Source organism: Microbacterium sp. 70-16 (assembly GCF_001898315.1).
Lineage (GTDB): Bacteria > Actinomycetota > Actinomycetes > Actinomycetales > Microbacteriaceae > Microbacterium.
This window is the reverse complement of record NZ_MKTQ01000016.1, coordinates 1-57,671: the sequence shown is the minus strand read 5'-3', so window position 1 is coordinate 57,671 and position 57,671 is coordinate 1. Positions and strand designations below refer to the sequence as shown.

Genomic DNA, 57,671 nt, shown 5'->3' with positions numbered 1-57,671 from the left:
CACCCTCCGCCAGGTGGCGGGACGCGCCAGCGTCGCCCTCGGCTACCTGAGCGAAGTCGAGCGCGGTCAGAAGGAAGCTTCGAGCGAGATCCTCGCGTCGGTCGCGGAAGCGCTCGACACCCCGATCTCGACCATCATGCGCGAAGTGGGCGACCGCATCTCCGTGCTCGAGGGCCTGCAGGTCTTCCCCGACGTGGTCCCCGACGACCTTGTGGCGCTGGACCGCGACATGCAGTCCGAGCTGTCGCTGCACTGACGTGCGGCGCAGTGAGTTCCAGCGCGCCGTCGACGATGAGTTCGGTCTGCGCGCCGTTTCCCTCCTGAGCGATCTGTCGCTGAGCGGCGTCGGTCACCGCACTGCCGTGCAGGCGCTGGCCGATGGCGTCGATCCACGCGATGTCTGGCTGGCGCTGTGCGTCGAGACCGACGTCCCTGAGTCGCGTCGCCACGGCGTCGGCCGGCTCGAGCCGCGCCGGCGCTGACGCGGGCGCGCCGCCCGCTGGTCCCTGCCGACGCGTCGGTGTGTCGCGATCCGGCGTGTCGTCGTACTTTTGTTCGAGACGCGCATAGGCTCCTCCACAAGAGGGATCGCCGCGAGGTTGTCCACAAATGTGCGGGTTTCGCCGACCGATGTCGGTGGCCCTCCGTAGCGTGAACAACGTCAACACGACACCTCCGCCTTGTCGCAGAATCCTCTCCGTCGGAGGGGAGCGCGACAGCCTACAGGCGACGGATACCCCGACGCGGCGCAGCCGCCGAAGGCAGAGCACGAAGGAGCACGTCATGCCATCACCCGCCGACCGCGAGAAGGCCCTCGAATCGGCCCTCGCCCAGATCGACCGGCAGTTCGGAAAGGGCTCGGTGATGCGTCTCGGCAGCGACGAGCGCGCTCCCGTCGCCGTCATCCCTACCGGATCCATCGCCCTCGATGTCGCCCTCGGCGTCGGCGGGCTCCCGCGTGGCCGCATCGTGGAGATCTACGGTCCCGAGTCGTCGGGTAAGACGACGCTGACCCTGCACGCGATCGCCAACGTCCAGCGCGCCGGAGGCATCGCCGCCTTCATCGACGCCGAGCACGCCCTCGATCCCGACTACGCGCAGAAGCTCGGCGTCGACATCGACCAGCTGCTCGTGTCGCAGCCCGACACGGGCGAGCAGGCGCTCGAGATCGCCGACATGCTCGTGCGCTCGGGTGCCATCGACCTCGTCGTCATCGACTCCGTCGCGGCCCTCGTGCCCAAGGCTGAGATCGAAGGCGAGATGGGCGACTCGCACGTGGGTCTGCAGGCTCGACTCATGTCGCAGGCGCTGCGCAAGCTCACCGGTGGACTGAACCAGACCGGCACCACGATGATCTTCATCAACCAGCTGCGCGAGAAGATCGGCGTGTTCTTCGGGTCGCCCGAGACCACCGCCGGTGGCAAGGCGCTGAAGTTCTACGCGTCGGTGCGCCTCGACATCCGCCGCATCGAGACCCTGAAGGACGGGACGGATGCCGTGGGCAACCGCACCCGCGTCAAGGTCGTCAAGAACAAGATGGCGCCGCCGTTCAAGCAGGCCGAGTTCGACATCCTGTACGGCGTCGGCATCTCGCGCGAGGGCTCGCTCATCGACTTCGGCGTCGAGCATGCGATCGTCAAGAAGTCGGGTGCGTGGTACACCTACGACGGTGAGCAGCTCGGTCAGGGCAAGGAGAATGCGCGCAACTTCCTGCTCAAGAACACCGACATCGCCGCCGACATCGAGCAGAAGATCCTGCAGAAGCTCGGCATCGGCCAGCCCAAGGCCGCCGAGGGCGCACCCGTCGCCGACCTGGCCGAGCGCCGCCCGGCCTGATGCCCGGGGATGAACCCCTCGCGCCCGTGATCCCGCTGTTCGGCGGGGCGGCTCCGACCGCTCCCGCCGAACAGCCGGATCCGTCCGGCGAGTGGAACAACACGTGGGCGGCGCCGGCGGACCGCGCCGCGGGGGCGTTCGCGGGTTCTGACGCTCGCGGGGCGGGCGGTGCGGGGCTTCGCGACGCGGGGGCTCGCGGCGCGGCCTCGCGGGGTGCCGAGACCGGCAAAACTGAACCGGATGCCGCGGAGGCGGCCGCTGCCGCCGAGGCTGCGCTGCTGCGCAAACTGCGCACCCGCTCGCTGTCGATCCGCGAGGCACGCGCCGTGCTGCGTGAGCGCGACGTCGACGAGAACTCCGCTGAAGAGGTCATCGAGCGGTTCGTCGAGCACGGATATCTCGACGATGCGAAGCTCGCGGAGCAGCTGATCCACAGCGGCGTTGAGCGAAAAGGCCAAGGGCGGATGATGCTCGCGCAGTCGCTCAGCAAGCGAGGCATCCCGCGGGAGATCGTCGATGCGGCGCTGGCGGAGCTGCCCGACGACGAGTTCGAGCGCGCGCTCGCGTTCGCCCGGCAGAAGGCGCGGCCGCTGGCGAGCCTCGACCGCGACACGGCGCTGCGCCGTCTGTCCGGCCAGTTGGCGCGCCGCGGCTACGGCTCGGTGGCGCTGTCGGCCGCCCGCCAGGCGCTCGATGAGGCATCCCGACCGCCGTCGCGTGGAGTGCGGTTCGAGTAGCGGCCACGGGCCGGCGTGCAGGCGCGGCTCGTAGAATGGTGCGATCATGACTTCTCCGTCCGCCGCCCCGACTCTGATCGCCCCGTCGACCGCAGCGATCGCCGCCGATGGCCGCACTCGAACCTACGAGGTGCGCACCTTCGGCTGCCAGATGAACGTGCACGACTCCGAGCGGCTCTCCGGCTCGCTCGAGAGCGCCGGGTACGTCCGTGCCGATGCGGGCGTCGAAGCCGACGTCGTCGTCATCAACACGTGCGCCGTGCGTGACAACGCGGCCGGCAAGCTCTACGGCACGCTCGGACACCTCAAGAGCCGCAAAGACAAGCACGAGGGCATGCAGATCGCCGTCGGCGGATGCCTCGCCCAGATGGACAAGGACGCCGTCCTCGACAAGGCCCCGTGGGTCGACGTCGTCTTCGGCACGCACAACATGGGGTCGCTGCCGAGTCTGCTCGAACGCGCCCGCCACAACGGCGACGCCGAGCTCGAGATCCTCGAGTCGCTCGAGGTGTTCCCCTCGACCCTCCCGACCAAGCGCGACTCGGTCTACAGTGGCTGGGTCTCGATCTCGGTCGGCTGCAACAACACGTGCACCTTCTGCATCGTCCCGCACCTGCGCGGCAAAGAGAAGGATCGTCGCCCCGGCGACATCCTGAACGAGATCCGCCTGCTCGTCGACGACGGTGCGATCGAGGTCACCCTTCTCGGTCAGAACGTCAACAGCTACGGGGTCGAGTTCGGCGACCGGCAGGCGTTCGGCAAGCTCCTGCGCGCCGCCGGTGAGATCCCGGGTCTCGAGCGCATCCGCTTCACGAGTCCGCACCCGGCGGCCTTCACCGATGACGTCATCGATGCGATGGCCGAGACCCCGCAGGTCATGCCGCAGCTTCACATGCCGCTGCAGTCGGGCTCCGACGGCATCCTCAAGGCGATGCGCCGCTCGTACCGCAGCGAGAAGTTCCTCGGCATCCTCGAAGGCGTGCGCGAGCGCATCCCGAACGCCGCGATCTCCACCGACATCATCGTCGGGTTCCCCGGCGAGACCGACGAAGATTTCGAAGATACGCTGCGCGTCGTCGAGCAGGCCCGCTTCGCGAGCGCGTTCACGTTCCAGTACTCGATCCGCGAGGGCACGCCCGCAGCCACGATGCCGAACCAGGTGCCCAAGGCCGTCGTGCAGGAGCGCTACGAGCGCCTCGTCGCGCTGCAGGATCGCATCAGCCTCGAAGAGAACCAGGCACAGGTCGGCCGCACCCTCGAGGTGCTCGTCTCAACCGGCGAAGGCAAGAAGGATGCCTCGACGCACCGCCTCACTGGGCGCGCCGAAGACAACCGCCTCGTGCACTTCGAGCTGCCGGCCGGCAGTGAGACCCCGCGCCCCGGCGATGTCGTCACGGTCACGGTCACGCATGCGGCGCCGTTCCACCTGCTCGCCGACAGTGCCGACGGTGCACCCCTGCGCATCCGCCGCACCCGTGCCGGCGACGCGTGGGACCGCACGCAGGCCGAGTCCTGCGCCGTGCCGGCGCCTGCGACGCTGACCGCCGACGGGCGGCGCGCTGTGGGCCTGGGCATCCCGACCCTTCGGCAGTGACGGCTTCCTGGTCGTTGGGCGAGCCGGGAAGCGACTCGGCTGAGGCGGCGTCACCGTCCGCGCCGCGCGGGCGCAGGCTCTGGGTGATCGTCGGAGCGACCGGCACCGGCAAGACCGACCTGTCGCTGCGCCTCGCGCAGCACCTCGGCGCAGAGATCGTCAACGCCGACGCGATGCAGGTCTACCGCGGCATGGACATCGGCACGGCCAAGCTTCCCGAGGGCGAGCGCCGGGGCATCCCGCATCACCTCTTTGACGTGCTCGACGTCACCGACGAGGCTGCGGTCGCCTGGTATCAGGATGCCGCGCGCACCGCGATCGGCGAGATCTTCGCGCGCGGGCGCGACGCCGTGGTCGTCGGCGGGTCGGGTCTGTACGTGTCGAGCGTCGTCTACGACTTCCGCTTCCCGCCGCACGACGACGCGCTGCGCGCCGAGCTCGAAGCCGACCTCGAGCGGGACGGCGCATCCGCCCTCTTCGCCCGGCTGCGCGAGATCGACCCCGCGACGGCCGCGCGGATCGACCCGCGCAACCGGCGGCGCATCGTCCGCGCCCTCGAAGTCGCGGCGCAGGGGTCGGCGGGGCACGGCGCGGCGCTTCCCGAGGCGCCGGTGCTCTGGCATCCGGCGACCACGATCATCGGCGTCGAGGTCGAGCGTGCGGCCCTCGTGGAGCGGCTCGACCAGCGTGTCGAGCGGATGTGGCGCGACGGCCTGCTCGACGAGGTGGTGCGGCTGCGCGAACAGGGGCTCGAGCGCGGTGTGACGGCGGGGCGTGCGATCGGTTACGCGCAGGCGCTCGCAGAGCTGCGGGGCGAGCTCACCCGCGGCGAGGCGATCGCTCAGACGCAGGCGCTGACGCGGCGCTACGCCCGGCGTCAGGTGTCGTGGTTCCGCCGGTATCCCCAGATTCGGTGGGTGCGCCCCGATGTGGATGCCGCCGACCTGGCAGACTCGGCGGGATGAGTATCCAGATCCGACAGTTCGAGCTCGCCGACACGGAAGCCGTCGTCTCCCTCTGGCAGGAGTCCGGCCTCACGCGGCCCTGGAACAACCCGTATCAGGACATCAACCGCAAGCTCGCGGTGCAGCCCGAGTTGTTCCTCGTCGCGACAGACGGCGCCGCGATCGTCGGCACCGTGATGGCCGGCTACGACGGACACCGCGGCTGGCTGTACTACCTCGCGAGCACGCCGGCGCGACGTGGCCAGGGGATCGGGCGTCTGCTCGTCGAGCGCGCCGAAGAACTCCTGATCGAGATGGGATGCCCCAAGGTGCAACTCATGGTGCGACCCGAGAACGTCGAGGTGCACGACTTCTACGCGTCGCTCGGGTTCGAGCCCTTCGAGGTGTGGGTCACGGGCAAGCGCCTCATCGCCGACTGACCCCGTGCGGGGTCGCTCTCGCCCGTCGGGCATCGCAGTGGCGCCCGCGACCACCTCGGGCGCGCTGAGCTGGTCCAGGGCGCCACCCGTTTCGGGGGCATCCCATTCAGGTGGCGCGCCCGACCACCTCGGGCGCGTTGAGCTGGTCCGGCGTGCCACCCGGGTGCTTGGCATCCAGACTTCAGCGGGAGATTTTGATGGCGTGGATGCCTAGGTCGCGGCCCTCGAGGGGCGCATTTGCGCCAACCGTTTATTGCCACCCACGTGTACATCCAGGGGAGTGGCGCCCGCGACCACCTCGGGGCCCTGAGCTAGTCCGGAGCGCCACCCGTTGCGAGGGCATCCCATTCAGGTGGCGCGCCCGACCACCTCGGGCGCGTTGAGCTGGTCCGGAGTGCCACCCCTTTGCCGGGGCATCCCATTCAGGTGGCGCCCGCGACCATCTCGCGGGTGTTGAGGTAGTCCGGCGCCACCCCGCTGTGGGGGCATCCGAACTCCGTGGCGCGCCCGCCGAAGTTGATGGCGCAAATGCGCACGTCGCATCGCGCGAGGGGCGCATTTGCGCCATCCACTTGTGTCACCCCATCTGTGCCACCCCAGCTGCGCGTCCAAGGAAGTGGCGCCCACGACCACCACGCGCCCCATGAGCTGGTCCGGAGCGCCACCCGCATGCCGAGCGGCGCCCGCGCCAGCTGCGACCACCCGCGCCGCCCCGCGCGCCGCCACCTAGACTTGTCGCGTGGCGACGATCGACTTCACCAAGGGCCAGGGCACGGGCAACGACTTCGTGATCGTGCCCGATCCCGACGGCGCGCTCGACCTCAGCGACGACCAGGTCGCGGCCCTCTGCGACCGCCGGTTCGGCATCGGGGCCGACGGCACGCTGCGCGTCGTGCGCTCCGCCGCCCTGCCCGAGGGGGCTGCCACACCCGACGCGGAGTGGTTCATGGACTACCGCAACGCCGACGGCTCTGCCGCCGAGATGTGCGGCAACGGCATCCGCGTCTTCGCGAAGTACCTCGTCGAGACCGGCCTCGCCTCGATCGACGACGCCCCGCTGCGCATCGGCACGCGCGCGGGCACCAAGACCCTCACGCGCAGCGACCTCGGCTTCGAAGTCGACCTGGGCCGGTTCGTCGTGGACGAGTCCGACGTCGTCGTCCGCGCGCGCGGTCTCGACGTCGCCCGCCCCGGCGTCGGCATCGACGTCGGCAACCCGCACGTCGTCGTCGCGCTCGGCACCGAGGGCGAGCTCGCCGGCCTCGACCTGACCGTCGCGCCGATGCTCGCACCCGTGCCGCCGCACGGCGCGAACATCGAGTTCGTCGTGCCCGCCGACCCGCTCGTGCACGCGGGCGTCGGCGCGATCCGCATGCGTGTGTTCGAGCGCGGCGTGGGGGAGACCCTGTCGTGCGGAACGGGGGTCGCGGCATCCGCCCTCGCCGTTCGGCACTGGGCCGGTCCTGCGGCGCCGGATGCCTGGCGCGTCGACGTTCCCGGCGGGACGCTCGGCGTCCGCGTGGTCGATGCGCCCGATGGCCCGCACGTGCTGCTCAGTGGTCCCGCGACGCTCGTCTACAGCGGCGCGGTCGCCCTCGCCTGACGGGCGCCGACCCAACAGTCGACCGGCGGGCAGGATGCCCCCGCGTCACTCCCCGACGATGGGCAGCGGCTCGGTGCGCAGGTCGCCGTGGTGGCGCACCTTCAGCACGCGGAAGCCGCGCGCCGTCGCGGCGCGGGTGACCGAGTAGCCGTGGTCGAAGCTCGCGCTGAGCCAGCGCTGCAGCGAGTCCGAGCCGAGGTTGCGCTGCACGACGAGCCATGCGTCGCTGCGCTCATCGAGGCGAGGGATCCAGCGCTCGAGCAGCCCGTGTAGCTCGTTCTTGCCGACCCGGATGGGCGGGTTGGAGCGAATCGTGCGGAACGTGACGTCGTCGGGAACATCGTCGGGCAGCACGGCGTTGACATTGTCGAGGCCCCACTCCGCGGCGTTGCGACGGACGAGGTCGAGAGCGCGCTCGTTGACATCGACGGCCCAGACCGTCGCGTGCGGCGACGCGATCGCGACACTCAGGGCGATGGGACCCCAGCCGCAGCCGAGATCGAGCAGATGCCCGCCGGGAGGCGGTGGGGGCGTGTTCGCCAGAAGCACGGCGGTGCCCCCGTCGATGTGGTCGGGGCTGAATACGCCGCCAGCGGTCGTGACTTCGCCGCTGCGACCCGCAAGGGTCACGGGGATGCGGCGCAGACGCTCAACGCTGGACGGGGTGGCACTGAAGTAGTGGTCGCTCCCCATGCTGCGAGCGTACCCGAGCCGCGTCCCGGCGCGGGAGACTAGACTGCAAGGCTCAGTACGAAAAGGACCGAATGACAGACACCACAGGCACGACCGGCATCACCGACACCACGAGCATCACCGACAACACGGATGCCGTGGGCGACAGCGACGTCGCAGACACCGCGCACCACCCGATCGACCCCGTCGACCGCGTGCTCGCGCGCGCGGGCGCACGGTCGGGCATCCAGGTCTTTGGCGCCCAGGCGCTGCAGGACGAGTCGACCGTGTCGTACGCCGACACCGACGGCGACCAGTGGGATCGCGAAGAGCGTGCCGCGCTGCGCCGCGTGCCCGGCCTGTCGACCGAGCTCGAGGACGTCACCGAGGTCGAGTACCGCCAGCTGCGCCTCGAGAACGTCGTGCTGGCGGGCGTGTATCCGCAGGGGTCGCACGAGGATGCCGAGAACTCGCTCCGCGAGCTCGCTGCGCTCGCCGAGACGGCGGGCGCCGTCGTCCTCGACGGTGTGCTGCAGCGGCGTCCCCACCCCGATCCCGCCACCTACATCGGCCGTGGCAAGGCCGCCGAGTTGCGCGACCTGGTCGCCGCCGTCGGCGCCGACACCGTCATCGCCGACACCGAGCTCGCCCCGAGCCAGCGTCGTGCGCTGGAGGACGTCGTCAAGGTCAAGGTCATCGACCGGACGACCGTGATCCTCGACATCTTCAGCCAGCACGCGAAGAGCCGCGAGGGCAAGGCCCAGGTCGAACTCGCCCAGCTCGAGTACCTGCTGCCGCGCCTGCGCGGCTGGGGTGAGTCCATGAGCCGCCAGGCCGGTGGTCAGGTCGGCGCGGGCGGTGCGGGCATGGGCTCGCGTGGTCCGGGTGAGACCAAGATCGAGCTCGATCGCCGCCGCATCCGCACCAAGATGGCGCAGCTGCGCCGTCAGCTGCGCGACTTCGCGCCCGCGCGCGAGGCCAAGCGGGCCGAGCGCAAGCGCAACACGATCCCGGCGGTCGCGATCGCCGGCTACACGAACGCGGGCAAATCGAGCCTGCTCAACCGGCTCACCCGTGCGGGCGTGCTCGTCGAGAACGCGCTGTTCGCGACGCTCGACACCTCAGTGCGCCGTTGCGAGACCACCGACGGTCGCGTGTACACGCTGACCGACACCGTCGGGTTCGTGCGCAACCTGCCGCACCAGCTCGTCGAGGCGTTCCGTTCGACCCTCGAAGAGGTCGGCGACGCCGACGTTATCGTGCACGTCGTCGACGGCTCGCACCCCGACCCGGCGGCGCAACTCGCGACCGTCCGCGACGTGATCGGCGACGTCGGCGCGCGTGACCTGCCCGAGATCGTCGTGTTCAACAAGGCCGATCTGATCGACGCCGACACCCGGCTCGTGCTGCGCGGACTCGCCCCCGACGCGCTTTTCGTGTCGTCGCGCACGGGCGAAGGCATCGACGAGCTGCGCGAGACGATCGAGCGCACGCTGCCGCTGCCGGCCGTCGAGATCCACGCCGTTGTGCCCTACGACCGCGGCGACCTCGTCTCGGCGGTGCACGAGCATGGCATCATCCTCAGCCAGAACCACGGACCCGATGGCACGATCCTGCACGCGCACGTCCCGGCGATCCTCGGGGGCAAGCTCGCACCGTACGCGGTGTGAGGCCGCGCGGGCGCGCCAAGTCCGCAGACTGTCACGAACTCCGCAGGATTTCTGTGAAATCCTGCGGAGTTCGTGCGATTCTGCGGAGTTCGTGGCGGGTCGCGTGCGGTTCTGCGGAGTTCGTGCCGGCTCAGTCGAGCGTGATCGGCGGGATGCCCGGGGTCTCGAACCCGAAGACAGCGCCCAGGAACGCCAGTTCGCTCTCGCGCGCGTGCACGACGGTCTCCGCGCGGCGGAAGCCGTGGCCCTCGCCCTCGTAGAGGACGTACGCGTGCGGCACTCCGTGGGCAGCGAGAGCGTCGCGGATCGCCTCGGACTGCGCGGGCGGCACGACGGCATCCTCCGCACCCTGCAACAGCAGCAGCGGCACGCGGAAGCGCTCGGGGTGGCTCAGTGGTGATCGTTCGCGATAGAGGGCATCGGCTTCGGGCAGCGGCCCGATGAGTCCGTCGAGATAGTGGGCTTCGAAGTCGTGCGTGTCCTCGGCGAGGGCGCGGGCATCGCCGACGCCATAGCGCGAAATCCCCGCGGCGAACACGTCGGTGCCCACGAGGGCGCCGAGCACCGTCCAGCCGCCGGCGGAGCCGCCGTCGATCGCGAGGCGCGCACCGTCGGCAAGTCCGGCGGCGACGAGGCCGGATGCCGCGGCGGCGACATCGTCGACATCGACGACGCCCCACTGGCCGCGCAGCCGCTCGCGGTAGGCCCGCCCGTACCCGGTGGAGCCGCCGTAGTTGACGTCGAGCACGCCGATACCGCGGCTCGTGAGGAACGCGGTGCGGGCATCCGCGACGCCCGCGACGTGCGCCGTCGGGCCGCCATGGACGAACACGACGTACGGCGGCAGCTCACCGTCGGGGCCCGTGACGTCGGGATTGGTCGGGGGATAGTCGAACGCGTGCACGTCGCCGTGCGGCCCCGCGAAGGTCACGGCGCGGCCGGTCGGCATCCACCCGGCATCCATCCCCGCACCACCCACCACGGGCGTCACCGCGCCGTCTGCCGTCACGAGCCACAGGCCCGCCCCCGCGGGGCCGGCTCCTGTCACGAGCAGGCGGTCGGCGTCCGCGTCTTCGATCACGAGACGCGACGTCGCGGGCAGGTCGACGGGCTGTGTGCGGCCGTCCGGCTCGATGATGACCAGTTCGTCACTGCCGTTCGTGCGGATCGCCGCGATCCGGTCGCCCAGCAGCGCGTACCAGCGCAGTCCCAGCGACCACAGCCCGCCGCCCGTATCGGCGTCGGCGGGGGCGAGTGGCTCTGCCGCGTCGGCGCCCACGCGCCACAGGTTCCAGCGCCCGGTCGGCTCGTCGATCACGACGAGGTCGCCGCCCGCGGTCCACTCCGGCTGGAGGGCAGCGGCGCCCGACGTCACGGCATCCCACGATGACACCGTGCCGTCCGTGATCTCGCCGACGCGGATCTCGGTGCGATCCCACGGCATGTCGGGGTGGTTCCACGCGACCCACGCGAGCCACGTGCCGTCGGGTGAGAGGGCGGGCTGAGCGACGAAGTCGCTGCCGCTGACGAGCTCGGTGACGGATGCCTCGCCGGCGCTCACCTCGATGCGCACGATCGCGCGATGCCACCCGTGCTCGCTCTGCCGTTCCTGCACCGCGAGCAGGGCGCCGTGCTGCCAGCGCAGGCCGCCGTAGGAGGTTCCGGGCTCTTCCGCCGTCAGTGCGCGCGGCGCGTGGCCCGGGTCGAGCAGCCACACCCGCTGATCGGTCTTCTCTACGAACAACAGGCGGCCGTCGTCGGTGGCGGTCCACGCGCCGCCGCCGTACTCGTGCACGCGCGAGCGGGCGCTCCACGGCGCGGGAAGGAGCGTCTCGACCTGTCCTGACGCCGTGCGCCGCAGCACCGCCGTGCGGCCCGCTTCGGCGGGAAGAGACTGCCCCCACCACACCTCGTCAGAGGCGAGGGCGGCACCCTCGAATCGGGGCGATGCCTCGGATGCCCAGCGTGCGGACAGCGGCGAGGGCCAGGAGCCGTAGGGGAGCGTGATCATGCCCTCACGCTAGCCGCAGCTGAAACATCGCGTCACACAGCCCGCCACACGAAGCGGACCCGGCGGCGCCGGCCCTAGAGTGGTCCCATCGACGCCCGGCATGTGCCGGGCAGGAGCGACAGCCGAGCCCGGCACCCGCCCGCGATGCCTCACGGCCCTGCCGTGACGCATGCGGCCGCCCGGCCCCTTCCCCTGTCCGTTCCCAGTGAGAGACGTCCCGATGACCTCCGCCGTCGACTCCGGCGCCACGACGCCGATCTCGTTCGAGATCTACCCGCCGCGCTCCGACGAGGGCCTACCCGCCCTGTACACGACGATCGGTGCGCTCGCCGCCGTGCGCCCGCAGTTCATCTCCGTGACCTTCGGGGCCGGAGGCTCGACGCGCGGACGCTCGCTCGACGTGCTGACGCACATCCTGCACGCCACCGACGTGCCGCCGCTCGCGCACCTGACCTGCGTCGGCAGCAGCTACGCCGAGGCGAACGCGATCATCCGCGAGTTCCTGGATGCCGGCATCACACGCTTCCTCGCGCTGCGCGGCGACCCGCCCGCGGGGACGTCCGAGGACGACGTCTTCCTCGGTGACCTGGAGTCGGCCGCCCAGCTCGTCCAGCTCATCGGGCGCGTGCAGGCCGAGCGCGCCCCGTACGCGGAAGAGCTCGTGCCGGGCGTCCCGGGTGCTGCGCGCGTCGGCCGCCGCGAGCGGGTGCAGATCTCGGTCGCGGCATTCCCGAATGGGCATCCGCGATCGCGGCATGCCGGGGAAGACATCGACGCGCTGCTCGCGAAGCAGGCCGCGGGCGCCGAAGCGGCGATCACGCAGCTGTTCTTCCACGCCGACGAGTACCTCGGATTCGTGGACCGCGCGCGCAGCGCGGGGGTCACGATCCCGATCCTGCCCGGCATCATGCCGATCACCACGCCGGGCCGGCTGCGCCGCGTGCTCGAGCTGACGGGGGATCCATCTCCCGCGGCGCTCGCGCAGGCGCTGGATGCTGCAGACTCGCCCGCCGCGCAGCGTGCCGTCGGCATCGCTCACGCGGCCGACCTCGCGCGTCAGGTGCGCGCCGGTGGCGCCCCCGGCGTCCACCTGTATGCCTTCAACAACCACGAGACGGTGCTGGCCGTGCTGCATGAAGCAGGACTTCGAACCACCGCCTCGCACGACCCGTACGACCACGCGATCTAGGAGCTGTGACTGTGACTGTGACCTTCCCCGCCGGGACGATTCTCGGCTACCCCCGCATCGGCCGTGACCGCGAGCTCAAGCGCGCCGTCGAGCGCCACTGGCGCGGCGACCTCGACGAGGCGGGGCTCGAGACCGCCGCGGCGCAACTGCGCCGCGAGACGCGTGAGCGCCTCATCGCGCTCGGGCTGGGTGCGTCCGACTCGTCGATCCCGGAGTCGTTCTCGTTCTACGACCAGGTGCTCGATGCGGCGCTCACGGTGGGCGCCCTGCCCGAGCGCTTCGCCGATCGGCGGGCCGCCGACGGCAGCATTCCGCTGTCGGCATACTTCGCCGCCGCGCGCGGCGAGGGTGAGCGCGCGCCGCTCGAGATGACGAAGTGGTTCGACACGAACTACCACTACCTCGTGCCCGAGATCGGCCCTGAGACCCAGTTCTCGCTGGCATCCGACCGCTTCGTGGCGCAGGTCGCCGAAGCGGCTGCCGACGGTGTCGTCGTGCGCCCCGTCATCGTCGGGCCGGTCACGCTGCTCGCGCTGGCCAAGGCCACGGATGCCGCGCCCGCGGGCTTCGCGCCGCTGTCGCGGCTGGAGGACCTGCTGCCCGTGTTCGCGCAGCTGCTGCAGCGGCTCGCCGCGGCCGGCGCCGCGTGGGTCCAGCTGGACGAGCCCGCGCTCGTCTCCGAGAGCCTCCCGTCGTCGCCCGCAGAACTCGCGGATGCCGCCGCACGCGCATATGCCGTGTTGGGCGCGACCCCGGATCGCCCCGAGATCGTGGTCGCCGCCGGCTACGCGCAGCTGTCGCCCGAGGCATGGGCGGCGCTTGCAGCCACGCCGATCGAGGCGATAGCGATCGACCTGCACCGCGGCGCCGTGCCGGCCGCCGTGCCGGGCCTGGCGGACAAGACCCTCGTCGGCGGTGTCGTCGACGGCCGCAACATCTGGCGCGGCGACCTGTCGCGTGCGTGGGAGCGCCTCGACGCCCTGCGCGGACTCGGCGCCCGCGCCGTCGCCGCGACCACCTCGACATCGCTGCAGCACGTGCCGCACGACGTCGAGATCGAGACGGCGCTCGACGAGCGACTGCGCAGCTGGCTGGCATTCGCCGACCAGAAGGTCGCCCAGGTCGCGACCCTCGCGCGTGGCCTGGCGGACGGCGCCGAGGACATCCGCCCCGAGCTCGACGCGGCCTCCGCCGCGCTCGCCGACCGCCTGTCGGCGCCGGGCGTGCGCGACGGCGCGGTCCGCGAGCGGACGGCAGCCGTCGACGGCGCGCTGCGTGATCGCGGCGACTACGCGGCACGCGTGGCGGCGCAGGATGCCGCGATCGATCTGCCCGCGCTGCCGACCACGACGATCGGCTCGTTCCCGCAGACCGGCGACATCCGGCGTGCCCGGGCCCGTCACGGCAAGGGCGAGATCGGCACCGAGACGTACGAGCAGTTCCTGCGCGACGAGATCGCGCGCGTCATCGACCTGCAGGAGGACCTCGGCCTCGACGTCCTCGTGCACGGCGAGCCCGAGCGCAACGACATGGTGCAGTACTTCGCCGAGAACCTCGACGGGTTCGCGGTGACGCAGCAGGGCTGGGTGCAGTCGTACGGGTCGCGCGCGACGCGCCCGTCGATCCTGTGGGGTGACGTGTCTCGGCCTGCCCCCATCACGGTCGACTGGTCGGTGTTCGCCCAGTCGCTCACGGCCAAGCCGGTCAAGGGCATGCTGACGGGCCCGGTCACGATCCTGGCGTGGTCGTTCGTCCGCGACGACCAGCCGCTCGGCGAGACCGCCGACCAGGTCGCGCTGGCCCTGCGTGACGAGATCGCCGATCTCGAAGCTGCAGGCATCCGGATCATCCAGGTCGACGAGCCGGCCCTGCGCGAGCTGCTGCCGCTGAAGAAGGATGACCAGCCGGCCTACCTCGACTGGTCGGTGGGGTCGTTCAAGCTCGCGACGGCCGGTGCCGCGCCCGCGACGCAGGTGCATACGCATCTGTGCTACTCGGAGTTCGACGTCGTCATCGACGCGATCGCCGCCCTTGACGCCGACGTCACCTCGATCGAGGCGGCGCGCAGTCGCGGCGACGTCATCGACGACATCCGCACCTCCGGCTTCACGCACGGCGTCGGCCCGGGCGTGTACGACATCCACTCGCCGCGCGTGCCGTCGGTCGACGAGGTCACGGCTCTGCTGCAGCGCGCCGCGGATGCCCTGCCGCTGCGCCAGGTGTGGGTCAACCCCGACTGCGGGCTGAAGACGCGCGGCTACGACGAGACCGTCGCCTCGCTGCGCAACCTCGTCACCGCGACCCGCGCCGTGCGCGACAGCATCGCGGGCTGAGGGTCAGGACTGCTCCAGCCCGTCCTGCTCGTCGGGGCGGCGCTGGAGCAGCTCGGCAAGCCACCAGACGAGCAGCGCGATCACGAGAACGAGCACGATCTCGCCGAGCGTGATCGGGCGCAGCGCCAGCAGCCACACGATCGCGAGCACCGCGATGACGGTGCGCACGATCACCCGCTGCGTGTACAGCCACTGTCCCGTCGCGCCCGTATCGATCCCGCGCGACAGCAGCGCCCCGCGGATGCCGACGTTGAGCGAGCCCAGGCCCCGGCGGATCGCCTGCGCACCGCGCCAGCGTCCGCACGTCCACGCGATCACCACCACGACAAGGCCGATGACGGCGAGGATCGCGGCGGTGTGCGCCATTCCGGCAGACACCTGTTGGTAGATGACGCCGAGGGCCGACGGTGAGAGGTCGATCTGTGCGGCGACCGACCCGATGACGGCCGCACCGACCGAGAACCCGATCGCGAGCGCGCCGCCGCCGATGAGCAACCCGCCGCCCGCGCCGAGCAGCGCCGTCGACCGGCGCCGCGCGATGAGGATGCCGACGAGGAACAGGGCGAGGGCGACCAGGGGCAGCCAGAACCCGACCGTCGTTGAGACGGCGTAGCCGGTGCGGATGAATGACAGGTTCTCGCCCGTGCCGATGATCACGACGCGGTCGACGGCCGGGATCAGGCTCGCCGCGCCGACGCCCTGATCAGTGAGGTTCTGCTTTACGCGCTCGACGATGGCACCGAGTTGGATGCCGACGCCGTCAGAGGTGCGCACGACGATCCCACCACCGTCGGAGGTCGCCGTCGTCGTGAGTGCACGGTGCGCGGCGCGCGTCGCGGTCGCCCACACGTCTGCGAAGGCATCCGAGGTCACGACGCGCGTCACCGCGCGGTCGACGAGCCCCTCCAGGCCGTCGGCGGCCGGCTGCTTGAGCAGTCCCAGGGCCGAGATGGCGGCCGGCGGCAGATCGAGTGTCGCGACGCCGTCGATGACGTTGGTCGTGAGCTGCAGGAAGTCGACCTGGGTTGTGATGGCATCCATCGTCTCGTCGATGATCATCGACTGCACGGCGGAGTCGGCGGCGAGCGGCGCGAGGGTCGCCGTGAAGCTGTCTTCGTCGACGAGCTGCACGCGTGCCCACGCGGCCACGATCGAGACGGGCACGAGGATTGCGGCCAGCACGATGCAGATGGTCGACACCCATGCGCGCCAGCGTCCGGAGGAGGGGCCGGATGCCCGACCGCTTGCGCGCAGCTGCGCGTTCTCGGCCTCCAGCGCGGCGACGCGCGCGGCGAGGTCAGTGGTCGCGGTGTCAGCGGGGGCGCTCATGGCCACATTGTGGCGGATGCCGCGGACTCGCGACAGCGCGGCAGCGCCGCCGCCGTGCCACGCTCACCCGGCGGGGGTGGGGATTCAGACGGCGCGCAGCACCGCGACGACCTTGCCGAGCACGACGGCGTCGTCGCCGAGGATCGGCTCGAAGGCGGAGTTGCGGGGGAGCAGCCACGTGTGACCGTCGCGCTGACGGAACGTCTTGACGGTCGCCTCACCGTCGAGCATCGCCGCGACGATGTCACCGTTGTCGGCGGTGGGCTGTGAGCGCACGACGACCCAGTCGCCGTCGCAGATCGCGGCGTCGATCATCGACTCGCCGCTCACCTTGAGCATGAACAGGTCGCCCTTGCCCACGAGCTGGCGGGGCAGCGGGAAGATCTCCTCGACCTGCTGGTCGGCGGTGATCGGTACGCCGGCGGCGATGCGACCGACCAGCGGCACGAGAGCGGCGTCCCCGACCGACGGAGCCTCGTCGGCGGGGTTCTCGGTCGATGCGCCGGGCAGATCGATCAGCACCTCCATCGCGCGCGTCTTGCCGGCGTCACGGCGCAGGTACCCGCTGAGCTCGAGCTGGTTGAGCTGGTGGGTGACGCTCGAGAGCGACTTGAGTCCCACCGCGTCGCCGATCTCGCGCATGCTCGGCGGATACCCGTGCCGCGCGATCGATCGCTGGATGACCTCGAGGATCGCCAGCTGCTTCTCGCTGAGGCTCTTGCGCCGGCGCGTCTGCGGCTTTTCCATGGCCGAACTCCTTTTGGTCGCGGCCTCCGGACGGGTCTCGTCTTCGAATGTCGGAGGTCGGTGATGGGGTCTAGGTATCGAAACCGTATCCGGTATCGATCGAGTCGTCGGGCAAGCATCCGCGTGTCGCGTTCGATTCGTTTCCGATCCGGATGCCACTTGACATCCACACTGTATCGAAGATAGCTTCGGAAGAGAACTTCGTACCCGACTCTCCCGGCCGAGAGTCGGGTGCGAAGATCTCGACATCCGAGGCAGTGTCCTGAGGAGGAACCGTGACCACCATCGACATCACCGCCGCCGCGAGCTTCGCGCCCCGCGTCACCTCGACGCGTCTGCGACTGACCGCGCGCGGTCGTCGCGTGCTCGCCTTCCTCGCCGCCGTTCCTGCGATCGTCGTGCTGAGTCTCGCGATCCTCTCCGGGGGTGGCGCGCTCGCCTCCAGCGAGACGGGTGCCCCTGCGGGCACGTTCACCGAGGTGACGGTCATGCCCGGCGACACGCTGTGGTCGATCGCCGAATCGGTCGCCCCGGACGCCGACCCGCGCGATGTCGTCGACGAGATCATCCGCCTGAACGCGCTGTCGTCGGCGTCGCTCGTCGCGGGGCAGAGCCTCGCGCTGCCGCTGGAGTACTCGGCCGGCCGCTGAGCGTGGGCGGCCTCGAGCAGGGCTCGACCCGATGGTCCGCTCTACGATGGTCGTGTGAGTGCGAGTCTCGACGACCTACCCCTTAGACCCGATCTGCGCGGCCTGACGCCCTACGGCGCGCCGCAGGCGCCGCTGCCGGTGGCGCTGAACGTCAACGAGAACACGCACCCGGTGCCTGAAGAGGTCTCGGCCGACATTCTCGACTCGATCGCCCGTGCACTGCATGAGGTCAACCGCTACCCCGATCGCGAGTTCACGGCGCTACGCGAGGGTTTCGCCGAATACCTCGGGCACGGCTTGACCGCCGACCAGATCTGGGCCGGCAACGGCTCGAACGAGGTGCTGCAGCACCTGCTGCAGGCGTTCGCGGGGCCGGGGCGCACCGCCTTCGGGTTCGCGCCCACGTACTCGATGTACCCGCTGCTGACCCGGGGTACCGGCGCCGACTACGTCGCCGGTACCCGCGGCGTCGACTACACGCTGTCGGCAGAGGATGCCGCGGCACAGACCGATCGCGCACAGCCCGACGTCGTGTTCCTGTGCGCGCCGAACAACCCGACCGGTACGCCGCTCGGTCTCGACGTGATCGAGGCGGTCTACGACGCGACCGACGGCATCGTGATCGTGGACGAGGCCTATCAGGAGTTCGCCCCGCGTGACTCGCGCTCCGCGCTGATGCTGCTGCCGGGGCGTGAGCGCCTCGTCGTCTCGCGCACCATGAGCAAGGCCTTCGCCTTCGCCGGCGCCCGCGTCGGGTATCTGGCGGCCGATCCCGGCCTCATCGACGCCCTGCGGCTCGTGCGCCTGCCGTACCACCTCAGCGCGCTCACGCAGGCCGCGGCATCCGCAGCACTGCGGCACGCGCCCGCCATGCTCGCGATGGTCGACGACATCGTCGCGCAGCGCGACCGCATCACGGCGACCCTCGACGCCCTCGGCTACGAGCCGTTCGAAAGCTGGACGAACTTCGTCCTGTTCGCGGGCGTCGAAGACCCGGCGGCCACGTGGCGCGGCCTGTACGACCAGGGCGTGCTGATCCGCGACGTCGGCATCCCGCGCAGCCTGCGCGTCACGGCCGGCACAGAAGCCGAGTCGACCGCGTTCCTCGACGCGCTCGCTTCGCTCGGCCCCGGCGGCGCCCGGGCCTGACAGGCTCGCGCGGCCGGCGCACTCGCCGCGGCCGTCGTCCGCGCTCGCTAGACTCGGGCCATGACCACACCCGCCCCCCGCACGGCCTCGATCCGCCGCGCGACGAGCGAGTCGACGGTCGAGCTCGACCTCGACCTCGACGGCACCGGAACGAGCCGCATCGACACGACGGTGCCCTTCTTCGACCACCTGCTCACCGCGTTCGCGAAGCACTCGCTGACCGATCTGACGGTGCGCGCCTCGGGCGACACCGAGATCGACGCGCACCACACGGTCGAAGACGTGGCGATCGTGCTCGGGCAGGCGATCCGTCAGGCCCTCGGCGACAAGGCGGGCATCTCGCGCTACGGCGACGCCCTCGTGCCCCTCGACGAGGCACTCGCGCAGGCGGTCGTCGACATCAGCGGCCGCCCCTACCTGGTGCACTCCGGCGAACCGGTCGGTTACGAGCACCACCTCATCGGTGGCCACTTCACGGGCTCGCTCGTGCGACACACGTTCGAGGCGATCGCGTTCAACGGTGGCCTGACGATGCACGTGACCGTGCTCGGCGGGCGCGATCCGCACCACATCGCCGAGGCCGAGTACAAGGCGTTCGCCCGCGCATTCCGCCAGGCGAAGGCCCTCGACCCGCTCGTGCGCGGCATCCCGAGCACGAAGGGCGCTCTGTGACGGCGCCGGTCGTCGCCGTCCTCGACTACGGATCGGGCAACGTCCACTCGGCCGTCAAGGCGCTGGTGGCGGCTGGCGCCGACGCGCGCCTCACGTCGGATCGGGGCCTCGTGCAGGATGCCGCGGGGCTCGTCGTTCCGGGCGTCGGCGCCTTCAGCGCCGTGATGGGTGCGCTCAGCGCCATCCGCGGCGACGAGATGATCGAGCGCCGACTGTCGGGCGGGCTGCCCGTCCTCGGCATCTGCGTCGGCATGCAGGTGCTGTTCGAGCACGGCGTCGAGCGCGGCGTCGACACGGAGGGTCTCGGCGAATGGCCGGGCGCCGTCACCGAACTGGATGCCCCGGTGCTGCCGCACATGGGCTGGAACACCGTGCAGGCGGGGGAGGGGTCGGCCCTGTTCGAGGGCATCGAGGACGAGCGCTTCTACTTCGTGCACTCGTACGGCGCCCAGCACTGGAGCCTGGAGCCGATGCGGCCGTTCCGCGCGCCGGTGCTCACCTGGTGCGATTACGGTGCGCCGTTCCTCGCCGCCGTCGAGAACGGACCCCTGTCGGCGACGCAGTTCCATCCCGAGAAGAGCGGCGCGGCGGGCATCCGTCTGCTCGGCAACTGGATTTCGACGTTGCCGCAGGCCGGGTAGTCTCTCTGTTTGTGCCTTCTCGCAGCGGCGAGCAGTCCGAGCACCGAACCACATCTGGAGCCATGAACGATTTCGCGTCGACCCCCGAACTGATCCTGCTGCCGGCCGTCGATGTCGCCGGCGGCAAGGCCGTCCGTCTCACGCAGGGCGAGGCCGGCACCGAGACGAACTACGGCGACCCCGTCGACGCAGCCCTCGCCTGGGCCCGCGACGGCGCGAAGTGGATCCACCTCGTCGACCTCGACGCGGCCTTCGGCCGTGGCAGCAACACCGCCGTCATCCGCAAGGCGATCAAGCAGCTGCGCGGGGTACAGGTCGAGCTTTCCGGCGGCATCCGTGACGATGCGACGCTCGAGGCGGCGCTCGATTCGGGTGCGACCCGCATCAACCTCGGCACCGCCGCGCTCGAGAACCCCGAATGGGCCGCCGACGTCATCGGACGCTACGGCGAAGCGATCGCGGTCGGCCTGGACGTCCGCGGCACGACCCTCGCCGCGCGCGGGTGGACCCGTGACGGCGGCGACCTGTGGCACGTGCTCGACCGGCTCGAAGACGCCGGCTGCAGCCGCTACGTCGTGACCGACGTCACGAAGGACGGCACGCTGCAGGGCCCGAACGTCGAGCTTCTGCGCGAAGTGACGGCACGCACGACCCGCCCCGTCATCGCGTCGGGCGGCATCTCGAGCCTCGATGACATCGCCGCCCTGCGCGAGCTCGTGCCGCTCGGCGTCGAGGGCGCGATCGTGGGCAAGGCTCTGTACGCGGGCGCCTTCACGCTCGCCGAGGCGCTGGATGTCGCCGCAGGCTGATTCGGCCGGCGTCCCGTGGGAGGGGCGCAGCTTCGAAGCGAATCCGCACGCCGGCGACGACGGCTCCGCCGATCCCGCGCTGCTGGCTGCGCTGACCGCGTTCGCGGCAGGTTCCGGCACCGCGTCGGCGGTCGTGGACGCGTACCGCAACGCGCGATTGCTGATCCCGCTTCTCGCCGAGGCGGGCGACATCGGCGTCGCGCCGTCGGGGCACGCCGTCGACAAGACCCAAGAGCTGTCGATCGTCACGGTCGCGGCTCCCGATGGGCGCCGTGTGCTGCCGGTGTTCACGTCGGTCGCGGCGCTGGCGACGTGGGATGCCTCCGCACGCCCCGTCCCCGTCGACGGCGTCCGCACGGCGCTGTCGGCTGCGGCCGACGACACCGACCTGATCGTCATCGACCCGGCATCCGCCACGGAGTTCGTGCTGCGCCGCCCCGCCGTGTGGGCGATCGGCCAGGGCGAGCGCTGGGAGAGTGCGCACCTGTCGCCCGAGGTCTTCGCGGGCCTGCAGGAATCGATCGGCGGCGAACTGGGCATCCTCGATCTGTCGGTCGCGGACGGCGATCCGACGGCGCGCCTGCGCGGTCCGGAACTCATCGTGCGGCTGCATCTCGTCGACGGCCTCGACAAGGCCGAGCTCGACGCGATCCTGCAGCGGCTCGCCGCCCGCTGGGCCGCCGACGACCGCATCGCCGCCCTGGTCGACTCGCTGACCGTCAAGCTCGTCCGCGCCTGACCCGCCCGCGCCTGACCCGCCCGCGCGCCTGCCTCAACGCGCCATCCATGTCCCACTTTCAGCGGACCATGTCCCAAAAAGTGCTGGTTCAGGTCGCCGAAAACAACCGAAAGTGGGACATGGTCCGGGCGGGGTCAGGTGACGGGGCCGGTCCACTTCTCGCCGGGGCCCTTGCCGATCGGGTCGGGGATGACGGATGCCTCGCGGAACGCGAGCTGCACAGAGCGCAGGCCGTCGCGCAGCGACCGCGCGTGCATGTCGCTGATCTCGGGGGCACCCGCCGTGATCAGGCCGGCGAGGGCGTTGATGAGCTTGCGCGCCTCATCGAGATCCGTCTGCGTCTCGGGGTCATCGGCCAGGCCGACCTTGACGGCGGCGGCGCTCATGAGGTGGACGGCGGCGGTCGTGATGACCTCGACGGCGGGGACGTCGGCGATGTCGCGTGTGGCGGATGCCGCGGCGCGCTCCTGCTCTTCCCAGCGGGCGAGCCGTTCGGCATCGGCAGGCGTGCCCGAAGGGGCGGGGGAGGAGGCGTTCGTGTCCACGGTTCGCTTTCTGTTAGACTTACGGCGCACCGGAGTGTTCTGCTCCGGATCGAAAGTGGATCACATCCCACCCGCGCTTGCCGCTCCAGGCTACCGGGTCCCGCGCTCCGCCCTGTTCACGCAGGGTAGCCACGCCAGTGGATCAGGGTGCAGAACTTCCAGCCGACGTTCGCGTCGTGCGGGGTGGACGTGAGAATCTTCCGCCCGCGACTCTCTCCGTTTCGCGGTGGCATCCATCCGTACGACAGAGGAGTTCCGCATCAGCGATCCCCGCACCAATGACCGCATCCGCGTCCCCGAGGTCCGCCTCGTCGGCCCCGCGGGTGAGCAGGTCGGCGTCGTCCGCATCGAGGTCGCTCTGCGCCTCGCTCAGGAAGCAGACCTCGACCTGGTCGAGGTCGCCCCCAACTCGAAGCCGCCCGTGGTCAAGATCATGGACTACGGGAAGTTCAAGTACGAAGCGGCGCAGAAGGCCAAGGAAGCACGACGCAACCAGGCCAACACGGTTCTGAAGGAGGTGCGCTTCCGTCTGAAGATCGAGGCGCACGACTACACGACCAAGCTCAAGCGCGCCGAGGGCTTCCTGCAGGCGGGGGACAAGGTCAAGGCCATGATCCTCTTCCGCGGTCGCGAGCAGTCGCGTCCCGAGCAGGGCGTGCGTCTGCTGCGCAAGTTCGCGGAAGACGTCGCAGAGTTCGGCACCGTGGAGTCCAACCCCACGATCGACGGCCGCAACATGGTCATGGTGATCGCACCGCACAAGAACAAGTCCGAGGTCAAGACGGAGCAGAACGCCCAGCGGGCTGCGAACAAGGAGGCGGCGCGCCAGGCGCGCACCGGCTCTGACGAGACCCCCGCCGACACCGCCGCCGCGGAGTAGGCGCCCAGACTCCCGCTGCGCGGGAACCACAACGAAGGAAGAGAAATGCCGAAGCAGAAGACCCACTCGGGTGCCAAGAAGCGCTTCAAGGTGACCGGAAGCGGCAAGCTGATGAAGCAGCAGGCGAACCTCCGTCACAACCTCGAGGGCAAGGCCACCCGCCGCACGCGCCGCCTCGACCAGGAGCAGGTCCTCGCAAAGGGCGACGCCAAGGTCGCCAAGAAGCTTCTCGGCCTCTGAGCGCCGACGCACGATAGGAAGAACAAGAAATGGCTAGAGTCAAGCGGGCTGTCAACGCCCACAAGAAGCGTCGCGTCATCCTCGAGCGCGCCTCCGGTTACCGCGGACAGCGTTCGCGCCTGTACCGCAAGGCGAAGGAGCAGGTCACCCACTCGCTCGTCTACGCGTACCGTGACCGTCGCAAGCGCAAGGGCGACTTCCGTCGCCTGTGGATCCAGCGCATCAACGCGGCCAGCCGCGCCAACGGCCTGACCTACAACCGCTTCATCCAGGGCCTCGGCCTCGCCGGTGTCCAGGTTGACCGTCGCATGCTCGCCGAGCTCGCCGTCGCCGACCCGAAGACTTTCACGTCGCTCGTCGAGACCGCCAAGAAGGCGCTGCCGGCCGACGTGAACGCACCGAAGGCGTAATCACCGCACAGCACGACACAGCACCGATCAGGGGCATCCTCCAGATGGAGGGTGCCCCTTTTCCCTAGGATGGGAGCGTGCTCGAGAACCCCCGATCTCCCCGTGTGCGCGCTGTCGCAAAGCTGACCAAGCGCAGTGCCCGTCAAGAGACCGGACTGTTCCTGCTCGAGGGTCCGCAGGCAGCGCGCGAGGCGCTCGAATACCGCCCCGACACGCTCGTCGACCTGTACGCGACGCCCGCGGCGATGGAGCGTCATCAGGACATCCGCGATGCCGCGCGCTCAGCCGGTATCGAGGTCGAGTTCACGACCGAAGCGGTGCTGGATGCCATGGCCGACACTGTCACGCCGCAGGGCATCGTCGCCGTCGCGCGGCAGTCGCCCGCATCCCTGGATGAGGTGTTCGCGGCATCCCCTCGCCTCATCGCGATCTGCGAAGAGGTGCGCGACCCCGGCAACCTGGGGACGATCATCCGCGCGGCCGACGCCGCCGGTGCCGAGGCCGTCGTGCTCACCGGTCGCACGGTCGACCCGTACAACCCGAAGGTCGTCCGCGCGACGACCGGGTCGCTGTTCCACGTGCCGGTCGCCGTCGGTGCCGAACTCGGCGCGACCGTCGAGCGCGCGCGCGAGGCGGGGCTGCGCGTCATCGCGGCCGACGTGGGCGGCGAGGACTTCCTCGCGCGCCGTGGCCTGCTCGCCGAGCCCACCGCGTGGCTGTTCGGCAACGAGGCCCGCGGCCTCGAGGCCGACGCCCTCGTGCACGTCGATCTCGCCTTGCGCCTGCCCATCTACGGGCGCGCCGAATCGCTCAATCTGGCGACTGCGGCGAGCGTCTGCCTGTACGAAACGGCCTTCGCGCAGCGCGCCGCAGACTGACCAGACCGTGTTCCGGCCTGGTTACGACTCGGTCAAGATCCTGTGTATAACTTGAGCGAAGCCGGGGGAGGGTGCCTAGGCTGACGCCATGGCGACCTCGGACCCGGCTCCTGCGACCTCGAACATCTCAGTGCGCCGCGGCGATCCGCTCGTGGTCATCGAGCATGTGCAGAAGCACTACGGCGACTTCCACGCGCTCAAAGACATCGACCTCACCGTCAATCGCGGTGAGGTCGTCGTGGTCATCGGGCCGTCCGGCTCGGGCAAGTCGACGCTGTGCCGCACGATCAACCGCCTCGAGACCATCACGAGCGGGACGATCATGATCGACGGCAAGGAGCTGCCCAAAGAGGGCAAGGGCCTCGCCGCCCTGCGCGCCGATGTGGGCATGGTGTTCCAGTCCTTCAACCTGTTCGCACATCTGACGATCCTCGAGAACGTTACGCTCGGCCCGATCAAGGTCAAGAAGATGAAGAAGGCGGATGCCGAGGCGGAGGCCAAAATCCTCCTCGAGCGCGTCGGGGTCGCGCAGCAGGCCTCGAAACTGCCGGCGCAGTTGTCGGGCGGTCAGCAGCAGCGCGTCGCGATCGCCCGCGCGCTCGCGATGAAGCCGAAGGTCATGCTCTTCGACGAGCCGACCAGCGCCCTCGACCCCGAGATGATCAACGAGGTGCTCGATGTCATGGTCGGCCTCGCGCACGACGGCATGACGATGATCGTCGTCACGCACGAGATGGGGTTCGCGCGGAAGGCCGCCGACCGGGTCGTATTCATGGCTGACGGGCAGATCGTCGAAGAGGCGACCCCCGACGACTTCTTCACCGCTCCCAAGAGCGAACGGGCGAAGGACTTCCTCTCCAAGCTGATCACGCACTGACACACGTCCGCGCCCTGCACCGGCGCGGCATCCCACAGGTACACGAAACCAGGAGGAATCACATGCGCAAGTCACGGATCACCGGTGCGTTCACCGGAATCGCCATCGCCGCACTCGCTCTGGCGGCGTGCAGCAGCGGCACGCCCGGCGACGACTCCACCTCGTCCGGCGACGCGGGTGACACCGGCGACACCGGTAGCACCAGCAACCCGTGGACGGTGGCGACGGGCGTCACGATCGACGGCAGCCCCACCTTCGACGCGATCACCGCGGCGGGCAAGGTCACGATCGGCGTCAAGGAAGACCAGCCCGGTCTCGGCTATCTCGACCCTGTCACGAACGAGCGCACCGGCTTCGACGTCGACATCGCCCGATGGATCGCCGCCTCGCTCGGCTACGACGAAGACCAGATCGAGTTCACCGCGATCCCCTCGGCCAACCGCGAGCAGGCGATCATCAACGGCGACATCGACTACTACGTCGGCACGTACTCGATCACCGATGCCCGCAAAGAGCTGATCTCGTTCGCGGGTCCGTACTTCATCACCGGGCAGGGCCTGCTCGTCGCGGCTGACAACGACAGCATCACGGGTAAGGACTCGCTCACCGCCGACGACATCGTCTGCTCTGCGACGGGGTCGACCTCGATCCAGCGGATCAAGGAGGAGACGCCGGCGCAGACGAAGGAGTACGACACGTACTCGGCGTGTGTCGAGGATCTCAAGAACGGTCAGGTGGATGCCGTCACGACCGATGAGGCGATCCTCATCGGCTACGCCGCGCAAGACCCCGACAACCTGAAGGTGGTAGGCGACGTGTTCAGCGAGGAGCGGTACGGCGTCGGCATCACGAAGGGCGACACGGCGTTCCAGGAGTTCATCAACACGATGTTCACCGACGGTGGCGACATCTGGCAGGCGATCTTCGAGAAGAACCTCGGTGCCTCGGGCGTGACCGGCACGCAGCCGGCCGTCGACCCGGTCGAGTGACCTCCATCCAGCAAGGAGAGGCAGAGCATGGGCGTCATCACCGACAACCTCGACCTGTGGGGCGAGGCGCTGACGGGCACCCTCGTGCTGTTCGTCGGGGGCGGCCTGCTCGCGCTCGTGCTGGGACTGCTCATCGGCGCGATGCGCGTGTCGCCGATTCCGATCGCCCGGGCGGTCGGCGCCGTGTACGTGAACTGGATTCGCAACACCCCGCTCACGCTCGTGATGTTCTTCTTCGCGTTCTGCGTCCCGATCCTGCTGCGCGAGCGCATCGACCCGATCGTCCTGCCCACGATCGCCCTCGGCGTCTACACGGCGACCTACGTCGCCGAGACGCTGCGGTCGGGCATCAACACGGTGCCGGTGGGCCAGGCTGAGGCCGCCCGTGCGATCGGCCTCGGGTTCGGGCAGGTGATGACGCTCGTGATCCTGCCGCAAGCGGCGCGCTCGGTCATCCCCCCGATGATGAGCGTGTTCATCGCACTGCTGAAGAACACGACCGTCGCGGCGGGCTTCTCGGTGCTCAACCTCGGCTCCGTTCGTTCGTGGCTCGCCGAGCCGCCGCGCAGTGAGAATCAGCTCGTCGTGCTGCTGTGGGTGATGGTCATCTTCGTCGTGCTCGTGCTGCTGTTGGCCTGGCTGCAACGAGTGCTCGAGCGCCGATGGAGGATCGCCCGATGAGTTCCGTCCTGTACGACGTCCCCGGCCCCAAGGCGATCCTGCGCAACAGGCTGCTCGGGGTGGGCACGATCATCCTGGTCATCCTGGTCTTCGCGTGGGTGATCTGGCGCTTCGCGGCCACGGGCCAGTTCAGTCCCGAGAAGTGGGAGCTGTTCGGCTACACGGCGATCTGGGCACGCATCTTCGACGGCGTGCTCGCGACCCTCGCCGCGTTCGCCGTGGCGGCGGTCGGTGCCCTCGTTCTCGGGTTCGTGCTCGCGATCGGACGCCTGTCCGATCACGCGTGGATCCGCGTGCCGGTGGGCTGGATCACCGAGGTCCTGCGCGCCGTGCCCGTCCTGATCTTCATGATGCTGCTGTACTACGGCCTGCCCGTGGTCGGCATCAAGATGGAGCCGTACTGGGCAGTCGTGATCGCGCTCATCGCCTACAACGGCTCGGTCCTGGCGGAGGTCATCCGCGCCGGCGTCGAATCGCTGCCCCGCGGGCAGAGCGAGGCCGGCTACGCGATCGGGCTGCGCAAGTCGGGCGTTCTGGCGCTCGTCCTTCTCCCGCAGGCGATCCGCGCGATGATGCCGGTGATCGTCGCTCAGCTCGTCGTGACGCTGAAGGACACGGCGCTCGGCTTCATCATCACCTACCACGAGCTCCTCTACGTCATCAAGCTCCTCGGCTCGAACGCCGCCTACCACTCGCCGCTGATCCCGTCGGCGATCGTCGGCGGTTCGATCTACGTGGCGATGTGTCTCGTGCTCAGCTACGTCGCCTACCGGCTCGAGCAGCGCACCAAGCGGCGCCAGCGGCAGCAGGCTGCCGCTGGCGGGCCGCTGCACCACCCCATCGGCGAGGGCACCGACACAGAGCTGATCGCGCTGCAGAAGGGTGTCGGCAAGCACGACAGCACCACTGTCTGACCGAGCTGCTCGTCTCAGACCGCCGACCCGCCGCCGGTAGACTCGTCTCTTGTGTCCGACCAGCCCCTGATCACACCCGAAGCAGTCGATGCTGCCGTCGCTGACGCCCTCGCGGCGATCGCCGCGGCCGCCGACACCGCCCAGCTCAAGACGGTCCGCAACGCGCACACCGCCGAGGGCTCGCCTCTCGCGCAGCTCAACGCGCAGCTGCGCAACGTGCCGAACGACCAGAAGGCCGCGCTCGGCAAGCTCGTGGGGCAGGCCCGTGGCCGGGTGACGCAGGCGCTCACCGCCCGCGAGACCGAGCTCGCCGAGGCCGAGACGGCCGCCCAGCTTGAGGCCGAGCGCATCGACATCACGGCGCTGCCGGCGCGTGCGCGCACGGGCGCACGGCATCCGCTCACTCTGCTGCAGGACCAGATCGGCGACATCTTCGTCGGCATGGGCTGGGAGATCGCGGAGGGTCCCGAGCTCGAGCACGAGTGGTACAACTTCGACGCGCTCAACCTCGACGCCGACCACCCTGCCCGGCAGATGCAGGACACGTTCTACGTCGACCCGGTCGCGAAGCACCTGTTGCTGCGCACGCAGACGAGCCCCGTGCAGATGCGCACGATGCTCACACGCGACCTGCCCATCTACATCGTCTCTCCCGGGCGCGTGTACCGCACCGACGAGTTCGACGCGACGCACCTGCCCGTCTTCAGCCAGTTCGAGGGCCTTGTCGTCGACAAGGGCATCACGATGGCGAACCTGCGCGGCACCCTCGACCACGTCGCGCGCGCCCTGTTCGGTGCCGAGGCGAAGACGCGCCTGCGCGCCAACTACTTCCCGTTCACTGAACCGAGCGCCGAGCTCGACCTGTGGCACCCGACCTTCAAGGGCGGTGCGCGCTGGATCGAGTGGGGCGGCTGCGGCATGATCAACCCCAACGTGCTGCGCGCGGCCGGCATCGACCCCGAGGAGTACTCCGGGTTCGCGTTCGGCATGGGGATCGAGCGGACGCTCATGTTCCGCTCGGACGTGAAAGACATGCGCGACATGGCCGAAGGCGATGTCCGCTTCAGCGAGCAGTTCGGAATGGTGGTCTGATGCGCGTCCCGCTCTCGTGGCTCCGCGAGTACGTCGATGTCCCGGCGGATGCCACGCCGGAAGACGTCCTGGCATCCCTCGTCTCGGTCGGTTTCGAGGAGGAGGACGTGCACGGGTTCGGTCTGACCGGCCCCATCGTCGTCGGCCAGGTCGTCGAGTTCACTCCCGAGCCGCAGTCCAACGGCAAGACGATCCGCTGGTGCCAGGTCGACGTCGGCGAGGCGAACGGCGGCGTCCGCGGCATCGTCTGCGGTGCAGGCAACTTCTTCGTGGGTGACAAGGTCGTCGTGACGCTGCCCGGTGCCGTCCTGCCCGGGCCCTTCCCGATCGCGGCCCGCAAGACCTACGGTCATGTCTCGGACGGCATGATCGCCTCGGCGCGCGAGCTCGGCCTCGGCGACGAGCACTCGGGCATCCTGCGCCTGGTCGAGCTCGGCCTCGACCCCGAGGTCGGCACCGACGCGATCGCCCTGCTGGGCCTCGATGACGTCGCCGTCGAGATCAACGTCACCCCGGACCGCGGCTACGCGCTAAGCCTGCGCGGCGTCGCCCGCGAGTACGCACACGCGACCGGTGCTCCGTACCGCGACCCGGGCGAGCGTGCGTTCGAAGACCTCGAGCAGCCCGCTTCGGGCTTCGCGGTGTCCGTCATCGACGAGGCGCCGATCCGCGGGCGCGTGGGGGCGAGCGAGTTCGTCGTGCGCATCGTGCGCGACGTCGACCCGACCAAGCCGACGCCGCCGTGGATGATCGCACGGCTGACGCTTGCTGGCATCCGCTCACTCGGCATCCTCATCGACATCACGAACTACGTCATGCTCGAGCTCGGTAACCCGATCCACGGGTACGACCTCGACACGGTGCGCGGCGGCATCACGGTGCGCCGGGCGGCCGCGGGCGAGAAGCTCACGACCCTCGACGGCAAGGAGCGCACGCTCTCGCCCGAGGACCTGCTGATCACCGACGAGTCCGGCCCGATCGGCCTGGCCGGTGTGATGGGCGGCGGCACGACCGAGATGACGGATGCCACGCGCAACGTCCTCATCGAGGCCGCGATCTTCGACACGGTCTCGATCGCGCGCACGGCCCGCCGACACAAGTTGCCCTCCGAGGCGTCCAAGCGGTTCGAGCGCGGCGTCGACCCGCTCATCCCGTTCGTCGCGGCGCGTCGCGTCGCCGACCTGATGGTCGCCTACGCGGGCGGCACGCTCGACACCGAGACCGGCGGCGCCCTGTTCGCCGAGGTCTTCGTCGAGGCGATCGAGCTGCCGCGCGCGTTCGTCTCGCGCCTGATCGGTGTCGACTACACGGATGCCGAGGTCACCGGCGCCCTCGAGACCGTCGGCTGCGAGGTATCGGCGCCGCTGCTCGACGTGCCCGTCGCGGAGCGCGTCGACGGCTGGGAGGTCATCCCGCCGTCGTGGCGCCCCGACCTCACCGACAAGTGGACGCTCGCCGAAGAGGTGGCGCGCATCAACGGCTACGACCGCATCCCGTCGGTGCTGCCTGTTCCGCCCTCGGGCCGCGGCTTCACGCCCGCGCAGGCGGGCCGTCGCCGTGTCGCGAATGCGCTCGCCGCCGCCGGCTTCGTCGAGACGCCGTCGTTCGGCTTCACGACGGCCGAGCAGAACGACCTGCACGGCTCTGCCTCGGGCGAGCACGTGCCGAGCGTCAAGCTCGCCAACCCGCTCGACGGTCAGGCGCCGTTCCTGCGCCGCACCCTCGTGCCGGGTCTGCTGCACGTCGCGCATCGCAACGTCGCACGCGGGTTCACCGACCTCGCGCTGTTCGAGACCGGGTCGGTGTTCCTGCCCGAGCCCGGTGTCAACTACGGCACCGACACGGTGCCGGCCGCAGCCGTCCGCCCCGATGCGGCGACGCTCGCGGCGCTCGACGCGGCGATCCCGCCGCAGCCGCGCCACGTCGCGGTGCTGCTGACCGGCCACCGCGTCGCGAAGCAGCCCGGGCAGAGCGCCGAGGCCTTCGAGGTCGCCGATGCGCTGGATGCCATCCGCACGATCGCCGTCGCCGCGGGCGTCGAGATCACCGTCGCGCAGACCCAGCGCGCTGCGCTGCATCCGGGACGTGCGGGTGTGCTGAGCGTCGGCGACACCGAGGTCGGGTACGTCGGCGAGCTACACCCGCAGGTCTCCGCCGACGCCGACCTGCCCGGCCGGGTGCTCGTCGCCGAGCTCGACCTCGACCTGCTGCTGGAGCTTGCGGGCGACAAGGTCGTGGCAGCGAACCTGTCCGGCTACCCGGCGGCGACGCAGGACGTGTCGCTCGTCGTGGATGCCGGCGTTCCTGCAGGCGCCGTCAGCGCCGCGCTCGTCGAGGGCGCGGGCTCGCTGCTCGAGGCGCTGCACATCGTCGACGACTACCGCGGGCAAGGCGTGCCGGAGGGGTCGAAGAGCCTCACCTTTGCGCTGCGCTTCCGCGCCGACGACCGGACGCTGACGGCAGCCGAGGCGACCGAGGCGAAGCTCGCCGGCGTGGCGGTGGCATCCGCCCGCTTCGGCGCCGTCATCAGAGAGTAGATCAGAGAGTAGTTCCGCGAGCGGCGATCAGCGCCACCCCCAGTTCCACGCGGGGACGTCCATGAACCCCTGGCCTTCGACTTCGGTTCCAGACATGCTCTTGCTCAATTCGACGCGCGCGCCCGCGGGCAGCGCGTCGACGAGCCCCGATGCGTGCGAGACGACGAGGACCTGTGTGCGCTGGGCCGCCGTCTCGATCAGCTGAGCCAGCGGATCCAACAGGTCGACATGCAGGCTCGCCTCGGGCTCGTTGAGGACGAGCAGTGGAGCGGGGCGTGCCGGCAGCAGGGCCGCGCACAGCAGCAGATAGCGCAACGTGCCGTCGGACAACTCGGCGGTCTCGAGCGGTCGCAGCAGCCCGTGCTGGCGCAGCCGCAGACGGAAGAGCCCATCGGCCGCGTCGATCTCGACGCGTGACCCGGGGAAGGCGTTCGCCACCGCCTCATCGAGGGCCGAACCGTGACCTGCATCCACGATCGTCGCCCACGTCGCGGCGAGCGTCGCGCCGTCGTGCGACAGTGTCTGGGTGCGGGTTCCGACCTGCACGCGGCGTGCCGGCGCGTCGGCGTCGACGCGGAAATGGTCGTAGAAGCGCCACCCTCCCATGAGGCGCCGCAGCTGCAGCAGCTCAGGCCCGGTGTCGCCGTCGGCGAGGTCGGTGACGATGCTCTCGTACGGTGCAAGCGTCTGGCGCAGGGCGATCCACTTGTCGTCGCGCACCCGTGTGCTCTGTCGTAGCCTGTCGATGAGCAGCGTGGCGGGCTTTGCGAGAGGCCCCGCGAACACCTGCTCGCGCTTGATCTCGGGGTCTCGCGCGAACGGGTTCGCGACGGTCGGATCAGCCTGGGGGATGCCCAGATCGATGAGATAGCCGAGCTCATCTGACGCGAAGCCGAGCTGCACCGCGATCGGCGCCGTGCGCACGGTGCCCTGCGTGCCGCCCCGTTCGGGCCCCGCCCAGAGCACCGACGGCAGCCCGCCCTCGCGCGCCAGCGCGCCGATCACGCGGCCGTCCGCAGCCGCCGCGAGCAGGCGCAGCGCACGATAGAGGTTCGACTTGCCCGATCCGTTGGGCCCGGTCACGACGGTGAGCGGGCCCAGCGGGACGATGACGTCGCGCAGTGAGCGGTATCCGGCGACGGCGAGAGTCTGCAGCATGCCCCCAGATTGGCACCTGCCGCCGACACGGCGGCGCGGCTAGGCTCGGCAAAGATGAGCCAGACACAGACGCCCCCTGCCCTGCAGCTGACCGGTCTCGTGAAGCGCTTCGGCGAGAAGTTCGCCGTCGCGGGAATCGACCTCGTCGTGCCGCCCGGGTCGTTCTACGGCCTCGTCGGCCCGAACGGCGCCGGCAAGACCACGACGCTCTCGATGGCGACGGGGTTGCTGCGTCCCGATGCCGGCACCGCGTGGGTGCACGGCGTCGACGTGTGGGCAGACCCCGCCGCGGCGAAGGCGATGATCGGAAACCTCGCCGACGGCGTGCGGCTGTTCGACCGGCTGACCGGCGAGCAGCTGATCACCTACACGGCGATGATGTTCTCGCTGCCGCGCGAGCAGATCGCGCCGCGCGTCGCCGACCTCCTCGACCTGATGGACCTGCGCGAGGCCGCCGGCACGATCGTCGCCGACTACTCGGCCGGCATGACCAAGAAGGTCGCCCTCGCGTGCGCGCTCGTGCACGCGCCGCGACTGCTCGTGCTCGACGAACCGTTCGAATCGGTCGACCCCGTCTCAGCGGCCAACATCGAGGATGTGCTGCGCTCGTACACGGCATCCGGCGGCACCGTCATCGTCTCGAGTCACTCGATGGACCTCGTCCAGCGCATGTGCGACCATGTCGCCGTCATCGCCGCAGGCCGAGTGCTCGCGGCGGGGACGGTCGACGAGGTGCGCGGCGAGCAGTCGCTGCAAGACCGCTTCGTCTCGCTCGTCGGCGGCCGGCACACCTCGGAGGGACCGCAGTGGTTGCGACAGTCCTGAGGCTGCGCTACCGCGTCCTCGGCAACACGCTGATGCGCCGCCCGTGGCAACTCGTCGGCTTCTGCTTCGGCATCCTGTGGGCGCTCATGCTGCTCGGCACGGTCGTCATGGGCATGGGGTCGGCGGCCGCGTTCGGCGACCTCCCGATCGTGCGCATGGTCGCCGTGCTGGGCGGGTCGGCACTGCTGCTCGGCTGGATCGTCGGCCCGCTGCTGATCGCCGGCATCGACACGACGGTGGATGCCGCGAAGCTCGCTCCCTTCCCGCTCAGCACGCGCCAGGTGATGACGATCCTGACGGCGACGGGGTTCACCGGCATCCCGGGCATCGCGGCGTCGATCGCTGCCCTCGCGTCGGTCATCCTGTGGGTGCGCTGGCCGCTCGCGGCGGTGTTCGCCGTGCCGTGCGCGGCGCTCGGCGTGCTCACGTGCGTGCTCGCGTCGCGCCTGGCATCCGCGCTGACGACGGGGCTCGGTGGCAACCGCCGCGGCACGGAGCTGATCGGCACCGTCGTGCTGATCCTGATCATCTTCCTGGGTCCGATCATCACCGGCGTCTTGGCGCTCGCGACGGATGCCGGCGGCATCGCGGCACAGCTCGCGCAGGCCGGTGCCATCCTCGCGTGGACGCCGTTCGGCGCCGCGTGGGACGTGCCCGCACAGCTCGCCGCCGGCGAGATCGGCATCGCGGCGCTCAAGCTGCTGATCGCCCTCGCGACGGTCGCCGTACTGTGGCTGGGCTGGCGCCGCGCCCTCGACCGCGCCGTCGTGACGCCACCGCGGCAGACGGCACGCTCCGTGCGCAGCGGAGCCCTGGGCCTGTTCGGCGTCATGCCGACCGGCGGGGTCGGCGCGACGTGGGCGCGCGCGCTCACCGGCTGGCTGCGCGACCCGCGATACCTGCGGCAGATCATCGTCGTGCCGCTGTTCCCCGTGCTGTTCGCCTTCTCGGCCGGTATCGACGGGTTCATGTTCGTCGCGTCTCCGATCTTCGGCGCCTTCATCCTCTGCATCGCGGGGTACACCGACGTCTCCTACGACGGCACGGCGTTCGCATCGGTGCTCTCCAGCGGCATCCGCGGGCGCGCCGACCGGTGGGGGCGGATTCTCGGTGCCGCGAGCGTCGGCATCCCACTGACGATCGTCATCGCGGTCGTGATCACCCTCATCGCCGGCCAGATCGCGGCGCTGCCCGCGGTGCTGGGCGGCGCGCTGGGGCTGCAGTTGGTCGGCTACGGGGTGACGGCCGTGTCGTCGGCGCTCATCACGACACCGGTCGCCGCGCCCGGCGACAGCCCGTTCAAGACCGTCCCGGGTCAGACCTTCGTCAGCGGTCTGCTCGTGTTCGTCGTGCTCGGCGCGTGCGGTGTGCTCGCCTCGCCGGCGGTCGGGCTGAGCATCGCGGCGATCATCGGCGGCAGCACCGCGCTGGGCTGGGTCGCGCTCGCCGTCGGCCTCGGCGTCGGTGCGGCGGTCATCGCCGGCGGGGTCTTCCTCGGCGGACGCACGCTCGAGCAGACCGGCTCCGACCTGCTGCTGCGGATCAAGGCGTTCCCGGTCACGTGAGGCGGGTGCGATGACGGACGTACTGATCCTGGGTGGGACGGGCTGGCTGAGCGGACGTGTCGCCGAGCGCTGGCTGGATGCCGGGGCATCCGTCACCTGCCTCGCCCGGGGCGGACGCCCTGTGCCGTACGGTGCGCGGGCCGTCGTCGCCGATCGGGACGCCGCGGATGCCTACGACGCTGTGGCCGGGCGCACGTGGGACGAGGTCGTCGACGTGTCGTCGCGCGCGGCGCACGTCACGGCGGCGGCCGCTGCGCTCACCAGTTCAGCGCGCCACATCACCTACGTCTCGAGCGTCTCGGCGTACGCCCGCGACGACGAGCCCGGGGCAGATGAGAACGCGCAGCTCGCCGACCCCGCGGCGCCCGACGACGCGTACGACTACGCACGCGAGAAGTCGGCCGCTGAGGCCGCGGTGCAGGCAGGGTTCGCTCACCGCGCCGCGGTCGTGCGGCCCGGGCTCATCGTCGGCCCGGGTGACCCGACCGACCGTTTCGGCTACTGGGTCGCCCGCTTCGCCGGCACAGCCGGCGCGCCGGTGCTGATTCCCGACGCGCCGGATGCCCGGGCGCAGGTCATCGACGTCGATGACCTTGCCGGCTTCATCGTCGCGGTGGGAAGGGCCGGGTTCGTCGGCACCGCGAACGCGGTGGGCGACGCCGTGCCACTCGCCGAGATGCTGCGCGTCGCGCGGGAAGTCGCCGCGCACACGGGCGCGCTCGTCGCCGCCGACCCTGAGTGGCTGGTTGCGCAGGGCGTCGAGTACTGGGCCGGCCCGCGGTCGCTGCCCCTCTGGCTGCCCGCCGACATGCCTGGGTTCGCGACCCGCTCGAACGCCCGCTATCGCCTGCTCGGCGGCGCGCTGCGCCCGCTGCGCGACACCCTCGTGCGCACTCTCGTCGACGAGCGCGAGCGTGGACTCGACCGGCCCCGTGCCGCCGGGCTCTCGCGCGACGAGGAACTCGCGCTGATCGCGGCCCTACGGCCGGCGTGAAAGTGCCGCCCGTCACCCGCCGGGCCGGATTTGCGCACGCCGCGCACTGCGCGCTATCGTCGCCGCATGCTCTCGGCCGCCACTCGCACCGTCTCCACGGTGTCCGGCGCGCGCCGACGCGTCGTCCGTCTGGGCGACCGCCGACTCTAGGCGACCCCGCGTGCTCCCCGACCTCGGGTCGAGCCGCCGGAGTCGCCGTCGCCGGTCCCTGCCGCCGTCCCCGTGACGGTCGGCTCCTTCCAGACAATAAGGTTGAGAGATGACCTCTTCGGTCGCCGTTTCCGGCGCTTCCGGCTATGCGGGTGGCGAGATCCTGCGCCTGCTCGCCGCCCACCCCGACATCGAGATCCGCACCGTGACGGCGCACGCCAACGCGGGTCAGCCGCTGATCGACCATCAGCCGCACCTGCGGTCGCTGGCGCACCTGACTCTGCAGGACACGACGCCCGAGATCCTCGCCGGCCACGACATCGTGTTCCTGGCCCTCCCGCACGGGCAGTCGGGCCAGTACACGGATGCCCTGGGTGACGTCCCGCTCGTCATCGACGCGGGCGCCGACCACCGGCTCACCTCGCGGGATGCGTGGGACGCGTTCTACGGCGGCGACTTCCACGAACCGTGGGCGTACGGCGTGCCCGAACTGCCTGTCGCACCCGGTCAGAAGCAGCGGCAGAACCTCGTCGGCGCGACGCGCATCGCCGCACCCGGCTGCAACGCGTCGACCGTCTCGCTGAGCCTCGCGCCCGGCGTCGCCGCGGGCGTCATCGACCCCGGCGACATCGTGAGCGTCCTTGCGGTCGGCCCGTCGGGTGCCGGCAAGAGTCTGAAGACCAACCTGCTGGCATCCGAGATCCTCGGCAGCGCCAACCCGTACGCCGTCGGCGGCACGCACCGGCACATCCCCGAGATCGCGCAGGCGCTCGCCGCAGCGGGCGCAGACCCGACCGACGTGCGGATCTCGTTCACTCCGGTGATCGTGCCGATGGCGCGGGGCATCCTCGCGACCTCGACCGCGCCGATCGCGCCCGGCGTCACCGATGTGCAGATCAGGGATGCCTGGGCGCAGGCCTACGCCGACGAGACCTTCGTGCAGCTGCTGCCGGAGGGGCACTTCCCGCGGACGGCCGACGTGCTCGGCGCCAACACGGCGTTGATGGGCCTCGCGATCGACCGCGCCGCGAACCGCGTCGTGGTCGTGACCGCGGTCGACAACCTCGTCAAGGGCACCGCGGGTGCCGCCATCCAGTCGATGAACATCGCCCTCGGCCTCCCCGAGGATCGGGGCCTGACCGTGAACGGAGTGGCACCGTGACCGTCACCGCACCCCAGGGGTTCGAGGCGGCGGGCGTCGCCGTCGGGCTCAAGTCCACCGGCAAGCCCGACGTCGCCGTCGTCGTCAACCGCGGCCCGCTCAAGGTCGGCGCTGCCGTGTTCACGAGCAACCGCGCCAAGGCGAACCCGATCCTGTGGTCGCAGCAGGCGATCGCCGACGGCACGGTCGAGGCCATCGTGCTGAACTCGGGCGGCGCCAACTGCTTCACCGGCAGCTTCGGATTCCAGACGACGCACCAGACCGCCGAGAAGGCCGCCGAGTTGCTGGATGTCAGCCCCGGCGACATCCTCGTGTGCTCGACGGGCCTCATCGGCTCGGGCGACGAGACCTTCCGTGCGAAGGTCCTCACGGGCACCGAGACCGCCATCGCCGGGCTCTCCGCCGACGGTGGCGACGACGCGGCGCGCGCGATCATGACGACCGACACCGTCAGCAAGACGAGCACGTACACGGGCGACGGCTGGACGATCGGTGCGATGGCGAAGGGCGCGGGCATGCTCGCCCCCGGCCTTGCCACGATGCTCGTCGTCATCACGACCGACGCCGTGCTCGACGCCGCCACCGCCGACGCGCATCTGCGCGCCGCGACGCGAGTCAGCTTCAACCGACTCGACTCCGACGGCTGCATGTCGACCAACGACCAGGTCTCGCTGCTCGTCTCGGGGGCATCCGGCGTCGTGCCCGACCCCGATGCGTTCCGCTCCGCCCTGGTCGAGGTCTGCACGAACCTCGCGGTGCAGCTGCAGGCCGATGCCGAGGGGGCCAGCCACGACATCGCGATCCAGGTGGTCGGTGCGGTGACCGAGGATGATGCCGTCGAGGTCGGCCGCTCAGTCGCGCGCAACAACCTCTTCAAGGCCGCGATCTTCGGCAACGACCCGAACTGGGGTCGCGTGCTCGCCGCGATCGGCACGACTCAAGCCACCTTCGACCCGTACGCGGTCGACGTGAGCTTCAACGGCGTGCGGCTGTGCAGCGCGGGCGCGCCTGACCGGCCCCGCGAAGAGGTCGACCTGACCCCGCGGGCGACGAGCGTGCTCATCGATCTCAAAGCGGGCGACGCGTCGGCGACCATCTACACGAACGACCTGACGCACGACTACGTCCACGAGAACAGCGCGTACTCGTCATGACCGCGATCCAGCAGACCACGCCCGAGCAGGCCGCCGAGAAGGCCGCCGTGCTCATCGAGTCGCTGCCCTGGCTGCAGCGGTTCCGCGATCGGATCATCGTCATCAAGTACGGCGGCAACGCGATGGTCTCCGAAGAGCTGCAGGATGCCTTCGCGCAAGACATCGCCTACCTGCGGTTCGTGGGGGTCAAGCCCGTCGTCGTGCACGGCGGGGGACCGCAGATCTCGCAGATGCTCGACCGGCTGTCGATCCCGAGCGAGTTCAAGGGCGGGTACCGGGTGACCTCGACCGAGGCGATGAGCGTCGTGCGGATGGTGCTCACCGGACAGGTCAACCCGCAGCTGGTCGCCCGGATCAACACGTACGGCCCGTTCGCCGCAGGGCTGTCGGGCGAGGATGCCGGGCTGTTCCACGGCCGCCGCCGCGGCATCGTGATCGACGGCACCGAGCACGACCTCGGCGCCGTCGGCGACGTCGTCGAGGTCGACCCGCAGGCCGTCCTCGACCACCTCGAGGCCGGGCGCATCCCCGTCGTCTCGTCGATCGCGCCTGATCTGGACAATCCCGGGCACTCGCTCAACGTCAACGCGGATGCCGCCGCGGCGGCCCTCGCGGTCGCCCTCGGCGCAGCGAAGCTCGTCGTGCTCACCGACGTCGCGGGGCTGTACGCCGACTGGCCGAACCGCGACTCGCTCGTGTCACACCTGACGGCATCCGAATTGCGCGCCATGCTGCCGAGCCTCGAGTCGGGCATGATCCCGAAGATGCAGGCGTGCCTGGATGCGGTCGACGGCGGCGTCGACACAGCGGCGATCATCGACGGACGCCAGCCCCATTCGGTGCTGGTGGAAATCTTCACGGAACAGGGAATCGGAACAGAGGTGGTGGCGGGTGGCTGAAGCAAGCGCTCTCGAATCGGCGACGACATGGCGGGATGACGCGGCGCGCGACCTCGTGCGCAACGCGGGGGAGCGCTTCGCGCTGTTCACGCGCGGCGAGGGATCGTCGCTGTGGGATGCCGACGGGCGCCGCTACCTCGACTTCCTCGGCGGCATCGCCGTGACCTCGCTCGGTCACGCGCACCCCGTCTTCGTCGAGGCTGTCGCCACGCAGGCGGCGACCCTCACGCACGTGTCGAACTTCTTCGCGACGCCGCCGCAGCTCGAGCTCGCGGCGCTGCTCAAGCGCCTCGCCGGGACGGGCGAAGCGGGCCGCGTGTACTTCGGCAACTCCGGCGCCGAGGCCAACGAGGCGGCGTTCAAGCTCGCGCGCCTGCACGGCGGGCCGGCGCGGCCGCGCATCCTGGCGCTGAAGAACGCGTTCCACGGGCGCACGATGGGCACGCTCGCCCTCACCGGCAAGTCGTACATGCAAGAGCCCTTCCTGCCGATGGTGCCCGGTGTCGAGTTCCTCGACTCGACGATCGAGGCTCTCGAAGAGGCCATCGACGATCGTGTCGCGGCGCTGTTCGTCGAGCCGATCAAGGGCGAGGCGGGTGTCGTCGAGCTGCCCGAGGGGTACCTCGCCGCGGCGCGCGAGATCACGCAGCGGAACGGCGCCCTGCTGATCGTCGACGAGATCCAGACGGGCGCCGGCCGTACCGGCGCGTGGTTCGCGTTCCAGCACGAGGGCATCACCCCCGACGCGATCACCGTCGCGAAGGGCATCGGCGGGGGATTCCCGATCGGCGCGCTGATCACGTTCGGCGCCGCGAGTGAGCTGTTCACGCCCGGCAGCCACGGGTCGACGTTCGGGGGCAACGCGCTCGGCACCGCCACGGCATCCGCCGTTCTGGGCGAGATCGAGCGGGCGGGTCTCGTCGACAACGCCGGCGTCCGCGGCGCGCAGTTGCGCGAAGCGATCGCCGCGATCGGATCGACCCTGGTCGAAGGCGTCCGCGGGCGCGGACTGCTGCTCGGCATCGCGCTGACGCATCCCGTCGCCGGTGCCGTCGTGTCGGCGGCGCAGCAGCACGGGCTGATCGTGAACGCGGCGAACGAGTCGACGATCCGGATCGCGCCCGCCCTCACGATCGGCGACGTCGAGATCGACGAATTCGCCGACCTGTTCGCCCGCGCCCTGCACACCGTGCAGGATGCCCTCGTGCTCGATGTGACCCCCACGGAGGAATCGAAGTGACCCGCCACCTGCTGCGCGACGACGACCTGAGCCCGGCCGAGCAGGCCGAGATCCTCGACCTCGCCGTCTCCCTGAAGAAAGACCGCTGGAAGCTCAAGCCCCTCGAGGGGCCGCAGACGGTGGCGGTCATCTTCGACAAGAGCTCGACCCGCACGCGCGTCTCGTTCGCAGTCGGCATCGCCGACCTCGGGGGCTCGCCGCTGATCATCTCGACCGCCAACAGCCAGCTCGGCGGCAAAGAGACCCCCTCCGACACGGCGCGCGTGCTCGAGCGCCAGGTCGCTGCCATCGTGTGGCGCACCTACGCCCAGGCGGGGCTCGAGGAGATGGCGCGCGGTACCCGCGTTCCCGTCGTCAACGCGCTCAGCGACGACTTCCACCCGTGCCAGTTGCTCGCCGACCTGCTCACGATCCGTGAGCACAAGGGCGAGCTGAAGGGTCTCACGCTCACCTTCTTCGGTGACGGCACCTCGAACATGGGGCACTCGTACGTGCTCGCCGGAGTCACCGCCGGGATGCACGTGCGCGTGGCATCCCCCGCCGAATACGCACCGCGCGCCGACGTCGTGGCCGATGCCGACCGCATCGCCGAGCAGACCGGCGGATCGGTCACGCTGTTCACCGACCCCGTCGCAGCCGCGGCCGGTGCCGACGTCATCGTCACCGACACGTGGGTGTCGATGGGCAAGGAAGAGGAGAAGATCCAGCGCGTGCACGACCTGGGTGGCTACAAGGTCACGCAGGCGACGATGTCGCTCGCGGCATCCGACGCGATCTTCATCCACTGCCTGCCCGCCGATCGCGGCTACGAAGTGGATGCCGAGGTGATCGACGGCCCGCAGAGCGTCGTCTGGGATGAAGCGGAGAACCGACTGCACGCGCAGAAGGCCCTGCTGGTGTGGCTGCTGCGTCAGCAGTAGGCGGCAGCGGGGCGTCGCCTGGTGGGCGGGTGTCTGCGGGGCGGACGTCGGGTCGGGGGTTGGCTGTCGGGCCGGCGCCTGGCGGGCGGTCGTCTGCCGGGCGGTTGCTAGCCGGGCCGGGGCGGCTGCAGGGTGTCGATCTCGCGCGCGGGTTCGCCGTGCTCGGGATGTTCGCGGCGCACCTGATCGCGTTGCCGACGTGGGACTGGTCTGACGCGTCGACGTGGGTGGACATCGCGAGCGGCCGCTCGTCGATCCTGTTCGCGACCCTCGCGGGCGTCTCGATCGCGCTCGTCACGGGCGGCCCGGTGCCGCTCGCGCGCGGGGTGCAACTGGCGCACGCGCGGATGGCGCTCGCTATGCGCGCCCTGCTGCTGTGGGCGATCGGCTACGTGCTCATCGCGACCGGGGTGCCGGTGCTCGTGATCCTGCCGGCGTATGCGCTGCTGTTCCTGCTGTCGCTGCCGCTGCTGCGCCTGCGCGCGCGGCAGCTGTGGTTGCTCGCTGCGCTGTTGGCGCTCGTCGTGCCGTGGGTGCAGCCCGTGCTCGACGAACTGCCGATCTGGTCGGGCGAGGCGGGGTACACGGCTGGGCTGCTCGTCGGCTGGCACTACCCGTTCCCGGTGTGGATCGCGTTCCTGGTCGCCGGGATGGCGGCGGGGCGTTCCGACCTGGCGGCGCTGCGCACGCAACTCATGCTGTTCGGTGCGGGCGTCGCGCTGGCCGTCATCGCGTATGGGACGGATGCCCTGATCGGCGTCACCCGCGAGCAGGAGCAGGCCTCGTATGTGGCTGCGGTGCTCACAGCGCGGCCGCACTCGAGCGGACTGCTCGAGGTCGTCGGTGGCGGCGGGCTCGCCCTGGCATCCATCGCCCTGTGTCAACTCGTCTGCCGCGCGCGGATCGTGTCGCTGATCACGCTGCCGCTGCGCGCCGTCGGATCCATGCCGCTGACCGCATACGTGGGCCCGATCGTCGTGTGGGCGATCGTGGCGGGCCTCGTGCTCGGTGACACGGGAGACCTCGCCGGCATGCGCGACCTGCATCTGTTCTGGCCGTTCGCCCTCGGCACGATCGTCTTCTGCACCGCCTGGGTGCTGCTGTGGGGCCGCGGCCCCCTCGAGCGGCTGCTGGGCTGGGTCACCCGGGGGTTGCGCGCGGCGGGGTGACGGGGCGGTGGTTGTGACGGCTGGGGGGGTCGCGGACTTCGCTTCATCCGTCTCGTTCTGTCGGGTGGGGTGCCGCCGGGCCGCACTTCGGGACGGATGGCGGCGGGCACGCGGCGGCTGGGCGCGGCCGCCCGCGCTGCGGGGTGTTCGTCCGTCCCGTTCTGTCGGGTGGCACGCCGCGCAGCAGCACTTCGGGACGGATGAGCGCCGCGGGGCGTGAGCTCGGCGAGGCGCGGTGCGTTCATCCGTCCCGAGTTGCTGTGTGGGATGCCGCGCAGCGGCGTATCGGGACGGATGAACGCCCTGGGGCTCGGGCCCGGGGTCGTGCGGCGCGGGCCCGGTGCATTCATCCGTCCCGAATTGTCGGGTGGGGTGCCGCGCAGCGGCATATCAGGACGGCTGAACGCAGCCGGGCGTGCCGTCGCGGGCGCACCGGATCCGGCCTACGCCGCGTCGGGCGACCATCCGCCGCGCACGAGCGCCGCGCGGACACGGGCGACCGCGACCCCGGCCGCGAGGGTCTGCAACGTCACCCGCACGGGGTCCCAATCGGCATCAACGCACGCGGCGTGCTTCTCGATGTCGCGATTCCACTGGCTCCGGTCGACCCGGTGATGGTCGCCCTCGTACTCGATGAGCACGCGCCAGCGCGGGTAGCCCAGCTCGGTGAAACCGATCGGCGTGCCGTCGGCCGCGTACACGTCGACGTCGAGCTCCGGCTCGGGCAGACCGGCACGCACGAGGGCGAGCCGCAGGCGCGTCTCGCCCGGCGATGCCGAACCCACGCGGATGTCCTGCAGCGCGGCGCGGAGCTTCTTAGCTCCGGCTCGCCGCCCTGCCTCTGTCGCGGCGATGAGCTGCGTGATCGTCGCGAGGGCGTCCGCGGGTGTCCCGCGCTGCATGCCGTAACGGCGCGGAATGTGCACGACGGCGTCGCCGACCTCGATCAACTCGTCGACGCTGAGCAGCGGACCCAGGAGTGCCCACGTCGTCGCGGGACTGGTGACGGGGATGCCGTCGCGCACGCGCGTCTGCGTCATCGCGCTGCGCAGCTGATGACCGGCGATCCCCGCCGCTTTCGAACCTCGTCGGGCATCCGTCACGGCGACATCGAGCGCGCGGGCGACCTGCCGCAGGATCCGCAGCGGGAGGGGAAGACCCCATACGACGGCGGCCGTGGCGTGACTGAAGAAGGCGCCGGCGGGCAGGATCAGCGCGAAGTCCCGCACGCGCTGCATGATCTCGCACAGGAGCTGCTGCGCTTCCTGCGCGCCGGGGGACAGATCGGGTGCGAACTCCGTCCTGGCATCCCGCGATCTCCGTCGCCGTCTCACGCCGCGGAACGGAATCTCGAGATCGCGGGCGCGAAGCCTGCCCGGGGGCGCGCCGGCAGCCAGCGCGTCGGCGACGGTGAAGGCGTCGGGGAGCCGAGACGGGAGTGGGGCTGGTGTCGGAGGCATCCCTCAACGGTCACGGTTGTGAGGCGCGCGTGGTGGGCGAAAGCGCGCATCCGTGGACAGTTTTCGAGATCTTGCGATTGTGGAGGAGGCGATGCGTCGCGCGCGTCGCGCGCGTCATCCGTCCCGACTTGTCGCTGGATGCCACGCCGAGCCGCACAACCGGACGGATGAGCGCGTCGCGGTTTCGCGCCCGCCGCGTCATCCGTCCCGATCTGTCGGTTGGCGCGCACCGCAGCCGCACAACGGGACGGATGAGCGGAGACGAGCGGGTGCGCGAGCGGGAGGCGGCCGCGTCGCGCGCGTCATCCGTCCCGATGTGCCGCCGGATGCCACGCCGAGCCGCACTTCGGGACGGATGAGCGCGTCGCGGTGTTGTGCTGGCCGACGCCATCCGTCCCGACATGCCGCTGGATGCCTCGCGCAGCCGCACATCGGGACGGATGAACGCCCACCACCCCGCGCGAACACCCGCACCCCGCCACCCACCCACCCACCCAGCCCCACCCCCGGCGCTCGGTAGGCTTGCGGGGTGACTGACAACGTGCACGGCACCAACGAGGGCGCGCTGTGGGGCGCCCGCTTCGCTTCCGGTCCCTCGCCCGAACTGGCCGCGCTGAGCAAGTCGACGCACTTCGACTGGGCGCTCGCCCCGTACGATCTCGCGGGCTCGCACGCGCACGCGGCCGCGCTCGCCGCCGCCGGCTATCTCACCTCCGACGAAGAGCGCCGCATGCACGACGCGCTCGACACGCTGGCGGATGCCTGGGCCGACGGCACCCTCGTGGCACAGCCCGGCGACGAGGACGTCCACGGAGCGCTCGAGGCCGCGCTCATCGCCGAGGTCGGGCCCGAGCTCGGCGGCAAGCTGCGCGCGGGCCGCAGCCGCAACGACCAGATCGCGACACTCGTCCGGCTGTACCTGCTCGACCACGCGCGGCTCATCGCGCGCGAGATCCTGCGCCTGATCGATGCGATCGTCGCGCAGGCAGAGGCGCACGCCACCGCGATCATGCCGGGGCGCACCCACCTGCAGCACGCGCAGCCGATCCTGCTCGCGCACCACCTGCAGGCGCACGCCTGGCCGCTCGTGCGTGACCTCGAGCGTCTGCGCGACTGGTCGGCGCGTGCGAGCGTCAGCCCCTATGGCGGCGGCGCGCTCGCGGGCGTAACCCTCGGACTCGACCCGCAGCTGGTCGCCGACCGACTCGGGCTCTCGCGCCCCGCGGAGAACTCCCTCGACGGCACGGCCGCGCGTGACGTCGTCGCCGAGTTCGCGTTCATCGCCGCCATGATCGGCATCGACCTGTCGCGCTTCGCCGAGGACATCATCCTCTGGAACACGCGCGAGTTCGGCTTCATCACCCTCGACGACGGCTTCTCGACCGGCTCGAGCATCATGCCGCAGAAGAAGAACCCCGACATCGCCGAGCTCGCGCGCGGCAAGGCGGGCCGCCTCATCGGCAACCTGTCGGGGCTGCTCGCGACACTCAAGGCGCTGCCGCTCGCGTACAACCGCGACCTGCAAGAGGACAAAGAGCCTGTCTTCGACTCGGTCGCGACCCTCGAGGTGGTCCTGCCTGCCTTCGCCGGCATGGTCGCGACGGCGCGGTTCGACACCGAGCGGATGGCGCAGCTCGCCCCCGCCGGATTCTCGCTCGCGACGGACGTGGCCGAATGGCTCGTCAAGCGCGGCGTGCCGTTCCGCGACGCGCACGAGATCTCCGGGTCGCTCGTACGCGCGTGCGAGCAGCGGGGGATCGGACTCGAGGATGCCGACGACGCGCTCCTCGCCGAGGTGTCGCCGCTGCTCGTTCCCGAGGTGCGCGACGTGCTCTCGATCGAAGGGTCGGTGGCGAGCCGCGCGGGTGCGGGCGGCACCGCCGGCATCCGTGTCGAGGAGCAGCGTGCTGAACTCATCGCGCGGGCGCAGGCAGCGACGCACGCACTTATCGGCGGCTGATATCAGCTAAGGGCTTATTTTTTGAGAAAATAAGCTATATGATGATGCGATGGACGTTGCCGTCATCGCAGACATCGTGGGATCTCGCACGCTGCCCGACCGGGCGGCGGCTCAGCGCGCCCTCGACGAGGCGATTCTGCGCGTCGAGCACGATCGGCCCCTCGCGACCAGGCCGTTGCAGCCCGTGCTCGGCGATGAACTGCAAGGCACGTACCCGGATGCCTCGGCGGCGATGGCATCCCTGCTGCTGCTGCGGCTCGCGCTGCCGGACGGAATCGACTGCCGTTACGGCATCGGCGTCGGGCAGATGACGACGGTGCCCTCGCGTGTAGGCGATCTTGCCGAGGGGCCGGCCTGGTGGGCTGCGCGCGAGGCGATCGAACTCGTCCACGACAAGCAATCGCGTGCCGTGCCAGCAGCCCGCACGTGGATCGTTGCCGCGGAAGGGCACGGCGGTGTCGAGGTCGGCTACGCCAATGCGTATCTGCTCGCACGCGATCAGCTCATCGGCCGGATGCCTGCGCGCACCCGCCGACTCGCCTACGGCAGGCTGCTCGGTCGCACGCAGGGTGAGCTCGCCGACGACGAGCAGATCAGCCAGTCGGCCGTGTCGCAGGCGCTCGCCTCGGCCGGTTTCAGTGCGCTGGCGGAAGGACTCGCTCAGCTCGGCGGCCGCAGCTGACGATCAGCGCGCGGCGACGGTCACCACATCGCGAGGGGGATGATCCCGGCGACGGCGGATGCCCACAGCAGGCTCGCGAGCGTGCCGACGATGAACCGCTCGCGGGCGGCCGGCGTCGCGAGCTCGGTGAACCGGCCGACGCCCTTCAGTGCGACGATGACGGCGATCGCCGCGGGAAACCCGACGACGATCGCGAGGGCCGCCGCGAGCCGCTCGAGATAGCCGATCGTCGTGCCCCCGCGCAGGATCTCCTCTTCGCGCGGCGGAGCCGGGGGAGCGGCCATGAGCTCGACGAGGATGCCTCCGCGCGGGCCCTCCGGCGTCTTGCCGCCGTCGGCGGCGCGCAGCACCCACCGCACGATTGGGTTGCCGCCGACCGTAGCGAGCGCGACGGCGAGCAGCGCCAGGATCGCCCCCATCAGGGGCGGGATCGTGATGGGCAGCACCGCCACGATGATGACGCTCAGCACCACGAGGCCCACGGCGCAGCCCAGCAGCACCGCACTGGGACGACCGAGCGACACCGTCACGAGGGCGAGCGCCGCGCACAGTGCGAGGAACAGGAAGGTCGACAGCACCGCCGCGGGAAGATCCAGCTCGAGCCACATGCGGTCAGTCTGACACGCGCCCCCGACGCCCACCCGCGGCGACACCGCCCGCGGCAACACCCCGCCCGCGGCACCCGCCGTGGCATCCCACTGCACCTTCGTCGCCCCGCGCGCCCCGCCAACCCCCGCTGATACCCTGGAGCGCGTGTCTGAAACCGTCGTGAGCGCCCTCGCGCCCGCCAACGACCCGACGTTCGAGAACGTGTGGGACGAGATCGTCTGGCGAGGCCTGGTGCACGTGTCCACCGACCAAGAGGCTCTGCGTGAGCTCCTGTCCGGCGACCCGATCACGTATTACTGCGGCTTCGACCCGACCGCGCCGAGCCTGCACCTGGGCAACCTCGTGCAGCTGCTGCTGCTGCGCCGTCTGCAGCTCGCGGGCCACAAGCCGCTCGGCCTCGTCGGCGGCTCGACGGGCCTCATCGGCGATCCGCGGCCGACGGCCGAGCGCACGCTCAACACGAAGGACACCGTCGCCGAGTGGGTCGGGTACCTCCGCGCCCAAGTCGAGCGCTTCCTGAGCTTCGAGGGCGACAACGCCGCGCGCATGGTCAACAACCTCGACTGGACGGCGCCGATGAGCGCGATCGACTTCCTGCGCGAGATCGGCAAGCACTACCGCGTCGGCACGATGCTGAAGAAGGATGCCGTCAGCGCGCGCCTGAACTCCGAAGCGGGCATCAGCTACACCGAGTTCAGCTACCAGATCCTGCAGGGCATGGACTTCCTCGAGCTCTACCGGCAGTACGACTGCGTGCTGCAGACCGGCGGCAGCGATCAGTGGGGCAACCTCACGAGCGGCACCGACCTCATCCACCGCGTCGAGGGCGTGAGCGCCCACGCGATCGGCACACCCCTGATCACCAACACCGACGGCACGAAGTTCGGCAAGAGTGAGGGCAACGCGATCTGGCTGGATGCCGCGATGTGCAGCCCCTACCGGATGTACCAGTTCTGGCTCGCGACGGCGGATGCCGACGTCATCGCGCGCCTGAAGATCTTCACGTTCCTCACGCGCGCCGAGATCGAGCAGTACGAGGCGCTCGTCGAGAGCGAGCCGTTCCGCCGCGCCGCGCAGAAGCGCCTCGCGCTTGAGGTCACGACGTTCGTGCACGGCACGGCGGCGACGGAGGCCGTGATCGCGGCATCCGACGCGCTGTTCGGTCAGGGAGATCTGGCCGCGCTCGACGCCGAGACGCTGCGCAGTGCCCTCGAGGAGCTGCCGAACGCGACCCTCGCCGCCGGCACCTCGGTCGCGCAGGCGCTCGTCGACACAGGCCTGGTCACCAGCCTCGGCGAAGCGCGGCGCGCGATCGCACAGGGCGGTGTCTCGCTCGACGGCGCGAAGGTCGAAGACGAGAGCGCCGTCGTGAGCGGCACGCTGCCCGGGGGAGTGTCGGTGCTGCGCCGCGGCAAGAAGACCCTCGCGGGCCTGTTCGTCAGCTGACGGCGGATGCCGTTCACTCCGTCGCACGCCGTCGTCGCACTGCCGTTCATCCGCACGCCGCTGCTGCCGGCGGCGATCGCGATCGGCGCGATGACCCCCGACCTGCCGCTGTTCCTGCGCAGCACGCCGCTGACGTACCAGATGACGCACGCGTACCCGCTGCTGACGACCCTCATCGCGTTCGTGCTGCTGGTGCTCTGGTACGCGCTCGTGCGACCCGCCGTGCGCGAGCTGTCGCCGACCGCGCTCGCGCGGAGGCTCCCTGAAGGGTGGGACGCGACAGGGCGGGCCGCGTGGGAGTCCGTGCACGCTCCGCGCCCCGGCGCGAGGGCGCGCGTGTGGCGCGAGCCGTCGACGTTCGCGATCCTCGTGGCACTCTCGCTCTTGCTCGGTGTGCTGTCGCACATCGCGTGGGATGCCTTCACGCACGAAGGCCGCTGGGGCACGCGCCTGATCCCCGCGCTCGGAGAGCTGTGGGGGCCGCTCGTCGGCTACAAGTGGCTGCAGCACGGCTCGAGCATCATCGCGCTCGTCGTGCTCGCGATCTGGGGTGCCCGCTGGCTCGCGCGGCGCGTGCCCGTGGCATCCGTCGACCGTGTGCTGCCGAGGTGGGTCCGCATCGCGTGGTGGGTCTCGCTGCCGGTGGTCCTCGTCGCCGGCTGGGGCGTGGGCCTGGCCGCGTACGGCCCGCTGACGGCGACGTGGACCGCGCAGCACCTCGCCTATCGTGTGCTGCCGCCGGCATGTGCGATCTGGGGCGTGCTCACTCTCGTGCTGTGCGTGGTCATCGTCGTGCGCCGTCGTCGCGCGCAGCGCCACGAGCCCGGCGAAACGGTGGCACGCTGATCGTCTCGCGCGCGGTAATGTGAACGTGCACATCGAAGGCGAGGGCACTGTGACGGCAGGCGAGGAGCGCACGCGCACCGCGAGCATCCGCGACGTCGCACGCGTCGCAGACGTGTCGTATCAGACCGTGTCGAGAGTGCTCAACGGGCATCCCTCGATCCGTCCCGCGACCAAGCAGCGAGTGCTCGACGCGATGGCCGAGCTGCACTACCGGCCCAATCAGGCAGCGCGCGCGCTCGTGACGAGCCGCTCGCACACGCTCGGACTGATCATCGGCTCGCGCGGCGAGTACGGGCCGACCTCGAGCATCGCGGCGCTGGAGGACTCTGCCCGCGAGCGCGGCTACTGGGTCAACTCCGCCTACCTGAGCGACACACGACCCGAGACGATCCGCGCCGCCGTCGAGCACCTGCGCCGGCAGTCGGTCGAAGGCATCATCGTGCACGCCCCGCAGGTGCGCGTCTTCGACGTGCTCGGTGACCTCGATCTCGGCATCCCCTCACTGGGCCTGCACTCGGCCCGGCGCGGCATCGTCGAACTGGCCGACGATCAGCTGCACGGCGCACGCATGGCGACGGAGCACCTGATCGAGCTGGGTCATGCCGAGATCGTGCACCTGGCCGGCCCGCAGGACTGGATCGAGGCCGAGAGTCGTATGCGCGGATATCTGCATGCGCTGTCGGATGCCGATCTGCCCACGAGGCCGCCGATCCTCGGCGACTGGACGGCCGACTTCGGGTATCGCGCCGCGCTCGAGCTGGTGCGGCGTCTGGACTTCACGGCCGTGTTCGCGGCGAACGACGCGATGGCGATCGGCCTGCTGCACGGCTTCCGTGACGCCGGCGTCGAGGTGCCGTGGGACGTCAGCGTCGTCGGCTTCGACGATATTCCGCTTGCGGCACATGCGGCGCCGCCGCTCACGACGGTGCACCAGAACTTCGCCGGCCTGGGTGAGCGCGCGGTCTCGGCACTGCTGCGTGCGATCGACGGCGACGGCGAGATGGACCTGGCCGAGGGGATGCCCGACAGCAGCGCGACCACCGCGCAGGACACGCCGTCGGTTGCGCCGCGACTCATCGTGCGCGCGTCGACTGCGGCGCCTCCGGCACCACGAAGATGACGCTTCGATAACGCGCCGATTCTGCAATTGACATGAAGCGGCAGAGGGTGCACGATGATCAAGCAATGTGAACGGTCACATTGAGACAGTCAAAGAATGACAGACATCAGACGACGAGGAGGTCGCGCACTATGACGGACGCAGTCCCGATCCTGGAGATGCGCTCCATCACGAAGGAGTTCCCCGGAGTCAAGGCGCTCAGCGACGTGTCGATCACCGTCGGCGCCGGCGAGATCCACGCGATCTGCGGCGAGAACGGGGCGGGCAAGTCGACCCTCATGAAGGTCCTGTCGGGTGTCTACCCGCACGGCACGTACGACGGTGAGATCTGGTTCCGCGGCGAGGTCGTCGCGTTCCGCGACATCCGTGCCAGTGAGCAGGCCGGCATCGCGATCATCCACCAGGAGCTCGCGCTGATCCCCGAACTGTCGATCACCGAGAACATCTTCCTCGGCAACGAGATCGCGCGCGGGGGAGTGATCGACTGGTCCGAGGCTCGCGTCCGCGCCTTCGACCTGCTGGCGCGCGTCGGACTGCGCGAAGACCCCGATACGCAGATCAAGCACCTCGGCGTCGGCAAGCAGCAGCTCGTCGAGATCGCCAAGGCGCTCGCGAAGGACGTCAAGCTGCTGATCCTCGACGAGCCCACCGCGGCGCTGAACGAAGACGACTCGCAGCACCTGCTCGACCTCATCCTGTCCCTCAAGGGCAAGGGGATCACGTCGATCATCATCAGCCACAAGCTCAACGAGATCGAGCAGATCGCCGACTCGATCACGATCATCCGCGACGGACGCACGATCGAGACGCTCGACGTCGCCGGCGGCGGTGTCGATGAGGACCGCATCATCCGCGGCATGGTCGGCCGGTCGCTCGAGAGCCGTTTCCCCGACCGCACGCCGCATATCGGCGAGGTCTTCTTCGAGGTCAAGAACTGGACGATCCAGCACCCGCAGATCACCGAGCGCCTCGTCGCGAAGGGGTCGAACATCCACGTGCGCCGCGGCGAGATTGTGGGCCTTGCGGGCCTCATGGGCGCGGGGCGCACAGAGCTCGCGATGAGCATCTTCGGTCGCTCCTACGGCAAGTACATCGACGGCACGATCATCAAGGACGGTCAGGAGATCGTCCTGAAGGACGTCGAAGCCGCGATCGCCCACGGTCTCGCGTACGTGAGTGAAGACCGGAAGGTGCTCGGGCTCAACCTGCTCGACACGATCAAGCGCTCGATCGTCTCGGCCAAGCTGCGCAAGATCGCGCGTCGCGGCGTCGTCGACCCGTACGCCGAGAACGACGTCGCCGAGGACTACCGCAAGCGCCTGCGCATCAAGACACCGAACGTCGAGGTCGGCGTCTCGAAGCTCTCCGGCGGCAACCAGCAGAAGGTCGTGCTCGCCAAGTGGATGTTCACCGACCCCGACCTGCTGATCCTCGACGAGCCGACCCGCGGCATCGACGTGGGCGCCAAGTACGAGATCTACACGATCGTCCAGCAGCTGGCCGCGCAGGGGAAGGGCGTCATCCTCATCTCGAGCGAGCTGCCCGAACTGCTCGGCATCGCGGACCGCATCTACACGGTCTTCGAGGGCCAGATCACCGATGACATCCCCGCATCCGAAGCCACACCCGAAAACCTCATGCGCAGCATGACCTCCTCCCGACCGAAGGCGAAAGCATGACCGATACCACCCAGAAGACGAAGAGCGGCGGACTCGCCGACCTGCGCAAGATGTTCGGGTCGGGGTCGACCGGACGCCAGTTCGGCATCCTCGGATCACTCATCGCGATCATCGTCGTGTTCCAGATCTGGACCGACGGCAAGACGCTGTCGTCGCAGAACCTCATCAACGTCGTCAGCCAGCAGTCCTACATCCTGATCCTCGCGATCGGCATGGTGATGGTCATCATCATGGGCCACATCGACCTGTCGGTCGGTTCGGTCGCCGCGTTCGTCGGCATCATCGTCGCGAAGTCGATGAGCGAATGGAACATGCCCTGGCCCGTCGCGATCGTGATCGGTCTTCTGGTCGGCGCGCTCGCGGGCGCCTGGCAGGGATTCTGGGTCGCGTTCGTCGGGGTGCCGGCGTTCATCGTGACGCTGGCCGGCATGCTGATCTTCCGCGGTGCGAACCAGGCGATCGGCCAGTCGACGACGACGCCCGTGCCGCCGGAGTACAGCTTCATCGGCTCGGGGTACCTGCCCGAGCTGCCGATCAATGTACCGTTCAACGTGCTGACGATGGTGCTCGGCCTCATCGGTGTCGGCTGGATCGTCTACAACGAGTGGCGCCTGCGCCGCCAGCAGCGCAAGATCGACGCTGAGATGGCGCCGATCTGGGTGTCGATCGTCAAGGTCGTGATCCTCTCCGCCGTGATCCTCTGGGCCGCGTGGCTGTTCGCGACCGGCCGCCCCGGCACGAGCTTCCCGATCTCGGGCGTGATCCTGCTGGTGCTCGTCGTGATCTACTCCTTCGTGACGAACCGCACCGTCTTCGGCCGGCACATCTACGCCGTCGGCGGCAACCGCCTCGCGGCGAGCCTGTCGGGCGTCAAGGACCGTCGCATCGACTTCTTCGTCATGATGAACATGGCGGTGCTCGCCGCCGTCGCCGGCATGATCTACATCGGCCGCGCCACGGCATCCGGTCCGCAGGACGGCAACGGCTGGGAGCTGGATGCCATCGCGGCCGTCTTCATCGGAGGCGCCGCCGTCTCGGGCGGTATCGGCACGGTGATCGGATCGATCATCGGTGGTCTGGTCATGGCCTTCCTCAACAACGGTCTGCAGCTGATCGGCGCGGGCGCCGACGCGGTGCAGATCGTCAAGGGCCTCGTGCTCCTCCTCGCTGTCGCGGTCGACGTCATCAGCAAGCGGCGCGGCGGCCCCTCGATCATCGGCCTCATGATGCGCCGCCGTGACAAGCGCGCAGAGCTGATCACAGATGTCCCCGCCGTCATCCCGACGTCGGGCACGAACGAGTCGAGCCAGCCGGCCGACCTCCCCAAGGGGTAGGTCCGGGACCTGTTCGCCTCACCCTCACCAGAGAAAGTGATGAATCAATGAAGAGAATCGCTCTTGCGGCTGCCGGCCTGGCCGCCGTCACAGCGCTCGCCCTCACCGGCTGCTCGGGCACGAGCCGCGGTGGCGACGAGACCACGGGTACCGATGCAGCGACCGCCGGCTTCGCCGCCGACGCGACGATTGGTGTCGCGCTGCCGGACAAGACGTCGGAGAACTGGGTGCTCGCGGGTGGCCTGTTCGAGGATGGCCTGAAGGCAGCCGGCTTCACGGGCGACGTGCAGTACGCCCCGGCATCCAACACGGTCGCCGAGCAGCAGAACCAGATCGCCGCCATGGTCACCAACGGCGCGAAGGTCATCGTCATCGGCGCGAAGGACGGCAAGCAGCTGGGCACCCAGCTGCAGCAGGCCGCCGATGCCGGCGTCAAGATCATCGCGTACGACCGCCTGATCGAGAACACGCCGAACGTCGACTACTACGTCGCGTTCGACAACTACAAGGTCGGTGAGCTGCAGGGCCAGGCTCTGCTCGATGGCCTCGAGGCACGCTCGGGTCACGCCGCTCCGTGGAACATCGAACTGTTCTCCGGTTCGCCGGACGACGCCAACTCGGCCGTGTTCTTCAACGGTGCGATGAGCGTCCTGCAGCCGAAGATCGACGACGGCACCCTCGTCGTGAAGTCGGGCCAGACCGAAATCGCCCAGACGGCGACGCAGGGCTGGGAGGCCGAGAACGCACAGAGCCGCATGGACTCGCTGCTCACGGCCAACTACACCGACGCGACGATCGACGGCGTCCTCTCGCCGAACGACAACCTGGCTCGCGCCATCATCACCTCGGTGAAGCAGGGCGGCAAGGACATCGCGACGTTCACCGTCACGGGTCAGGACTCTGAGGTCGAGTCGGTCAAGTCGATCATGGCCGGCGAGCAGTACTCGACGATCAACAAGGACACCTCGCTGCTCGTGGCGCAGACGATCAAGATGATCCAGCAGCTGCAGAAGGGCGAGACGGTCGACGTCAACGACACCGAGCAGTACGACAACGGCGTGAAGGTCGTCCCGGCGTACCTGCTCGACCCGGTGATCGTCACGAAGGAGAACGCGGCCGAGGCGTACGCCAACAACCCGAACCTCCTCGCGATCGTCGAGGCTGCGCAGTAAGCAGCACGACGCACAGCCAGGCGGCCCTCGCTCTTCGGAGCGGGGGCCGTCCGCGTTGCGGAGCGGATGCCTAGGCCCAGGCCGGTTCGTCCTGCCCCCACGCGTGCGGCGCAGCGAAGCCGGTCGGGCCGCCCGGGTAGCCGATCGCGGGTGCCGTCGTCACGATGCTGATCCCGTCGACCTCGAAGCTCTGCGTGTGCCCCGTCGCGTCGGAGACCATCGGGGCGGGTTCGGGCTCGGCGGTGCGCGGAAGACCGAGCAGCTCTGCCGCGACGCGGCGCAACGATGTGCGGGCGAGCCACGAGCCGCCCTCGCGCGCGCGACGCGCGACAAGGTCAATGGCGGCGGCAGCGAGCAGGTAGCCCGCACTGTGATCGAGCGCCTGGGCGGGCAGCACACCGGGGGCGCCGCTCGTGCCCTCGATCAGGGCGATGCCGCTCGCGGCCTGCACGAGGCTGTCGAATCCGCGGCGGTGCGGCTCGGCCCACGCCGACAGCGACAGCACGATGACGCCGGGCCGACGCTCGGCAAGCTGCTCGGGTGCGAGGCCGAGTCGGGCGAGAGCATCGGGGCGGTATCCGAGTGCCACGATGTCGGCCGAGGCGAGAAGCTCGTCGAACCGCGCGGCGCCCGCGGGCGTGGACAGGTCGAGCAGTGCCGAGAGCTTGCCGTGACCGGTGTCGAGATGCTGGCCGGCGATCTCGGGCAGCGCCGGCGGGTCGAGGCGCAGCACTTCCGCACCGAGCAGCGCGAGCGTACTCGTCGCGATGGGGCCGGCGATGACGCGGGTCAGATCGAGCACGCGCACACCGCGCAACGGTGCGGATGCCTGGGGATCCGGCCGCGGTCGGCGGGGTGCTTCGCTGATGCGCGTGATCTCGACCAGGGGAGTGCAGCGCAAAGCGGCATCCGCGGCGGGATCTTCTGGCCGCACCGGCACGCAGAGCCCGCCGACGGCGTCGACCGCGGCGACAGCCGAGGCAGTGGGCAGTGCCGCGAGTGTCTCTGTCACACGGGTGGCGTCAGCATCCCGGGGCAGACCCAGTCCGCGCAGCAGCCGGTCGCGATGATGCGGGTAGTTCGCATGCGTGCGCACCGAACCGTCGAGCGTGGCGAAGAAGCTCGACAGCGGAGCGAAGGCCCGCTGCGGCTGCCCATCGATGCGCATCCATCGCTCGCTCGAGTACGCGACGGCGATGCGGTGCGGATCGAGCTGCGGGGCGCCGGCGATGTCGGCGACCGACATCGCCGCCGACGTGGCTGCGCCGACGGCCATCGCGGCGAGCCCCGCGACATCCGTGCGGGCGGGGAGGGCGACCGCCGCTGTCATGGCACACACGCTACGCCGGGGCCGGCGTGAGTGGAACCGCGGAAAATCAACGATTCCGCGCGCGACACGCCCGGGATGCAGCCCGGATTTGCCCGATCCCCAGAACCCACGTAACTTATTACTTGTTCGCCCCACAGGGAAGAGCGAGAAGGCCGGAAGGCCTCGCCCCCTCAAGCGGAGAACCACCCCAACCCAAACCTCTCGGTAGAGAGAACAAGGCCTTTTGGTCTAGGATGGGATCCCACTCCTCGGAAGCTGTCGAAGAGTGCTGCTGGAGACGCCAAATCAGTCACAGACAGCCGATTTGACAAGCAGAGCGAGCGGGATAAGATAGAGAAGTTGCCCGACGGGCTGGCTCGAAAGCCGAAACGTCGAGCCGCCGATCTAGCTTCGTGAGATGCGCGTCATCGCGTCTGACTTCGGTCAGAAACGCCGATTTGACAAGCGAAACACGAAGTATAAGATAGAGAAGTTGCCCTGCAGGGGAGGCCGAGAGGCCAAACGGCAGGAGCATCCGATCCTTGAGAACTCAACAGCGTGCACTTGTCAAATGCCAAATAACCTCGATTCAGCTTCGGCTGAATGAGATTCCTTTGGATCAAAGTCCGGCACTCCGGTGCCGGCAACGGATAGTCAGCAATGACATCCCTTTGGTCAGATCAAACTCGCTGCTTCAGTCATTTTCCGGCTGATCGCAGCAACATTTCTTTACGGAGAGTTTGATCCTGGCTCAGGATGAACGCTGGCGGCGTGCTTAACACATGCAAGTCGAACGGTGAAAGCGGAGCTTGCTCTGCTGGATCAGTGGCGAACGGGTGAGTAACACGTGAGCAATCTGCCCCTGACTCTGGGATAAGCGCTGGAAACGGCGTCTAATACTGGATACGAGCTGCGAAGGCATCTTCAGCAGCTGGAAAGAAATTCGGTCAGGGATGAGCTCGCGGCCTATCAGCTTGTTGGTGAGGTAACGGCTCACCAAGGCGTCGACG

Annotated in this window: 53 protein-coding genes and 1 rRNA gene (1 of these 54 running past the window's edge); 45 read left to right on the top strand and 9 right to left on the bottom strand. The window is 70.0% G+C overall.

Features of this window, described 5'->3' with window-relative positions:
• The 8 genes from BGO46_RS08220 to dapF all read left to right on the top strand — a co-directional run.
• On the top strand, positions 1-256 hold the 3' portion of the coding sequence (locus BGO46_RS08220; protein ID WP_292678635.1) for a helix-turn-helix transcriptional regulator. 62 nt of this gene lie to the left of the window's left edge; the window shows 256 of its 318 coding nt (coding positions 63-318); the start codon falls outside the window, past its left edge; its stop codon occupies positions 254-256.
• A 1-nt stretch (position 257) separates the two neighbouring features.
• The gene (locus BGO46_RS08215) at positions 258-482 is read left to right on the top strand and encodes a DUF3046 domain-containing protein (RefSeq protein WP_292678632.1); all 225 of its coding nucleotides are present in this window, start codon (positions 258-260) and stop codon (positions 480-482) included.
• Positions 483-783: 301 nt separating this feature from the next.
• Positions 784-1,836, top strand: a complete 1,053-nt coding sequence (gene recA, locus BGO46_RS08210; RefSeq protein WP_292678629.1) for a recombinase RecA — start codon at positions 784-786, stop codon at positions 1,834-1,836.
• Positions 1,836-2,573 (top strand): regulatory protein RecX, encoded by a 738-nt coding sequence (locus BGO46_RS08205; RefSeq protein ID WP_292678627.1) that lies wholly within the window; start codon positions 1,836-1,838, stop codon positions 2,571-2,573. Before recA ends, BGO46_RS08205 begins: the two co-directional genes overlap by 1 nt.
• Positions 2,574-2,619: 46 nt before the next feature.
• Positions 2,620-4,167 (top strand): tRNA (N6-isopentenyl adenosine(37)-C2)-methylthiotransferase MiaB, encoded by a 1,548-nt coding sequence (gene miaB / locus BGO46_RS08200; RefSeq protein ID WP_292678624.1) that lies wholly within the window; start codon positions 2,620-2,622, stop codon positions 4,165-4,167.
• Positions 4,168-4,250: 83 nt separating this feature from the next.
• Positions 4,251-5,132, top strand: a complete 882-nt coding sequence (gene miaA, locus BGO46_RS08195) for a tRNA (adenosine(37)-N6)-dimethylallyltransferase MiaA (protein ID WP_292678621.1) — start codon at positions 4,251-4,253, stop codon at positions 5,130-5,132.
• Positions 5,129-5,551, top strand: a complete 423-nt coding sequence (locus BGO46_RS08190) for a GNAT family acetyltransferase (RefSeq protein WP_292678618.1) — start codon at positions 5,129-5,131, stop codon at positions 5,549-5,551. Before miaA ends, BGO46_RS08190 begins: the two co-directional genes overlap by 4 nt.
• Before the next feature lie 739 nt (positions 5,552-6,290).
• Complete coding sequence (gene dapF / locus BGO46_RS08185; protein ID WP_292678616.1) at positions 6,291-7,154, top strand: diaminopimelate epimerase; 864 nt, start codon at positions 6,291-6,293, stop codon at positions 7,152-7,154.
• Positions 7,155-7,199: 45 nt separating this feature from the next.
• On the opposite strand, the gene BGO46_RS08180 is transcribed toward dapF, so the two are convergent.
• Positions 7,200-7,847 (bottom strand): methyltransferase, encoded by a 648-nt coding sequence (locus tag BGO46_RS08180; protein WP_292678613.1) that lies wholly within the window; start codon positions 7,845-7,847, stop codon positions 7,200-7,202.
• Positions 7,848-7,918: 71 nt separating this feature from the next.
• On the opposite strand from BGO46_RS08180, the gene hflX reads away from it, so the two are divergent.
• Positions 7,919-9,496 (top strand): GTPase HflX, encoded by a 1,578-nt coding sequence (gene hflX / locus BGO46_RS08175; RefSeq protein WP_292678610.1) that lies wholly within the window; start codon positions 7,919-7,921, stop codon positions 9,494-9,496.
• Between the two features lie 130 nt (positions 9,497-9,626).
• On the opposite strand, the gene BGO46_RS08170 is transcribed toward hflX, so the two are convergent.
• Complete coding sequence (locus BGO46_RS08170; RefSeq protein WP_292678607.1) at positions 9,627-11,507, bottom strand: prolyl oligopeptidase family serine peptidase; 1,881 nt, start codon at positions 11,505-11,507, stop codon at positions 9,627-9,629.
• 220 nt (positions 11,508-11,727) lie between these two features.
• On the opposite strand from BGO46_RS08170, the gene BGO46_RS08165 reads away from it, so the two are divergent.
• Both BGO46_RS08165 and metE read left to right on the top strand, forming a co-directional pair.
• A complete protein-coding gene (locus tag BGO46_RS08165; protein ID WP_292678604.1) occupies positions 11,728-12,696 on the top strand; it encodes a methylenetetrahydrofolate reductase in 969 nt (322 codons plus the stop codon).
• A 5-nt stretch (positions 12,697-12,701) separates the two neighbouring features.
• A complete protein-coding gene (metE, locus tag BGO46_RS08160) occupies positions 12,702-15,029 on the top strand; it encodes a 5-methyltetrahydropteroyltriglutamate--homocysteine S-methyltransferase (protein WP_292678602.1) in 2,328 nt (775 codons plus the stop codon).
• A 3-nt stretch (positions 15,030-15,032) separates the two neighbouring features.
• Here the strand turns inward: metE and BGO46_RS08155 are convergent, their stop codons facing one another.
• A complete protein-coding gene (locus tag BGO46_RS08155; protein ID WP_292678599.1) occupies positions 15,033-16,358 on the bottom strand; it encodes a hypothetical protein in 1,326 nt (441 codons plus the stop codon).
• 84 nt (positions 16,359-16,442) lie between these two features.
• Positions 16,443-17,105, bottom strand: coding sequence for a transcriptional repressor LexA (gene lexA / locus BGO46_RS08150; protein WP_292678598.1), 663 nt, complete (start codon positions 17,103-17,105; stop codon positions 16,443-16,445).
• 275 nt (positions 17,106-17,380) lie between these two features.
• Here lexA and BGO46_RS08145 point away from each other — a divergent pair, with 275 nt between their 5' ends.
• The 6 genes from BGO46_RS08145 to BGO46_RS08120 all read left to right on the top strand — a co-directional run bounded on the left by BGO46_RS08145 (position 17,381) and on the right by BGO46_RS08120 (position 21,765).
• Positions 17,381-17,755 carry a LysM peptidoglycan-binding domain-containing protein gene (locus BGO46_RS08145; protein WP_292678595.1) on the top strand — a complete coding sequence of 125 codons (375 nt, stop codon included), beginning with the start codon at positions 17,381-17,383 and terminating at the stop codon, positions 17,753-17,755.
• Between the two features lie 54 nt (positions 17,756-17,809).
• On the top strand, positions 17,810-18,904 hold the full coding sequence (locus tag BGO46_RS08140) for a histidinol-phosphate transaminase (protein WP_292678593.1): 1,095 nt from the start codon (positions 17,810-17,812) through the stop codon (positions 18,902-18,904).
• Positions 18,905-18,964: 60 nt separating this feature from the next.
• Positions 18,965-19,576, top strand: coding sequence for an imidazoleglycerol-phosphate dehydratase HisB (gene hisB, locus BGO46_RS08135; protein WP_292678591.1), 612 nt, complete (start codon positions 18,965-18,967; stop codon positions 19,574-19,576).
• Positions 19,573-20,217, top strand: a complete 645-nt coding sequence (gene hisH, locus BGO46_RS08130; protein ID WP_292678588.1) for an imidazole glycerol phosphate synthase subunit HisH — start codon at positions 19,573-19,575, stop codon at positions 20,215-20,217. Before hisB ends, hisH begins: the two co-directional genes overlap by 4 nt.
• A 62-nt stretch (positions 20,218-20,279) precedes the next feature.
• Complete coding sequence (gene priA, locus BGO46_RS08125) at positions 20,280-21,026, top strand: bifunctional 1-(5-phosphoribosyl)-5-((5-phosphoribosylamino)methylideneamino)imidazole-4-carboxamide isomerase/phosphoribosylanthranilate isomerase PriA (protein ID WP_292678585.1); 747 nt, start codon at positions 20,280-20,282, stop codon at positions 21,024-21,026.
• Positions 21,010-21,765, top strand: a complete 756-nt coding sequence (locus tag BGO46_RS08120; protein WP_292678582.1) for an SseB family protein — start codon at positions 21,010-21,012, stop codon at positions 21,763-21,765. Before priA ends, BGO46_RS08120 begins: the two co-directional genes overlap by 17 nt.
• A 134-nt stretch (positions 21,766-21,899) precedes the next feature.
• Here the strand turns inward: BGO46_RS08120 and BGO46_RS08115 are convergent, their stop codons facing one another.
• Positions 21,900-22,310 (bottom strand): DUF1844 domain-containing protein, encoded by a 411-nt coding sequence (locus BGO46_RS08115; protein WP_292678580.1) that lies wholly within the window; start codon positions 22,308-22,310, stop codon positions 21,900-21,902.
• Between the two features lie 226 nt (positions 22,311-22,536).
• On the opposite strand from BGO46_RS08115, the gene infC reads away from it, so the two are divergent.
• The 10 genes from infC to pheT all read left to right on the top strand — a co-directional run bounded on the left by infC (position 22,537) and on the right by pheT (position 31,808).
• Complete coding sequence (gene infC / locus BGO46_RS08110) at positions 22,537-23,190, top strand: translation initiation factor IF-3 (protein ID WP_292897140.1); 654 nt, start codon at positions 22,537-22,539, stop codon at positions 23,188-23,190.
• Between the two features lie 45 nt (positions 23,191-23,235).
• Positions 23,236-23,430 carry a 50S ribosomal protein L35 gene (gene rpmI / locus BGO46_RS08105; RefSeq protein ID WP_248175183.1) on the top strand — a complete coding sequence of 65 codons (195 nt, stop codon included), beginning with the start codon at positions 23,236-23,238 and terminating at the stop codon, positions 23,428-23,430.
• A 29-nt stretch (positions 23,431-23,459) separates the two neighbouring features.
• Positions 23,460-23,840 carry a 50S ribosomal protein L20 gene (gene rplT / locus BGO46_RS08100; RefSeq protein WP_292678575.1) on the top strand — a complete coding sequence of 127 codons (381 nt, stop codon included), beginning with the start codon at positions 23,460-23,462 and terminating at the stop codon, positions 23,838-23,840.
• Positions 23,841-23,917: 77 nt separating this feature from the next.
• Entirely contained in the window at positions 23,918-24,718 is an 801-nt protein-coding gene (locus BGO46_RS08095) for an RNA methyltransferase (RefSeq protein WP_292678574.1), read from the top strand.
• Positions 24,719-24,806: 88 nt separating this feature from the next.
• On the top strand, positions 24,807-25,595 hold the full coding sequence (locus BGO46_RS08090) for an amino acid ABC transporter ATP-binding protein (protein ID WP_292678571.1): 789 nt from the start codon (positions 24,807-24,809) through the stop codon (positions 25,593-25,595).
• A gap of 62 nt (positions 25,596-25,657) precedes the next feature.
• Positions 25,658-26,584, top strand: a complete 927-nt coding sequence (locus tag BGO46_RS08085) for a glutamate ABC transporter substrate-binding protein (protein ID WP_292678569.1) — start codon at positions 25,658-25,660, stop codon at positions 26,582-26,584.
• Positions 26,585-26,611: 27 nt separating this feature from the next.
• Complete coding sequence (locus BGO46_RS08080; protein ID WP_292678566.1) at positions 26,612-27,265, top strand: ABC transporter permease subunit; 654 nt, start codon at positions 26,612-26,614, stop codon at positions 27,263-27,265.
• Complete coding sequence (locus BGO46_RS08075; RefSeq protein WP_292678564.1) at positions 27,262-28,179, top strand: amino acid ABC transporter permease; 918 nt, start codon at positions 27,262-27,264, stop codon at positions 28,177-28,179. Before BGO46_RS08080 ends, BGO46_RS08075 begins: the two co-directional genes overlap by 4 nt.
• 51 nt (positions 28,180-28,230) lie before the next feature.
• Positions 28,231-29,271, top strand: coding sequence for a phenylalanine--tRNA ligase subunit alpha (gene pheS / locus BGO46_RS08070; RefSeq protein ID WP_292678560.1), 1,041 nt, complete (start codon positions 28,231-28,233; stop codon positions 29,269-29,271).
• The gene (gene pheT / locus BGO46_RS08065) at positions 29,271-31,808 is read left to right on the top strand and encodes a phenylalanine--tRNA ligase subunit beta (RefSeq protein ID WP_292678558.1); all 2,538 of its coding nucleotides are present in this window, start codon (positions 29,271-29,273) and stop codon (positions 31,806-31,808) included. The genes pheS and pheT overlap by 1 nt, the downstream gene beginning before the upstream one ends.
• A 27-nt stretch (positions 31,809-31,835) precedes the next feature.
• Here pheT and BGO46_RS08060 read toward each other — a convergent pair whose 3' ends face one another.
• Positions 31,836-32,966, bottom strand: a complete 1,131-nt coding sequence (locus BGO46_RS08060) for an AAA family ATPase (protein WP_292678554.1) — start codon at positions 32,964-32,966, stop codon at positions 31,836-31,838.
• A 54-nt stretch (positions 32,967-33,020) separates the two neighbouring features.
• Here BGO46_RS08060 and BGO46_RS08055 point away from each other — a divergent pair, with 54 nt between their 5' ends.
• The 9 genes from BGO46_RS08055 to BGO46_RS08015 all read left to right on the top strand — a co-directional run bounded on the left by BGO46_RS08055 (position 33,021) and on the right by BGO46_RS08015 (position 43,044).
• Positions 33,021-33,791 carry an ABC transporter ATP-binding protein gene (locus BGO46_RS08055; protein ID WP_292678551.1) on the top strand — a complete coding sequence of 257 codons (771 nt, stop codon included), beginning with the start codon at positions 33,021-33,023 and terminating at the stop codon, positions 33,789-33,791.
• Entirely contained in the window at positions 33,773-35,356 is a 1,584-nt protein-coding gene (locus BGO46_RS08050; RefSeq protein ID WP_292678548.1) for a hypothetical protein, read from the top strand. The genes BGO46_RS08055 and BGO46_RS08050 overlap by 19 nt, the downstream gene beginning before the upstream one ends.
• 10 nt (positions 35,357-35,366) lie before the next feature.
• Complete coding sequence (locus BGO46_RS08045) at positions 35,367-36,350, top strand: NAD-dependent epimerase/dehydratase family protein (RefSeq protein WP_292678547.1); 984 nt, start codon at positions 35,367-35,369, stop codon at positions 36,348-36,350.
• Between the two features lie 259 nt (positions 36,351-36,609).
• Positions 36,610-37,662, top strand: a complete 1,053-nt coding sequence (argC, locus tag BGO46_RS08040) for an N-acetyl-gamma-glutamyl-phosphate reductase (RefSeq protein ID WP_292678544.1) — start codon at positions 36,610-36,612, stop codon at positions 37,660-37,662.
• Positions 37,659-38,816 carry a bifunctional glutamate N-acetyltransferase/amino-acid acetyltransferase ArgJ gene (argJ, locus tag BGO46_RS08035; RefSeq protein WP_292678542.1) on the top strand — a complete coding sequence of 386 codons (1,158 nt, stop codon included), beginning with the start codon at positions 37,659-37,661 and terminating at the stop codon, positions 38,814-38,816. Before argC ends, argJ begins: the two co-directional genes overlap by 4 nt.
• Positions 38,813-39,715 (top strand): acetylglutamate kinase, encoded by a 903-nt coding sequence (argB, locus tag BGO46_RS08030; RefSeq protein ID WP_292678539.1) that lies wholly within the window; start codon positions 38,813-38,815, stop codon positions 39,713-39,715. The genes argJ and argB overlap by 4 nt, the downstream gene beginning before the upstream one ends.
• The gene (locus BGO46_RS08025) at positions 39,708-40,955 is read left to right on the top strand and encodes an acetylornithine transaminase (protein ID WP_292678537.1); all 1,248 of its coding nucleotides are present in this window, start codon (positions 39,708-39,710) and stop codon (positions 40,953-40,955) included. Before argB ends, BGO46_RS08025 begins: the two co-directional genes overlap by 8 nt.
• Positions 40,952-41,875 carry an ornithine carbamoyltransferase gene (gene argF / locus BGO46_RS08020; protein WP_292678534.1) on the top strand — a complete coding sequence of 308 codons (924 nt, stop codon included), beginning with the start codon at positions 40,952-40,954 and terminating at the stop codon, positions 41,873-41,875. The genes BGO46_RS08025 and argF overlap by 4 nt, the downstream gene beginning before the upstream one ends.
• Before the next feature lie 59 nt (positions 41,876-41,934).
• Positions 41,935-43,044 (top strand): DUF418 domain-containing protein, encoded by a 1,110-nt coding sequence (locus BGO46_RS08015; RefSeq protein WP_292678532.1) that lies wholly within the window; start codon positions 41,935-41,937, stop codon positions 43,042-43,044.
• Positions 43,045-43,487: 443 nt separating this feature from the next.
• On the opposite strand, the gene BGO46_RS08010 is transcribed toward BGO46_RS08015, so the two are convergent.
• Positions 43,488-44,273, bottom strand: coding sequence for a hypothetical protein (locus tag BGO46_RS08010; RefSeq protein WP_292678529.1), 786 nt, complete (start codon positions 44,271-44,273; stop codon positions 43,488-43,490).
• Between the two features lie 760 nt (positions 44,274-45,033).
• Between BGO46_RS08010 and argH the strand changes: the two genes are divergently transcribed.
• Positions 45,034-46,464 carry an argininosuccinate lyase gene (argH, locus tag BGO46_RS08005; protein ID WP_292678526.1) on the top strand — a complete coding sequence of 477 codons (1,431 nt, stop codon included), beginning with the start codon at positions 45,034-45,036 and terminating at the stop codon, positions 46,462-46,464.
• Between the two features lie 49 nt (positions 46,465-46,513).
• Entirely contained in the window at positions 46,514-47,146 is a 633-nt protein-coding gene (locus BGO46_RS08000) for a SatD family protein (RefSeq protein ID WP_292678523.1), read from the top strand.
• 20 nt (positions 47,147-47,166) lie between these two features.
• Here BGO46_RS08000 and BGO46_RS07995 read toward each other — a convergent pair whose 3' ends face one another.
• Positions 47,167-47,754 carry a hypothetical protein gene (locus BGO46_RS07995; protein ID WP_292678521.1) on the bottom strand — a complete coding sequence of 196 codons (588 nt, stop codon included), beginning with the start codon at positions 47,752-47,754 and terminating at the stop codon, positions 47,167-47,169.
• A 145-nt stretch (positions 47,755-47,899) separates the two neighbouring features.
• On the opposite strand from BGO46_RS07995, the gene tyrS reads away from it, so the two are divergent.
• The 6 genes from tyrS to BGO46_RS07965 all read left to right on the top strand — a co-directional run bounded on the left by tyrS (position 47,900) and on the right by BGO46_RS07965 (position 55,352).
• Positions 47,900-49,201, top strand: coding sequence for a tyrosine--tRNA ligase (tyrS, locus tag BGO46_RS07990; RefSeq protein WP_292678518.1), 1,302 nt, complete (start codon positions 47,900-47,902; stop codon positions 49,199-49,201).
• A gap of 6 nt (positions 49,202-49,207) precedes the next feature.
• Positions 49,208-50,047 (top strand): DUF4184 family protein, encoded by an 840-nt coding sequence (locus tag BGO46_RS07985; protein ID WP_292678515.1) that lies wholly within the window; start codon positions 49,208-49,210, stop codon positions 50,045-50,047.
• Positions 50,048-50,066: 19 nt separating this feature from the next.
• Positions 50,067-51,167 carry a LacI family DNA-binding transcriptional regulator gene (locus BGO46_RS07980; protein ID WP_292678512.1) on the top strand — a complete coding sequence of 367 codons (1,101 nt, stop codon included), beginning with the start codon at positions 50,067-50,069 and terminating at the stop codon, positions 51,165-51,167.
• Positions 51,168-51,298: 131 nt separating this feature from the next.
• The gene (gene mmsA, locus BGO46_RS07975) at positions 51,299-52,846 is read left to right on the top strand and encodes a multiple monosaccharide ABC transporter ATP-binding protein (protein ID WP_292678510.1); all 1,548 of its coding nucleotides are present in this window, start codon (positions 51,299-51,301) and stop codon (positions 52,844-52,846) included.
• A complete protein-coding gene (gene mmsB, locus BGO46_RS07970; RefSeq protein ID WP_292678507.1) occupies positions 52,843-54,180 on the top strand; it encodes a multiple monosaccharide ABC transporter permease in 1,338 nt (445 codons plus the stop codon). Before mmsA ends, mmsB begins: the two co-directional genes overlap by 4 nt.
• A 47-nt stretch (positions 54,181-54,227) precedes the next feature.
• Positions 54,228-55,352 (top strand): sugar-binding protein, encoded by a 1,125-nt coding sequence (locus tag BGO46_RS07965; protein WP_292678505.1) that lies wholly within the window; start codon positions 54,228-54,230, stop codon positions 55,350-55,352.
• Between the two features lie 70 nt (positions 55,353-55,422).
• Here the strand turns inward: BGO46_RS07965 and BGO46_RS07960 are convergent, their stop codons facing one another.
• Positions 55,423-56,682, bottom strand: coding sequence for a CoA transferase (locus BGO46_RS07960; protein ID WP_292678502.1), 1,260 nt, complete (start codon positions 56,680-56,682; stop codon positions 55,423-55,425).
• A 707-nt stretch (positions 56,683-57,389) separates the two neighbouring features.
• On the opposite strand from BGO46_RS07960, the gene BGO46_RS07955 reads away from it, so the two are divergent.
• A 16S ribosomal RNA gene (locus BGO46_RS07955) occupies positions 57,390-57,671 on the top strand; the annotation flags it as partial.

Excerpts from the sequence above, each read along its gene's own strand:
- recA (WP_292678629.1), top strand. The coding sequence starts at position 784 with ATGCCATCACCCGCCGACCGCGAGAAGGCCCTCGAATCGGCCCTCGCC.
- BGO46_RS08205 (WP_292678627.1), top strand. The coding sequence starts at position 1,836 with ATGCCCGGGGATGAACCCCTCGCGCCCGTGATCCCGCTGTTCGGCGGG.
- miaB (WP_292678624.1), top strand. The coding sequence starts at position 2,620 with ATGACTTCTCCGTCCGCCGCCCCGACTCTGATCGCCCCGTCGACCGCA.
- BGO46_RS08190 (WP_292678618.1), top strand. The coding sequence starts at position 5,129 with ATGAGTATCCAGATCCGACAGTTCGAGCTCGCCGACACGGAAGCCGTC.
- BGO46_RS08180 (WP_292678613.1), bottom strand. The coding sequence starts at position 7,847 with ATGGGGAGCGACCACTACTTCAGTGCCACCCCGTCCAGCGTTGAGCGT.
- hflX (WP_292678610.1), top strand. The coding sequence starts at position 7,919 with ATGACAGACACCACAGGCACGACCGGCATCACCGACACCACGAGCATC.
- BGO46_RS08170 (WP_292678607.1), bottom strand. The coding sequence starts at position 11,507 with ATGATCACGCTCCCCTACGGCTCCTGGCCCTCGCCGCTGTCCGCACGC.
- BGO46_RS08165 (WP_292678604.1), top strand. The coding sequence starts at position 11,728 with ATGACCTCCGCCGTCGACTCCGGCGCCACGACGCCGATCTCGTTCGAG.
- BGO46_RS08155 (WP_292678599.1), bottom strand. The coding sequence starts at position 16,358 with ATGAGCGCCCCCGCTGACACCGCGACCACTGACCTCGCCGCGCGCGTC.
- lexA (WP_292678598.1), bottom strand. The coding sequence starts at position 17,105 with ATGGAAAAGCCGCAGACGCGCCGGCGCAAGAGCCTCAGCGAGAAGCAG.
- hisB (WP_292678591.1), top strand. The coding sequence starts at position 18,965 with ATGACCACACCCGCCCCCCGCACGGCCTCGATCCGCCGCGCGACGAGC.
- priA (WP_292678585.1), top strand. The coding sequence starts at position 20,280 with ATGAACGATTTCGCGTCGACCCCCGAACTGATCCTGCTGCCGGCCGTC.
- BGO46_RS08120 (WP_292678582.1), top strand. The coding sequence starts at position 21,010 with ATGTCGCCGCAGGCTGATTCGGCCGGCGTCCCGTGGGAGGGGCGCAGC.
- rpmI (WP_248175183.1), top strand. The coding sequence starts at position 23,236 with ATGCCGAAGCAGAAGACCCACTCGGGTGCCAAGAAGCGCTTCAAGGTG.
- rplT (WP_292678575.1), top strand. The coding sequence starts at position 23,460 with ATGGCTAGAGTCAAGCGGGCTGTCAACGCCCACAAGAAGCGTCGCGTC.
- BGO46_RS08090 (WP_292678571.1), top strand. The coding sequence starts at position 24,807 with ATGGCGACCTCGGACCCGGCTCCTGCGACCTCGAACATCTCAGTGCGC.
- BGO46_RS08085 (WP_292678569.1), top strand. The coding sequence starts at position 25,658 with ATGCGCAAGTCACGGATCACCGGTGCGTTCACCGGAATCGCCATCGCC.
- BGO46_RS08080 (WP_292678566.1), top strand. The coding sequence starts at position 26,612 with ATGGGCGTCATCACCGACAACCTCGACCTGTGGGGCGAGGCGCTGACG.
- BGO46_RS08075 (WP_292678564.1), top strand. The coding sequence starts at position 27,262 with ATGAGTTCCGTCCTGTACGACGTCCCCGGCCCCAAGGCGATCCTGCGC.
- pheT (WP_292678558.1), top strand. The coding sequence starts at position 29,271 with ATGCGCGTCCCGCTCTCGTGGCTCCGCGAGTACGTCGATGTCCCGGCG.
- BGO46_RS08060 (WP_292678554.1), bottom strand. The coding sequence starts at position 32,966 with ATGCTGCAGACTCTCGCCGTCGCCGGATACCGCTCACTGCGCGACGTC.
- BGO46_RS08055 (WP_292678551.1), top strand. The coding sequence starts at position 33,021 with ATGAGCCAGACACAGACGCCCCCTGCCCTGCAGCTGACCGGTCTCGTG.
- BGO46_RS08045 (WP_292678547.1), top strand. The coding sequence starts at position 35,367 with ATGACGGACGTACTGATCCTGGGTGGGACGGGCTGGCTGAGCGGACGT.
- argC (WP_292678544.1), top strand. The coding sequence starts at position 36,610 with ATGACCTCTTCGGTCGCCGTTTCCGGCGCTTCCGGCTATGCGGGTGGC.
- argB (WP_292678539.1), top strand. The coding sequence starts at position 38,813 with ATGACCGCGATCCAGCAGACCACGCCCGAGCAGGCCGCCGAGAAGGCC.
- BGO46_RS08000 (WP_292678523.1), top strand. The coding sequence starts at position 46,514 with ATGGACGTTGCCGTCATCGCAGACATCGTGGGATCTCGCACGCTGCCC.
- BGO46_RS07995 (WP_292678521.1), bottom strand. The coding sequence starts at position 47,754 with ATGTGGCTCGAGCTGGATCTTCCCGCGGCGGTGCTGTCGACCTTCCTG.
- BGO46_RS07985 (WP_292678515.1), top strand. The coding sequence starts at position 49,208 with ATGCCGTTCACTCCGTCGCACGCCGTCGTCGCACTGCCGTTCATCCGC.
- mmsA (WP_292678510.1), top strand. The coding sequence starts at position 51,299 with ATGACGGACGCAGTCCCGATCCTGGAGATGCGCTCCATCACGAAGGAG.
- mmsB (WP_292678507.1), top strand. The coding sequence starts at position 52,843 with ATGACCGATACCACCCAGAAGACGAAGAGCGGCGGACTCGCCGACCTG.
- BGO46_RS07965 (WP_292678505.1), top strand. The coding sequence starts at position 54,228 with ATGAAGAGAATCGCTCTTGCGGCTGCCGGCCTGGCCGCCGTCACAGCG.
- BGO46_RS07960 (WP_292678502.1), bottom strand. The coding sequence starts at position 56,682 with ATGACAGCGGCGGTCGCCCTCCCCGCCCGCACGGATGTCGCGGGGCTC.